This window comes from Tellurirhabdus rosea, from assembly GCF_026278345.1.
GTDB classification, from domain to species: domain Bacteria; phylum Bacteroidota; class Bacteroidia; order Cytophagales; family Spirosomataceae; genus Tellurirhabdus; species Tellurirhabdus rosea.
Genome location: NZ_CP111085.1, coordinates 950,139 through 1,007,669, shown reverse-complemented (window position 1 = coordinate 1,007,669; position 57,531 = coordinate 950,139). Strand labels below are relative to the sequence as shown.

50 protein-coding genes and 1 pseudogene (2 of these 51 running past the window's edge) are annotated in these 57,531 nt (G+C 56.3%); 31 read left to right on the top strand and 20 right to left on the bottom strand.

Annotation, left to right across the window (positions count from 1 at the left end; all coding sequences use genetic code 11):
- The 4 genes from ORG26_RS04125 to ORG26_RS04110 form a co-directional block, all read left to right on the top strand.
- A protein-coding gene (locus ORG26_RS04125; RefSeq protein WP_266367261.1) for a TonB-dependent receptor crosses the window boundary here: on the top strand, positions 1-1,196 show its 3' portion. The gene continues 2,155 nt to the left of window position 1, outside the view; the window shows 1,196 of its 3,351 coding nt (coding positions 2,156-3,351); the start codon falls outside the window, past its left edge; the stop codon is at positions 1,194-1,196.
- Positions 1,197-1,223: 27 nt separating this feature from the next.
- Positions 1,224-2,048 (top strand): DUF4397 domain-containing protein, encoded by an 825-nt coding sequence (locus ORG26_RS04120; RefSeq protein ID WP_266367260.1) that lies wholly within the window; start codon positions 1,224-1,226, stop codon positions 2,046-2,048.
- Between the two features lie 605 nt (positions 2,049-2,653).
- Entirely contained in the window at positions 2,654-6,013 is a 3,360-nt protein-coding gene (locus ORG26_RS04115; protein ID WP_456125191.1) for a TonB-dependent receptor, read from the top strand.
- A gap of 78 nt (positions 6,014-6,091) precedes the next feature.
- Entirely contained in the window at positions 6,092-6,967 is an 876-nt protein-coding gene (locus tag ORG26_RS04110) for a glycerophosphodiester phosphodiesterase family protein (RefSeq protein ID WP_266367258.1), read from the top strand.
- Here ORG26_RS04110 and ORG26_RS04105 read toward each other — a convergent pair.
- Positions 6,964-7,881, bottom strand: coding sequence for a patatin-like phospholipase family protein (locus ORG26_RS04105; protein ID WP_266367257.1), 918 nt, complete (start codon positions 7,879-7,881; stop codon positions 6,964-6,966). The two genes, ORG26_RS04110 and ORG26_RS04105, sit on opposite strands and share 4 nt — an antisense overlap.
- Before the next feature lie 235 nt (positions 7,882-8,116).
- Here ORG26_RS04105 and ORG26_RS04100 point away from each other — a divergent pair, with 235 nt between their 5' ends.
- Positions 8,117-9,091 carry a polyprenyl synthetase family protein gene (locus ORG26_RS04100; protein WP_266367256.1) on the top strand — a complete coding sequence of 325 codons (975 nt, stop codon included), beginning with the start codon at positions 8,117-8,119 and terminating at the stop codon, positions 9,089-9,091.
- 90 nt (positions 9,092-9,181) lie between these two features.
- Here ORG26_RS04100 and ORG26_RS04095 read toward each other — a convergent pair whose 3' ends face one another.
- The gene (locus tag ORG26_RS04095; protein WP_266367255.1) at positions 9,182-9,904 is read right to left on the bottom strand and encodes a fatty acid desaturase; all 723 of its coding nucleotides are present in this window, start codon (positions 9,902-9,904) and stop codon (positions 9,182-9,184) included.
- Positions 9,905-10,090: 186 nt separating this feature from the next.
- On the opposite strand from ORG26_RS04095, the gene pafA reads away from it, so the two are divergent.
- From pafA to ORG26_RS04075, 4 genes and pseudogenes are all read left to right on the top strand, one after another.
- On the top strand, positions 10,091-11,725 hold the full coding sequence (gene pafA / locus ORG26_RS04090; RefSeq protein WP_266367254.1) for an alkaline phosphatase PafA: 1,635 nt from the start codon (positions 10,091-10,093) through the stop codon (positions 11,723-11,725).
- Between the two features lie 139 nt (positions 11,726-11,864).
- Complete coding sequence (locus tag ORG26_RS04085) at positions 11,865-12,173, top strand: hypothetical protein (protein WP_266367253.1); 309 nt, start codon at positions 11,865-11,867, stop codon at positions 12,171-12,173.
- A 69-nt stretch (positions 12,174-12,242) separates the two neighbouring features.
- Positions 12,243-12,857, top strand: a complete 615-nt coding sequence (locus ORG26_RS04080; protein WP_266367252.1) for a hypothetical protein — start codon at positions 12,243-12,245, stop codon at positions 12,855-12,857.
- A gap of 30 nt (positions 12,858-12,887) precedes the next feature.
- Positions 12,888-13,106 (top strand): annotated as a pseudogene (locus tag ORG26_RS04075) (LytTR family DNA-binding domain-containing protein); the annotation flags it as partial.
- A 41-nt stretch (positions 13,107-13,147) separates the two neighbouring features.
- Here ORG26_RS04075 and ORG26_RS04070 read toward each other — a convergent pair.
- Both ORG26_RS04070 and ORG26_RS04065 read right to left on the bottom strand, forming a co-directional pair.
- Positions 13,148-14,299 (bottom strand): serine hydrolase domain-containing protein, encoded by a 1,152-nt coding sequence (locus ORG26_RS04070; RefSeq protein ID WP_266367250.1) that lies wholly within the window; start codon positions 14,297-14,299, stop codon positions 13,148-13,150.
- 27 nt (positions 14,300-14,326) lie between these two features.
- Positions 14,327-14,929, bottom strand: coding sequence for a hypothetical protein (locus tag ORG26_RS04065; protein ID WP_266367249.1), 603 nt, complete (start codon positions 14,927-14,929; stop codon positions 14,327-14,329).
- 211 nt (positions 14,930-15,140) lie between these two features.
- Here ORG26_RS04065 and ORG26_RS04060 point away from each other — a divergent pair, with 211 nt between their 5' ends.
- From ORG26_RS04060 to ORG26_RS04045, 4 genes are all read left to right on the top strand, one after another.
- Positions 15,141-16,001 (top strand): LytR/AlgR family response regulator transcription factor, encoded by an 861-nt coding sequence (locus ORG26_RS04060; protein WP_266367248.1) that lies wholly within the window; start codon positions 15,141-15,143, stop codon positions 15,999-16,001.
- A gap of 125 nt (positions 16,002-16,126) precedes the next feature.
- The gene (locus tag ORG26_RS04055; protein ID WP_266367247.1) at positions 16,127-16,714 is read left to right on the top strand and encodes a hypothetical protein; all 588 of its coding nucleotides are present in this window, start codon (positions 16,127-16,129) and stop codon (positions 16,712-16,714) included.
- A gap of 19 nt (positions 16,715-16,733) precedes the next feature.
- Positions 16,734-17,870, top strand: coding sequence for a serine hydrolase domain-containing protein (locus tag ORG26_RS04050; RefSeq protein ID WP_266367246.1), 1,137 nt, complete (start codon positions 16,734-16,736; stop codon positions 17,868-17,870).
- A 201-nt stretch (positions 17,871-18,071) separates the two neighbouring features.
- A complete protein-coding gene (locus ORG26_RS04045) occupies positions 18,072-18,860 on the top strand; it encodes a TerC family protein (protein WP_266367245.1) in 789 nt (262 codons plus the stop codon).
- A gap of 96 nt (positions 18,861-18,956) precedes the next feature.
- Here ORG26_RS04045 and ORG26_RS04040 read toward each other — a convergent pair whose 3' ends face one another.
- Positions 18,957-20,102 (bottom strand): acyl-CoA dehydrogenase family protein, encoded by a 1,146-nt coding sequence (locus ORG26_RS04040; protein WP_266367244.1) that lies wholly within the window; start codon positions 20,100-20,102, stop codon positions 18,957-18,959.
- 383 nt (positions 20,103-20,485) lie between these two features.
- Here ORG26_RS04040 and ORG26_RS04035 point away from each other — a divergent pair, with 383 nt between their 5' ends.
- The 4 genes from ORG26_RS04035 (at position 20,486) to ORG26_RS04020 (ending at position 27,450) form a co-directional block, all read left to right on the top strand.
- Complete coding sequence (locus tag ORG26_RS04035) at positions 20,486-21,817, top strand: UDP-glucose dehydrogenase family protein (RefSeq protein WP_266367243.1); 1,332 nt, start codon at positions 20,486-20,488, stop codon at positions 21,815-21,817.
- 129 nt (positions 21,818-21,946) lie between these two features.
- A complete protein-coding gene (locus tag ORG26_RS04030; protein WP_266367242.1) occupies positions 21,947-22,927 on the top strand; it encodes a UDP-glucuronic acid decarboxylase family protein in 981 nt (326 codons plus the stop codon).
- A 185-nt stretch (positions 22,928-23,112) separates the two neighbouring features.
- Positions 23,113-25,935, top strand: a complete 2,823-nt coding sequence (locus ORG26_RS04025) for a SusC/RagA family TonB-linked outer membrane protein (protein WP_266367241.1) — start codon at positions 23,113-23,115, stop codon at positions 25,933-25,935.
- Positions 25,936-25,947: 12 nt separating this feature from the next.
- On the top strand, positions 25,948-27,450 hold the full coding sequence (locus ORG26_RS04020; RefSeq protein WP_266367240.1) for a RagB/SusD family nutrient uptake outer membrane protein: 1,503 nt from the start codon (positions 25,948-25,950) through the stop codon (positions 27,448-27,450).
- A gap of 99 nt (positions 27,451-27,549) precedes the next feature.
- Here ORG26_RS04020 and frr read toward each other — a convergent pair whose 3' ends face one another.
- The 5 genes from frr to dusB all read right to left on the bottom strand — a co-directional run bounded on the left by frr (position 27,550) and on the right by dusB (position 31,544).
- Positions 27,550-28,110 carry a ribosome recycling factor gene (gene frr / locus ORG26_RS04015; protein ID WP_266367239.1) on the bottom strand — a complete coding sequence of 187 codons (561 nt, stop codon included), beginning with the start codon at positions 28,108-28,110 and terminating at the stop codon, positions 27,550-27,552.
- Positions 28,111-28,163: 53 nt separating this feature from the next.
- Complete coding sequence (pyrH, locus tag ORG26_RS04010; RefSeq protein WP_266367238.1) at positions 28,164-28,880, bottom strand: UMP kinase; 717 nt, start codon at positions 28,878-28,880, stop codon at positions 28,164-28,166.
- Positions 28,881-28,997: 117 nt separating this feature from the next.
- Positions 28,998-29,498 (bottom strand): biotin/lipoyl-containing protein, encoded by a 501-nt coding sequence (locus ORG26_RS04005; protein ID WP_266367237.1) that lies wholly within the window; start codon positions 29,496-29,498, stop codon positions 28,998-29,000.
- A gap of 12 nt (positions 29,499-29,510) precedes the next feature.
- The gene (locus ORG26_RS04000; RefSeq protein WP_266367236.1) at positions 29,511-30,419 is read right to left on the bottom strand and encodes a DMT family transporter; all 909 of its coding nucleotides are present in this window, start codon (positions 30,417-30,419) and stop codon (positions 29,511-29,513) included.
- 111 nt (positions 30,420-30,530) lie between these two features.
- Positions 30,531-31,544 (bottom strand): tRNA dihydrouridine synthase DusB, encoded by a 1,014-nt coding sequence (gene dusB, locus ORG26_RS03995; RefSeq protein ID WP_266367235.1) that lies wholly within the window; start codon positions 31,542-31,544, stop codon positions 30,531-30,533.
- 169 nt (positions 31,545-31,713) lie between these two features.
- Between dusB and ORG26_RS03990 the strand changes: the two genes are divergently transcribed.
- From ORG26_RS03990 to ORG26_RS03975, 4 genes are all read left to right on the top strand, one after another.
- Positions 31,714-32,616 carry a CPBP family intramembrane glutamic endopeptidase gene (locus ORG26_RS03990; RefSeq protein ID WP_266367234.1) on the top strand — a complete coding sequence of 301 codons (903 nt, stop codon included), beginning with the start codon at positions 31,714-31,716 and terminating at the stop codon, positions 32,614-32,616.
- Positions 32,609-32,818, top strand: a complete 210-nt coding sequence (locus tag ORG26_RS03985; protein ID WP_266367233.1) for a DUF2007 domain-containing protein — start codon at positions 32,609-32,611, stop codon at positions 32,816-32,818. Before ORG26_RS03990 ends, ORG26_RS03985 begins: the two co-directional genes overlap by 8 nt.
- Positions 32,799-33,638 (top strand): phosphatidate cytidylyltransferase, encoded by an 840-nt coding sequence (locus ORG26_RS03980; protein ID WP_266367232.1) that lies wholly within the window; start codon positions 32,799-32,801, stop codon positions 33,636-33,638. Before ORG26_RS03985 ends, ORG26_RS03980 begins: the two co-directional genes overlap by 20 nt.
- 112 nt (positions 33,639-33,750) lie before the next feature.
- Positions 33,751-34,482 carry a carboxypeptidase-like regulatory domain-containing protein gene (locus tag ORG26_RS03975; RefSeq protein WP_266367231.1) on the top strand — a complete coding sequence of 244 codons (732 nt, stop codon included), beginning with the start codon at positions 33,751-33,753 and terminating at the stop codon, positions 34,480-34,482.
- Positions 34,483-34,832: 350 nt separating this feature from the next.
- On the opposite strand, the gene ORG26_RS03970 is transcribed toward ORG26_RS03975, so the two are convergent.
- On the bottom strand, positions 34,833-35,609 hold the full coding sequence (locus ORG26_RS03970; RefSeq protein ID WP_266367230.1) for a UDP-2,3-diacylglucosamine diphosphatase: 777 nt from the start codon (positions 35,607-35,609) through the stop codon (positions 34,833-34,835).
- 156 nt (positions 35,610-35,765) lie between these two features.
- Here ORG26_RS03970 and ORG26_RS03965 point away from each other — a divergent pair, with 156 nt between their 5' ends.
- Entirely contained in the window at positions 35,766-36,440 is a 675-nt protein-coding gene (locus tag ORG26_RS03965) for a hypothetical protein (RefSeq protein WP_266367229.1), read from the top strand.
- 97 nt (positions 36,441-36,537) lie between these two features.
- On the top strand, positions 36,538-37,389 hold the full coding sequence (locus ORG26_RS03960; protein WP_266367228.1) for a hypothetical protein: 852 nt from the start codon (positions 36,538-36,540) through the stop codon (positions 37,387-37,389).
- Between the two features lie 71 nt (positions 37,390-37,460).
- On the opposite strand, the gene ftsH is transcribed toward ORG26_RS03960, so the two are convergent.
- Positions 37,461-39,497: an ATP-dependent zinc metalloprotease FtsH gene (gene ftsH / locus ORG26_RS03955; protein WP_266367227.1), complete on the bottom strand. Its 2,037-nt coding sequence runs from the start codon at positions 39,495-39,497 to the stop codon at positions 37,461-37,463.
- 149 nt (positions 39,498-39,646) lie between these two features.
- Positions 39,647-40,033, bottom strand: a complete 387-nt coding sequence (rsfS, locus tag ORG26_RS03950) for a ribosome silencing factor (RefSeq protein ID WP_266367226.1) — start codon at positions 40,031-40,033, stop codon at positions 39,647-39,649.
- Positions 40,034-40,094: 61 nt separating this feature from the next.
- Between rsfS and ORG26_RS03945 the strand changes: the two genes are divergently transcribed.
- A complete protein-coding gene (locus tag ORG26_RS03945; RefSeq protein WP_323134429.1) occupies positions 40,095-40,898 on the top strand; it encodes a biotin--[acetyl-CoA-carboxylase] ligase in 804 nt (267 codons plus the stop codon).
- Positions 40,899-41,099: 201 nt separating this feature from the next.
- Here ORG26_RS03945 and ORG26_RS03940 read toward each other — a convergent pair whose 3' ends face one another.
- Complete coding sequence (locus ORG26_RS03940; protein ID WP_266369309.1) at positions 41,100-41,351, bottom strand: GlsB/YeaQ/YmgE family stress response membrane protein; 252 nt, start codon at positions 41,349-41,351, stop codon at positions 41,100-41,102.
- A 73-nt stretch (positions 41,352-41,424) separates the two neighbouring features.
- Positions 41,425-42,192, bottom strand: a complete 768-nt coding sequence (gene pgeF / locus ORG26_RS03935; RefSeq protein ID WP_266367224.1) for a peptidoglycan editing factor PgeF — start codon at positions 42,190-42,192, stop codon at positions 41,425-41,427.
- A 347-nt stretch (positions 42,193-42,539) separates the two neighbouring features.
- Between pgeF and ORG26_RS03930 the strand changes: the two genes are divergently transcribed.
- The 3 genes from ORG26_RS03930 (at position 42,540) to ORG26_RS03920 (ending at position 44,033) form a co-directional block, all read left to right on the top strand.
- A complete protein-coding gene (locus ORG26_RS03930; protein ID WP_266367223.1) occupies positions 42,540-42,932 on the top strand; it encodes a T9SS type A sorting domain-containing protein in 393 nt (130 codons plus the stop codon).
- Positions 42,933-43,292: 360 nt separating this feature from the next.
- A complete protein-coding gene (locus ORG26_RS03925; RefSeq protein ID WP_266367222.1) occupies positions 43,293-43,724 on the top strand; it encodes a response regulator in 432 nt (143 codons plus the stop codon).
- Positions 43,725-43,850: 126 nt separating this feature from the next.
- A complete protein-coding gene (locus ORG26_RS03920) occupies positions 43,851-44,033 on the top strand; it encodes a hypothetical protein (protein ID WP_266367221.1) in 183 nt (60 codons plus the stop codon).
- A 110-nt stretch (positions 44,034-44,143) separates the two neighbouring features.
- Here ORG26_RS03920 and ORG26_RS03915 read toward each other — a convergent pair whose 3' ends face one another.
- Together ORG26_RS03915 and ORG26_RS03910 are read right to left on the bottom strand one after the other, a co-directional pair.
- Positions 44,144-44,998: a sugar phosphate isomerase/epimerase family protein gene (locus tag ORG26_RS03915; protein ID WP_266367220.1), complete on the bottom strand. Its 855-nt coding sequence runs from the start codon at positions 44,996-44,998 to the stop codon at positions 44,144-44,146.
- 40 nt (positions 44,999-45,038) lie between these two features.
- A complete protein-coding gene (locus tag ORG26_RS03910) occupies positions 45,039-45,998 on the bottom strand; it encodes a tryptophan 2,3-dioxygenase family protein (protein ID WP_266367219.1) in 960 nt (319 codons plus the stop codon).
- Positions 45,999-46,211: 213 nt separating this feature from the next.
- Between ORG26_RS03910 and ORG26_RS03905 the strand changes: the two genes are divergently transcribed.
- Together ORG26_RS03905 and ORG26_RS03900 are read left to right on the top strand one after the other, a co-directional pair.
- Positions 46,212-47,804 carry a 7TM diverse intracellular signaling domain-containing protein gene (locus ORG26_RS03905; protein WP_266367218.1) on the top strand — a complete coding sequence of 531 codons (1,593 nt, stop codon included), beginning with the start codon at positions 46,212-46,214 and terminating at the stop codon, positions 47,802-47,804.
- 271 nt (positions 47,805-48,075) lie between these two features.
- The gene (locus ORG26_RS03900; protein ID WP_266367217.1) at positions 48,076-50,550 is read left to right on the top strand and encodes a TonB-dependent receptor; all 2,475 of its coding nucleotides are present in this window, start codon (positions 48,076-48,078) and stop codon (positions 50,548-50,550) included.
- Between the two features lie 206 nt (positions 50,551-50,756).
- Here ORG26_RS03900 and ORG26_RS03895 read toward each other — a convergent pair whose 3' ends face one another.
- The 3 genes from ORG26_RS03895 to radA form a co-directional block, all read right to left on the bottom strand.
- On the bottom strand, positions 50,757-52,109 hold the full coding sequence (locus ORG26_RS03895) for a sugar porter family MFS transporter (protein WP_266367216.1): 1,353 nt from the start codon (positions 52,107-52,109) through the stop codon (positions 50,757-50,759).
- Between the two features lie 54 nt (positions 52,110-52,163).
- A complete protein-coding gene (locus ORG26_RS03890; RefSeq protein WP_266367215.1) occupies positions 52,164-54,641 on the bottom strand; it encodes a DUF5686 and carboxypeptidase-like regulatory domain-containing protein in 2,478 nt (825 codons plus the stop codon).
- Positions 54,642-55,050: 409 nt separating this feature from the next.
- Positions 55,051-56,424, bottom strand: coding sequence for a DNA repair protein RadA (gene radA / locus ORG26_RS03885; protein WP_266367214.1), 1,374 nt, complete (start codon positions 56,422-56,424; stop codon positions 55,051-55,053).
- 198 nt (positions 56,425-56,622) lie between these two features.
- Between radA and ORG26_RS03880 the strand changes: the two genes are divergently transcribed.
- Together ORG26_RS03880 and ORG26_RS03875 are read left to right on the top strand one after the other, a co-directional pair.
- Positions 56,623-57,327 (top strand): porin family protein, encoded by a 705-nt coding sequence (locus ORG26_RS03880; protein WP_266367213.1) that lies wholly within the window; start codon positions 56,623-56,625, stop codon positions 57,325-57,327.
- Positions 57,328-57,443: 116 nt separating this feature from the next.
- Positions 57,444-57,531, top strand: the beginning of a protein-coding gene (locus ORG26_RS03875) for a porin family protein (protein WP_266367212.1). Its footprint extends 590 nt past the window's final position; 88 of the gene's 678 nt are visible here — the first part of the coding sequence; its start codon is at positions 57,444-57,446; its stop codon lies beyond the right edge, outside the window.

The window sequence follows — 57,531 nt, the reverse complement described above, 5'->3', positions numbered from 1 at the left end:
CCCGGCTGACGGGTCGGCCGGGCGAACCGCTGGCGCAGACGTTCACCATCAACGCCACCACGCGCGATTTCCGGTTTCCGCAGGTCTGGCGCACCAGTCTGGGCGTTGACAAAAGCCTGCCGGGTGGCTGGGTGCTGACGCTGGACGGAATCTATACCAAAGACCTCAACGCCGTGTTCATCCGGGATGCCAACCTGGCCGCTCCGGTTGGCACGCTGACCGGCGACGGACGACCCATCTGGGGCAACGTGGCGGGTTCGGCCACGGTCGGCCAGCCATTCGACCGGCGGATCAACGACCGGATTGTGCAGGCGCTGGTGCTGGACAACATCAACCGGGGCTACTCGCTCAGCCTGACGGCTCAGGTTCAGAAGCGGCTCGGCCGTGGCTTCGACGGCTCGCTGGCGTACACGTTCACGGATTCGAAGGACGTCAACGCCCAGTCGGCCTCCACGGCGGGTAGCCTTTACACGGGCCAGGCCGTCGTGACCAGTCCGAACGATCCGAATCTTTCGTTCTCCAACAACCTGATTCCGCATCGGGTGGTCGGTTTCCTGCAGTACCGGCTGGAGTACCTGGGTTTTCTGGCGACCACCTTCTCGCTGACGTATCAGGGCCAGACGGCGGGGAATTTCTCGTATGTATACGGCGGAAACCCGAACAACGAGGGCATTAGCAACAACGATCTGATCTATGTGCCTCGTAATCAGAACGAAATTCTGCTCGTAACGACCAACGCCCAGGACCGCCGGACAACGCAGCAGATCTGGGACCAGCTGAACGCCTACATCGAGCAGGACCCGTACCTGAGCAAACGCCGGGGGCAGTATGCCGAACGGAACGGGGCTTATCTGCCCTGGCAGCATCAGGTGAACTTCCGGGTACTTCAGGACATCTTCCGGAACGTGGGCGGCAAGCGGAACTCCATCCAGATTTCGCTGGACATTCAGAACCTGCTCAACCTACTGAATTCGGACTGGGGGCTGGCGCAGATTGCCACGCGGACCAACCTGCTGAACTTTGTGGGGTACGAAACGCCGTTCCCGTCGGCCAACAACGCCCCGACCACCGGACGGCCCATTTATTCGTTTGCCGAGGTGTCCGCCGGTTCGGCCCTGACCAATTCGTTTACCAACAACCTGACGCTCAGCTCGCGCTGGCAGCTCCAGGTGGGTTTACGGTACACGTTCAATTAATCTCTGACCGAAAAGACAACCTACGCTATGCGCCAGTATAAGTTGCCCTTCCCGTTTATCGCCTTTTTCGTCACGCTGACCGCTCTGTTCATCGGCTGTCAGGATACGGACTACCCGGACCCGCAGCCGGCCTCCGGGCCTTCGACGCTGAGCAGCCGGTTCCGGTTTGTGAATGCCGCGCCGGGCGCTCCGGCTTTGAATTTTCTGGTGGAGAACGCATCACTCGCGCAGAATGTGGCCTACGGGCAAAGTTCGGCCTATGCCGCCGGTCCGATTGGTACCGTTCAGGTGCGCGGACAGGCGGCCAACGGCAGCATCGGCGGGACCCTCGGCAGCAACGACATTCTGTTCCGGGCGGGCGCGACCAACCAGACGAACTTCTCGGCCGCCGCCAATGCGAACTATACCGTTTTTGTGACCGACACCCTGACCCGGGCTGCCGGAACGGCTTCGGGCTCGACGGACCCCGGCGGCCCGCGCTTTCTGGTCGTCACCGATGTGCTGACCGCCGCTCCCGCCGACAGCGCGGGCATCCGCTTTTTCAACCTGGTGCCCAACGGCGGGAACCTGTCGCTGGTTCTGGTTCCTGCCACTACCGGGCCAACGGTGACTTACGCGGCCCGTGGGTTCCGGGCCACCACGGCCGGAAGCGGAACGTCAGCGGTCAATTTTTCCAGCTTTACCCGGGTGCCGGCCAGAACGTTCCGGGCCGAAGTCCGCTCCGGCACGACCGTACTGGCCTCGACGAACCTCACGGCAGCCAGCGGCCGGCTCTACACGATTTATGCGTACGGCCTGCGGGGAGGTAGCGGAGCGAATGCACCGATGGTCGGCGTGATTCAGAATAACTAGCGTTTTTTTGACAGGCTACGATCCGGCTGCTGGTAGCGGCCGGATTTTTTTGTTCGGTCCAACGGAAGCCGGAATGCGCAGCCTGGATTCATCAGACCGAAAAATAAATTTGCCGGAAGTCGGATACGCCAAATAGATTTTGGTACTTTTCCGCCTGCACAATTATTTTACGTTTTTGAAATTGTATAATTTCACCTTTGCTTAGTTCTATTTACCGCTTCTGGATTTATAAAAAGAAAAAGGAATAAAAAGAAGGATAGAGCCTTTTTGAATGCTCCATTAACTATATTTTAATGTTTTAGTCACAAAAAACGCGCAATCTGGTGACTATACGTCGTATTTTGTGCAATATTAACGCAATGTTAAGAAGCGCTTAAAAATGTATTTTTTGGAGATAAAGGTTTTTTGATAACAAATGTTTCGTGTTTCTTTGCAGCAGATTTGGAGTAAGCCGTTTACGGCAGTTGCAAGGCCGTTCGCTAATTAATACCCGGGCGGCGCAACACTCGGCAGTAAGCATTACACAATCACTCTCATAATCAAACTTAACCAACTTCATGTCTCTTCAACTTGTACGAAGGCAAAAGGCAGCTTGGCGACTTTTCATGGTCCTGGCTGCTATTTTTATGGGTTTAACCCAGGTCAATGCACAAGTAACATCCTCGGCCATCAACGGGATTATCCTGGATGACAAAGGCTCGGAACTGCCGGGAGCTACGGTCGTAGCCATTCACGTTCCGTCGGGTACGCGCTACGGTTCGGTGACCAACAACTCAGGTCGCTACACGCTTCCGAACGTACGGGTCGGTGGCCCCTACAAAATCACCGTTACGTTTGTCGGTTTCGACGAGCAGGTGAAAGAAGGCATTTTTGCCAACCTCGGTACTGCCGCCAACGTCGATTTTAAACTGACGGACGCCAGCACGCAGCTTTCTGAAGTAACCGTGACGGGCAACCGCAGCGATATCTTCAGCTCGGAGCGTACGGGTGCCGCCGCCACCTTCGGCCGCGACGCGATCAACTCCATTCCGACCATTGGCCGGACGGTGAACGACATCACCAAGTACAACGCCTACGGCAACGGCCGCTCGTTCGGTGGTCAGGACAGCCGTTTCAACAACTTCACTATCGACGGTTCGGTGTTCAACAACGGTTTCGGTCTGGGCTCTTCAGCACAGGCGGGTGGCCGGACGGGTACGACCGCCGTTTCTATCGACGCGCTGGACGAAATCCAACTGAACGTCGCTCCGTTCGACGTGCGCCAGTCCGGTTTTGCCGGTGCCGGTATCAACGCCGTCACGCGTTCCGGAACCAACGACGTATCGGGTTCTGCCTACTACCTGTTCCGCAACAGCAAGAATCCGTTCCGGATGGTCGGTAAAAAAGCAGACGGAAAAGAAATTCCGGCGGTAAACATCAACGAACAGACGTTCGGCTTCCGGGTAGGTGGCCCGATCATCAAAAACAAACTGTTCTTTTTTGCGAACGTTGAACGATTCTCGTCGAGCACGCCCGCTCTGGACTGGTTCGTGAACCGTGGTCAGACTTCCGGTAACGTATCCCGCGTGACGCAGGCCGACGTAACGGACATCACCAGCTTCATGAAGACCAACTTCAACCGCGACCTCGGTCCGTTTGACGGCTTCAACAACGACGTGACGAGCACGAAAGGCCTGATCCGCTTTGACTACAACATCAGCGACAAGCACAAACTGGCGCTGCGTTACTCACACCACGATTCGCAGACGGGCGTGATTATCAGCAACTCCAACAGCTCGAACACGGCCGGTAACGGTAACCGGACGAACCGCCAGGACGCTCTGTCGCCGGAGAACTCAGGTTACCTGATCGCGGATAACACCCGTTCGTTCGCGGCAGAACTGAACTCTACGTTCAGCAGCAAAATTGCCAACAACCTGGTTGCCACCTACAACAAGCAGATCGAAGACCGTGAGTACAAAACGGGTCTGTTCCCGACGATCGACATTCTGAACCAGGCGGGTGGTACGACGTATATGTCCATCGGTTTCGATCCGTTCACGCCGAGCAACCGCCTGAACTATTCGACGCTGAACATCACGAACAACCTGAGCTACTTCGCCGGTAAGCACACGCTGACGCTGGGTCTGGCTTATGAGAAGTTCGTGTCGAACAACCTGTTCTTCCCGTCGTCTAACGGGGTGTACGTCTACAACTCCCTTGCTGATTTCAAAAACGCAGCGTTGTTTGCCAAAAACAACCCGACGGCTACGACGTCACCGGTTTCGGTGGCCCGTTACAACCTGCGTTACTCGCTGCTGCCGGGCGGTGCTGAGCCTTGGCAGAAACTGGAGTCAAGCACGTACAGCGTTTACCTCCAGGATGAATTCCAGGTGACGCCGAACTTCAAGGTGACGGCCGGTGTCCGCGGCGACATCTTCGCTTACGACCAGTCGCTGGCGAAGGACTTCAACAACCCGGTGGTTGCTGGTCTGACATTCCGTGACGAGAATAACGCCCCTTACCGTGTCAGCACGGGCGCCTTCCCGAAAAACCGGCTGCTGCTGTCGCCGCGTCTGGGTCTGAACTGGGACGTATTCGGTGACAAGTCAACGCAGGTGCGCGGTGGTACGGGTATCTTCGTCTCACGGATTCCGCAGGTACTGGTGTCGAACCAGCTGGGTAACAACGGGGTGAACACGGCCCTGATCAGCCTGACGAACACGACGGCCATTCCGTTCGTGACCGACCCGAGCCAACTGCCGGTGGCGGTTCGTCCTGACCCGACGAAAGTTGACATCACGAAACTGTCTCCGTATGTTGTTAACGCGACGGACCCGAACCTGAAATACCCCTCGCTCTGGAAAACCAACATTGCCGTTGACCAGAAGCTACCGTTCGGCCTGATTGGTACAGCAGAATTTATCTACAACAAGACGATCAACGGCGTTCGGTACATCGATGCCAACCTGAAGGCGGCTGACCGTGACTTCTCCGGCGTTGACACCCGCGATCGCTTTCAGGCTTCCGGCCTGTCGGGCTCACAGGGTGCCGCAACCAGCCCGATCAACATTGCTCGCTTTACCAACACAGCCGTTACCAACGTGTTCGTGCTGAGAAATACTGACGTAGGGTATGCTTACACGTTGACGGCGAAGCTGGAGAAGCCGGCCACGAACGGATTTGGCGGTATGCTGGCCTACACGTACGGTTACGCTCGTGACCTGCAGTCAGTTGGCTCAACGGTACAGGCCGACATCCCGACGGTATACGGACAGAACTACCTGACCGAATCGTACGGCGATAACGACCAGCGTCACCGCATCATCGGTTATGCCAACTACCGCATCAACTACGGCGGCAAGTTCGGTGGTTCGACGATGTTCACGCTGGGTCTGACCTCCAACAGCGGCGGTAAAGTATCGTACCGTTACGGTAACGACCTGAACGGCGACGGCCAGAACAACGACCTGATTTTTGTGCCGAACAAAGCGTCTGACTTTACCTTTGCTCCCCTGACGGTGGGCACCGGTGCCAACGCCATCACGTTCACGCCGGAACAGCAGCAGGCCGCTTTCGAGCAGTACATCGAAAATAACGAGTACCTGCGGACGCGCCGCGGTCAGTACGCCGAGCGTAACGGAGGTTACTTCCCGTGGCTGACCCGCGCCGACTTCACGGTGACCCAGGAGTTCTACGTGAAGACGGGCCGCAAAGGCAACCGCAACACGATTCAGCTCCGTGCCGACATCCTGAACGTAGGTAACCTGCTGAGTAACAAGTGGGGTGTAGGTTACGCCGCCACGACGAACACGCCGCTGACGATTGCCAACAACACTGCGGCCACGGCTGCTACGCCGACCTACCGTCTGGCTACCCAGGTGGTTGACGGCAAGACGATCCTCCTGCGTGACTCGTTCACGAAGAGCATCACGGTTGATAACGTATGGCAGGCTCAGATCGGGCTGCGCTATATCTTCAACTAAGCTAACCTGAATAAACAGACCGGACCCCGCCATGCAAATGGTGGGGTTTTGGTGTTTTCCCTAAATGCTATCTCTTTTATGCTTCGTTCTCTTTTATTCCTCAATCTGCTCTTCCTGACAGTTCCCGTGCTGGCTCAATCCGGGCGTTTCAGCCGTCCGGAAGCTATTCAGTCGTTTTTCAGCCGCAAAGCGAATCCAAATAAGCCTTTATTGCTTGCTCACCGCGGCGGCCCGGACCCGGACGAGACCGAAAACAGCCTCCAAACCTTCACCCAAACGTACCGGCAACTTCCCGAAGCTATCCTGGAAATGGATGTCCGGATGACCGCCGACAGCGTTCTGACGCTGTTGCACGACGACGAACTGGAGCGCACGACCACCGGAACGGGCTCGCTGAAAGCAAAGACCTGGAAGGAACTGAGTCAGTTGCCGCTTCGGACGCTGGCCGGCAAGCCAACCCGTCAGAAAATGCCCCTGTTTGAGGCTGTTCTACGCTGGAATGCGAACCGGGCGGTGCTGGCGCTGGACGTAAAGCCCGGCGTTGATCTGACCCGCGTTCTGCGGATGGTCGAGCGGCACCGGGCGCTGAACAGTGTCTTTGTCATCTGCTACACCGTTGACGATGCCAGAAAACTCCGGCAGCAGTATCCGGCGCTCTGGCTGGCGCTGGGATTCACCACCACGGCTGATCTGGAAAAACTCCGGCAGGCGGGTTTTCCGCTGAAAAATCTGATTGCGTTGGCTCCCAGGCAGCTCCAGCCCGGCGAGTTTTACGAAGCGTTCCGCCGGGCGGGAATTCCGGTTTCGGTGGGAACGTACGGAGCGGGCAATCCCGACGAACAGCCCATGACAACCGCGGAGGCCCTTTACCGGCAGTACGCCCGGCAGGGTGCCGACATCCTGACCACCGACCGGCCCCTCGCCGTGGCGGCCTTGTTTGAAGAGAAGAACTAAACCTGCCGCTCGATACCCTTTTCCCGCAGCACGTGGGTGGCGGCTTTGTACCCCTGTACTACCAGCTGGCCGATGTCGTCGGAGGTGAATTTCATGATGTTCAGCCGGAGGGGCGTTTCGGGGCGGACAACGGTCAGGTCGAGTGTTCGGCCGTGGCTTTTTTCTCGCTCCACGAAGCGTTCGGCCCAGGCGATGTCGTTGTTGACGATCTGGTTGACCGTAATGTCTTTCACCCGTTCGACCAGCGTCAGCAGGCTCCGGTAGTTCATGTGTTCGTTGAAAACGCGCTTGGCATGGCAGGCGACGCAGACAATTTCGGTCGCGCCGTCTTCGATGGCGATGCGTAGCGGGGCTACTTCGCGCAGGCCGCCGTCCAGAAAAGCCCGTCGATGGTCGCCGCCGATGGCGACGGCAGGCATCAGAAACGGCAGGGAACTGCTGGCAAACACGTAGTCGAGGATGTGTTCGTCCTGTTGTCCGGCATACACCATGTCGCCGTTGATGATGTCCACAGCGCCGACGCGGAGCTGAACGGGACTTTTGCGGAGCACATCCAGACTGACCGTCCGCGTGACGAGGTTTTGAATGGGCGAGTTATCGAGCAGGCCGTCGAAGCGGCTCATCAGCGTGTTGTAGCCGAGCATGAACCGCGAGCGGACCACGGCTACATCATCGGGTTTGGTAATGTTTTTAATCCAGAATTCAAGCAACTGGCGCCCTGCTTTCGGCCAGTCGACCGATCCTGTTTCAACAAACTGTTTTCCGGCTTCGTGGGCCAGAAACGTCGCGTTCAGGCTGCCGACCGAAATGCCGTAGATGGCCTCCGGCTCAAATCCGGATTCCAGTATGGCCTGAATGGCTCCGGTCTGGAAAGCGCCTTTCAGGGAGCCGCCACCTAACACAAGTGCGCGCATAAAAGCAAAGGTTGGAAAAGGTGATTCGGAAAGGTTCAGGGTTTAGCGTTTATGGTTGCGTTGCGGTGCACAGGTCCCCTGAGAGGTTTTGTAACTCTAAACCATAAACTCTAAACCCTGAACCTTCTTTGAGTAAGATAAACATTTTCGGCAAACAAGCCGTAAGGCGGGAAGATTTTCCCCGTCCGATAGCCCGAAATTGCCGTTTTGGTGGTAAACTTGCCTCCGCAAAGACATGACCCTATCGATTCAGAACATACAAGCGCCCATTGCCGCCGAAATGAATGCGTTCGAGCAGAAATTTCGGCAGTTTATGAAGAGCGAGGTGATGCTGCTGGATCAGATTATGAACTACATCGTTCGCCGGAAAGGCAAGCAGCTCCGGCCGATGTTCGTTTTTCTGACGGCGGGCGTCTGCGGTGGCATCACCGAATCCACCCACCGGGGCGCAGCGCTCATCGAACTCCTGCATACAGCCACACTGGTTCACGACGACGTGGTGGACGACTCCAACTACCGCCGCGGTTTTTTCTCCGTAAACGCTTTGTGGAAGAACAAAATTGCGGTGCTGGTGGGCGATTATCTGCTGTCGCGCGGGTTACTGCTTTCCGTGGACAATTCGGAGTTCGACCTGCTGCGGATCGTTTCGACGGCCGTTCGGGAAATCAGCGAGGGCGAGTTGCTCCAGATTGAAAAAGCCCGCCGACTGGACATCACCGAAGACGTTTACTATGAAATCATCCGGCAGAAAACGGCCTCCCTCATCTCGGCCTGCTGCGCGGTAGGGGCCCGCTCGACCGACGCCCCGAAGGAGGTCATCGAAAATGCCCGCCAGTTTGGCGAAAAAGTAGGCATTGCCTTTCAGATCAAAGATGACCTTTTCGATTACGGCGAAGCGGAGGTCGGCAAGCCGCTGGGCATCGACATCAAGGAAAAGAAAATGACCCTGCCGCTGATTTATGCCCTCAATAAATCAGGCTACGGCGAGAAGCGCCGCATCATCAACCTCATCAAAAACGAGAGCGACAACCCCAAGCGCGTAGCCGAAGTCATCGACTACGTAAAACGTTCGGGCGGCATTCAGTATGCCACGGAAGTGATGAGCCGCTACGTGAAAGAAGCCCTGACGCTGCTCTACACCTTCCCCCAATCCGAATACCGCGATTCGCTGGAACAACTGGTTCAGTACACGATCGAGCGAAGCAAATAAATCAGTTAAAAATTAAGAGTTAAGAGTTAAAAGTAGGCTCCGCTCATTCAAAGTTCTGATATGGCGGAGCTTACTTTTAACTCTTAACTCTTAATTTTTAACTGATTCTTCTCTCGCTTCGGCCAGTTTCCACCACGGCAGGTAGGGGTAGGCGTGGTGTTCGTAGTGGTAGCCGAAAAAATAGCAGCTCAGAAAGGCCCAGAGGTGGTTCGGGCGCTGGCTGCGGGCGTTGTGCGGCGGATTGTGGTGTTCGCCCCGGTGGGGTAGGTACGTGCCAAAATAAAAGAGTTGAAAGGTGCTCAGAATGGCCGGAATTTCCCAAAAAACAATCAGGTTCCACATCGGAAACCAAAGCTTCAGAATGTTGTAGGTGACGGCCATCAGCAGAACCTGCCGGATGGAAATGTATTGCTTCAGGAAACTGAAATACCAGGCAAAAAAATTCGGGTTGCCTTCGTGGTAGTCGGGGTCGTCGTGCGTGGCGGCGTGTTTGTGGTGCTGGTGGTGCTTGCCCGAAAGCGTTTTGTAATCGTTGAAGGCAAAAAGCATGGCAGCCAGCCAGCCGATGGCGTGGTTCAGCTTTTTGTTGTTCGGCGCGACAACCCCGTGGATGGCATCGTGCGCCGTGATGAACACGCCCGTGTACAGATGCATTTGCAGCAGCACGAAGACGTACAGCAGCGGATCTTTCGGATCGACCGGGTAGTGGAGCAGATACGCCAGCAGACCGGCCCAGGCGGACAAAATGGCGGCGGCAATCCAGAGGCCCCGGTTGCCAATACGGACGGGTTTGATGCGGGCGGCAGGTATCATGGAAGCGTGTTACTTTTCCGTGAAACGTCGGGTTTGCGGGTTTTGTTCGTTAGCTTTGTTTCTTGATTGCGTAGGAGGGGTTGTTTCTCGCAGATTTCCGCTGATTTCTCACGCCGATAGTCGCAGAAAATCTGTGTAAATCTGCGGTTAAAATCTGCGAGAAACTCCTTCCCAAAATAAACCAGTATGAAGCGTTCCACATTACTCATCTCCCTGCTTTTTCTGACGGGCGCGGCGTTTGCCCAGCCCAAAAAAACGACCCTCGAACGGCCCAAGCTCGTGGTCGGTATCGTGGTTGACCAGATGCGGTACGATTATCTGTATCGCTTTTACGACAAATACAGCGAAGGCGGCTTCAAGCGACTCATGCGCGAGGGGTTCAATGCCCGCAACAACCATTATCACTACGCCGCCACCTATACCGGCCCCGGCCACGCCCATATTTACAACGGTTCGGCCCCGGCGCTGAGCGGCATTGTCGGCAATGACTGGTACGACCGGAAGGCCAACCGACTGGTCTACTGTACGGAAGACACTACGGTGCAAACGGTGGGTAATACCGGTTCGGCCGGGAAAATGTCGCCGCGCAACATGCGGGTTTCCAACCTCGGCGACCAGCTCAAAATCGCCACCCAGGGCCGTTCGAAAGTCATCGGCATTGCCCTGAAGGATCGCGGGGCCATCCTGCCCGCCGGGCATGCGGCCAACGCCGCCTACTGGTTCGATTCGAAGGACGGCAACTGGATTTCGAGTACCTTTTACATGAACGACCTGCCGGCCTGGGTCAAGGCGCTGAACGCCCGCCGTCTGCCCGACCAGTACAACGCCCAGCAGTGGACGCCGCTGCTGCCGCTGAACCAGTACGCCGAAAGTACCGCCGACGATGTAGCGTTTGAAGGAACGCTTCAGGGCGAACCCAAAGCTGTGTTTCCGCACACCTTCGCGGCCGCGATGGGGCTGAAGTACGAAGAACTGCGCACGAGTCCGTTCGGCGACCAGCTGACCAAAGAAATGGCTCTGGCGGCTCTGAAAGGCGAAAATCTGGGCAAAAACGCCCAGACGGACATGCTTTGCGTGAGCTTTTCCTCGACGGATTACATCGGGCACCGCTTCGGGTCGGAATCCGTCGAAGTGGAAGACGAATACCTGCGCCTCGACCGGGTGATGGCCGAACTTCTGAATGCCTTCGACGCGCAGGTTGGGAAGGGGAATTACCTGGTCTTTCTCTCCGCCGACCACGGGGCCGCTCACACACCGGGTTACCTGCAAAGCCTGCACATTCCGGCCGGAACCCGGGAGTACAACGAAGTGTCGGATGCTGTCAAACGGGCTATGGAGGTTTCTTTTGGCGCGGGCGACTGGCTGAAACGCTACCAGAACCAGCAGCTTTATCTGAACACCGACCTGCTGGTGCAGAAGAAAGTGTCGATGGAAATGGCCTTCGCCGCCATCCGGGCGGAACTGCTGAAAACGCCGGGCATAGTGAACGTGTACAACCTGCATAATGTCGCGGCGATGGCCATGCCCGAAAACGTTCGCTATCAGCTCAATAACGTCTTCGACCCGAACCGCTGCGGGGATTTCTACATCCTGTTCAATCCCAATTACATCGAAGGGTTCCGGAAAGGCGGCACCACCCACGGCACCACCTACAACTACGACACCCACGTGCCGTTCCTGCTTTACGGCTGGGGTGTAAAGCCGGGCGAAACCACACGCCGCACCTACATTCACGACATTGCGCCTACCGTAACCGCCCTGCTTCACCTGATCGAACCGAATGGCAACATCGGTAATCCGGTGCAGGAGGCTCTGCGGTAGCAGATAGGGCCATTCAATCATATTGGGGAGCTTGACATGCTTAATATGATGGAGTGAGCGAACACTTGAAGCACTGGGCTGTTGATAGAACAGATTGCCCGTCAGTCTGGCGGGCCGGTTCACTCAACACCAATGCATCATGAAAAAGGTAATCATTGCCGGATTTTGCGCAATTCTGGCGTTAACGACTCAGGTAAGCTACGCTCAGGCCGTTCAGAAAGCCAAGGAGCAGAATAAGGAGCAAAAGGCTGCTAAAAAGGTCGAGAAGGCCCATGAGAAAATGGCGGATGCCCGCGAAATGCGGGGAGGGGAGGCCAAGCGCAAGATGGAAAAAGCCGACAAGAAAGAAGAAAAGGCGCTGAAAAAGGAAATGAAAAGCGATGTGAAAGCGGTGAAGGCTACCGCCAAGCGGACCACCAAAATTGCGGATAAGCAGGTCAGCAATTAATAGAAAATTACCCGCGTTTGCCAAAAAGCCACCTGTCCAGACAGGCGGCTTTTTGCTTTATTTGTAGTTATGTCAACCTTCCAAGCTGTGCGTTACCCGGACCGATGGCTCCGCCTTGTGGGTATTCCGCTGCTGGCCATCCTGAGTCGGCATATTGGTGATCCGACACCGCTGTACGACCTTTTGCGGAAACAGGACTATTACTTTGACCTGCTCGCCGGACTCGTCGTGACTACCCTCGTCTGGGAGGTCAACCGGCGCCTGATCCGGTATTTCGACCGGCGGTACTCCTGGGTTCAGGACACGTTCCGGCGTTTTATCATCCAGAGTCTGGTCAACCTGGGCCTCAGCGCCATCATTCTGACCATGACCATCGTGCTCTATAACAATGTGTTGATGCAGCGCGGACCGACCTACAACATTCACTTTCTGTTTGTCATCGACCTGCCGCTGGGCCTCATTTTTGTCGTGGGCATCAACGCAGTCTACGCCATTTTCAATATCGTTCAGACGTACGAAGAACAGCTGCGGGACTTTCGCCGCCAGCTGGCCGAAGCCCGGAACCGCCCGCCGCAAACCGAGGCCGGGAAGACGGTGAAGAAGAATCTGGTGGTCAGCAAGGGCAGTGCGATGGTGCCGCTCCCGACGGACGAAATCGCCTACATCTACAAAGTCAACGATTAAAACTTCGTCAAAACGTTTGAAAATCAGGAATATATGGTCGAGCACACGCTGGACCAGCTGAGCCAGATGCTCTCAGAAGCCGAGTTTTACCGCATCAACCGGCAGATGATCGCCAACATTGAAGCCATCCGGCAGGTGCAGCAGAAAGAACAGGGCGGCTTTGTCCTCCGGCTCACGCCCCAGTTTGCGGACGAGGTGACGGTGAGCAAGAAAAAAGCCGCCGAGTTCAAGGCGTGGATTGACCGGTAGCACCACCGTCGCCCGTCGCCGTCGGGCCACCCATAACGTCGTTATTCTTTCAGCAGTCTTTCCAAAACCCGCTTGTCGGTGGGGACGCCCCGGTTGATGAAGGTGATAACGGTCGTTTGTTTCTCCGGAAAATAAAGCCAGTTGATGTCCAGCCCGACCACCCCCCCGTTATGCCCCAGGCTATTGCCGACGTCGAAGCGCCAGGTCATCAGGCCCAGGCCATATTCACAATCGCCGTTGGGGCAGGTGGGCAGGCGGGTCGACTGGCGCATTTCGGCGAACGACTGCTCCGTCAGAAGCGTACCGCCGAAGAGGGCCTCCGAGAACCGCAGTAAGTCCGACACGGTCGTGATCAGGCCGCCCGCCGCGCCGCCATCGTCATAGGCTTTCTCCCAGTCGTTCACGTCCATCAATTTGCCGTCGCCGTACAGGTCGTAGTACGAGCGGACAACCCGCGGATCGTCCCGCTTTTCGAGGTACGAGTTGGTCATGCCGACCGGCGCAAAGATCATTTCCTGAAAAAGGGTCTTCAGCGGCTTCCGGGCGGCTTTTTCGGCAATCATGCCGAGCAGCAGAAACCCCGTATTGCTGTAGAAATAGCGCGTTCCCGGCTCAAAATCAAGCGGTTTTCCGTAGACGAAGCGATTCAGGACCGTTTCAGGCTGCGTCATGTCGACGTCCTCGGGTCGGTTGGCGAGAGCGAGCTGGAACGGAATATTGTCGTCGCCCAGATTGCGGACGCCGCTCGTGTGGGTGAGCAACTGCCGCAGCGTGATGGTCTCGGCCTGTGGAATGCGGTTCTTCGTCTGGGGCAGCCAGTCCGCCAGTTTGTCGTCGAGCCGGAGTTTGCCCTGTTCCTTTAGTTTCAGAATAACCGTGGCCGTCAATGTTTTGGTGACGCTGCCCACCCGTATCCGCTCGGTGCCGCGCATGGGGGTCGCGTGTTCCAGGTTCGCCTGGCCCGAAGCGCCTATCCAGACCCCGTGTTCCGGCGTTTTGACGAGCAGAATCCCGCCGGGTGCCCCATGCGACCGGCGGAAGTTATCCAGTTCGCGCTGGTAAAAAGCGTGTCTGGGATGGTGGGAATAGTCGGGCAGTTCCGGAGCAGGGGTCTGCGGGGCGGCCAGCTCGGACTGGCATCCCGCCAGGGCCGTGCCGAGGGCAACGGCGAGAAAAGTGACAATCGTTTTCATGGGTTCAATTTGTTGTTTACAGAAAAATTAACGGGAAAAATTTAGCCGGGCGCCCAGGTGCAGGGCTTTGTGCGGCAAAAGGGGAACGTCCTGCTGAATGGGCATAAGGCCAAAAATTTCGTAGCGGGCAAACAGGGAGGTCCGGTTGAAACGGTAGCCCGCCCCCAGCCCCAGCGTCGGCATGAATTTATGGCGGACAGGCGAGGTCTTGGTGAACTCCCCCGGCCCCACAGGCGCGTAGACCGGCGGGATGGAGCGAAGGTGCAGATAGCCGCCGCCCACGGTCGCATCGGCAAAGACGTGTCCAATAAACCTGCGATACCCGAATTCGCTGCTGACGAAAAAGGCATTGTGCAGAGACTTTTGCCGGTACAGGCCCACATTGACCGTCTGGAAGACCTGCTTCCCCGGCCGGTTGGTGTAATAAAGCTCCGTCCCCAGGCGAACGCCCAGATTCGGATTCCGGAAAAATCCGCGGAAGTCGGGCAGGCTGACCGAGTGGGAGAAAACCGAAACGTGAACAGGCAAAGCCGGTCGCCGGGGCGACAAGGAGGAGGCGTCCTGAGCCTGAGTCAAACGGGGAAGGGTCCCGAGAGCGAGGCTCACCAGTACCAGAAGCGAGTTTTTCATTTTATTTGTATTTGTTGTTGGTTGGGGCAAAATTGGCCCGGAAAGCCGTCATTTGCTGGTCGGAGAGGGGCGAAGGAGCCGGAAGTCCGCCCGAAGTTCCCGGAAACGGGTGCGAAAGAAACGGATGCGGCGGGGAGAATGAACGGCGGCGACCGGGTTTTCGGCCCGTCCCTTGATGCTTAACTTGCCTTCTCACTTTTTCATCTCAGGAATGATTTACCCTGACAAATGGCCCCGGCTGATCGGCATTCCTGTCTGGGCGTTCTTCTTCCGGTTCATCGGCGAAGTGAGCCCGCTGGGCGATCTGCTGAAAAATCCCCGCTTCTACCAGGACGTTCTGGTGGTGATGGGCGTTACGGGACTCATCTGGGAAATGAACCGCTTCCTCATCCGGAAACTCGACGAACGGTATTCGTGGGAAGCCCAGACCCTGCCGCGGCTGTTTATTCAGGCCGGTGCCGCGCTGGGCGGAACGGCGCTGGTCATTATGGTTTTCAGTCTGGTATACAATGATTTTATCGTGGAACGCCCGCCGGAGGCAACCCTGAGCATTCTCATTGCCAACGACCTTCCCGTAGGACTGCTGTTTGTGCTGTTGCTGCACATGGGCTACACGATGTACTGGCTCATCGCGCATCACCGGCAGACGGTGGCGGTGTTGCGGCAGCGCATCGCCGAACTGGAAACGTTGGGAACTGCGCAGCCGGCAACCGAAGAGGCGCGCCCCCTGATGCCGCGGACGCTGCTGGTCAATCAGGGAAAAGGCTTCGTGCCCGTGGCGACAGAACGGGTAGCCTACATTTTTGTCACGAACGAAATGAGCATTGTCAAGACCACCGACAATCAGTCGTACACGGTGGATGCCACGCTCGAACAGCTCACCGAACGGCTTCCGGCGTCGGACTTTTTCCGGCTGAACCGGCAGTTTATCGCCAGCCGCACCGCGATTCAGAAAGTAGAACATGACGGGTCGGGGCGCCTGCTGCTGCGCCTGCAACCCGCGCCGTCGGAAGAGGTGGCCGTCAGCCGCCGCCGGGTGGCCGAATTCCGGCAATGGCTGGGCGTTTCCTGACAACCGCTCAGGTTTCGTAAGCCGCCGCTCACCGGGTTTCGCCCGCCGGTGGGCGGTCGCCGTTTTCCCGCGCTTTGTTGAAGGGTTTACTTTTGCCCCGTAAATCAATTCAACAACAGGTACTTATGAAAACGTTATTCTTCGCGCTGGGGCTGTCCGGAAGTCTGGGTGTCTCGCTGGCGCAGGACCCTCCCGCCGCCCGGCCACGGACCGGACTGCCGCTCACGGTCACGGTTTTCGCCGAATCCATCACCCTGCCGACCCTTCGGAAACTGCAGAAAGGCGGCATCGGCATCAAAGTAGGGACGGAATTTTACTACCGCAACCGCCCCGGAGCACAAACCTTCCAAACGCTGAACCTGGGCCTGTACCGGCATCCGGGCGTGCAGAGCGGACTATTCGTCGCCTCCGAATTTGGCTTTCGGAAGTTTGTCGGTCCGGTGTTTGCCGACGCAACGATTGGCGGTGGGGCCCTTCTGCTGCGGTCCGTCTCTCCCGCCTATGTTCGTCAGGAAGACACGTCCGAATTCCGGAAAGCATCGCCCTATCAGTTCAAATTCATGCCGAGCGTGGGCGTAGGAATGGGGGTGCGGTTCGCCGGCGGGTCCACCGTTTTTGCCCGCTACGAACTGTTTGGCGAAATGCCCTTCAGCCAGATTGTTCTGCCCCACCAGGCGCTGCACATCGGCACCCGGTTACTGATCGACAAATAAATTCCAAACAACAACTACCATGAACAAAAACTGGCTTATGGGTTTCGGGCTGGCCTTCGTGCTGGCCGCCTGCGAACAGGCAATCATTCCGCAGCCCGATTCGGGTCCGGCGGAGGACTTTTCGGGTCATCCCAAACACGGGGTTTACCAGAAAGCGGTCGAGGCGTATGTGAAATCGAACCGGATTCCGGGCGCCGTTGTGCTGCTGAAGAAAGAAGGCGAGCCGGTCTGGATCGGCGCGGCGGGGTACGCCAATCTGGAGCACCAGACACCGGCCCGGATCAACACGCCGTTCCGGGTGGGCAGCATTACCAAAACGTTCGTGGCGACGGCCGCCATGCAGCTCGTCGATGAAGGCAGACTGCAACTGGACCGGACCCTGCCGGAGCTGCTGCCCGAGGTAAAGGACCGGATTCCACAGGCGGAAAAAATAACGCTCCGCCACCTGCTGACCCACACCAGCGGCCTTGTTGACCCGAACAACGACGACATCCAGTACCAGCTCGATCTGGTCAACAACCCGGCCCGCCGTCGTGCCATGAGTGCCGACGAGGTGCTGAGCCGCTACGTCTACGACCGCCCGCTGGCTTTCGAACCGGGCGAACGGTACGGTTACAGCAATCCAGGCTATCTGCTGATCGGCAAAATTCTCGAACGGGTGACGGGTAAATCGCTCGCGGCCCTGGTGGACGAGCGCGTGGTCCGGCCGCTGGGGCTGACCCAGACTTACCTCGACCGGCGCGACGACCGCCAGGTGGCCCGCGGGTACGCTTATTTTTACGGCAACAACCGCTTGATGGACGTCACCGACCTCGACCGGGCCGACGCCGAGAGCAACGCTTATGGCGGCCTGATTTCCAGCGCCCCGGACCTGTTTCGGTTCAGCGAGGCCCTGTTCGGTGGAAAGCTGATGAGCGCTTCGGCTCTACGGGAAATGATGACGCCGTTTCCGGTCCGAAAGGGCGAATCCACGTACGGGCTGGCGCTTGACCAGTGGCCTTCCTCCGTTCTGGGAACCGGTTTTGGCAACAACGGAACGCTGGCGGGTGCCGAATCGAACGTTTTCTATTTCCCGGCCAAAAAGGCCACGTTCGTGCTGCTGACCAATTACGGAACCGGCACGCGGAAGGATTTTCTGGAAGAGGTGCTGAATTAGACGGATTTTCTATTCAACAGAAGCGAAAAATGGATGATTCACCCTTTCCCGGAGAGGCGGCGAAGGAGCACGAACGGGCGGATTATCCATTTTGCTTTTATTTCCGGTTGCCCTTAAGATGGAGCGGGCAGAAGGAGCCGAACATTTTCAGAACGAGTTCGTTTGAAACAGTATCAACCAATCCTGTAACAAACTGACATTATGGAATTTCCTGATTTCTCAGACCCGGGTCTGCTAATCAGCCTTCTGACGCTTACTTTCCTAGAAATTGTCCTCGGAGTCGATAATATCATTTTCATTTCCATTGTCGTAGACAAGCTGGACCCGGCTCAGCAGAAACGAGCCCGTAACGTGGGTCTGTTGCTGGCAATGCTCTTCCGGATTGCGCTCCTGTTTGGAATTACCTGGATTCTGGGCCTGACCAGACCCGTGTTCAACATTCCTTACATAGGCGAAAACCGCGGGCCGCTGCCCATCAGCTGGAAGGATTTGATTCTGATGCTTGGCGGGCTGTTTCTGGTGGGAAAAAGCACCCTGGAGATTCACCACAAGCTGGAAGGGGCTCAGCAGGCACCCGGTGCGGCGCCCAAGTATTCCAGTTTTGGAGCGATTATCCTGCAAATTGTGATGATCGACGCCGTTTTCTCCATCGACAGTATCCTGACCGCCGTGGGGCTGGTCGAAAACGTCTGGATCATGATCATTGCGGTGGTTATTTCCATCTCGATCATGATGCTGTTCTCGGGAACCATCGGCCGCTTCATCAGCAAGAACCCGACGCTGCAGATTCTGGCGCTTTCGTTCCTGATTGCCATCGGCATTATGCTTATCGCAGAAGGCTTCCACCAAGAAATCAGCAAGACCTATCTGTATTCCGCTATGGCCTTCTCTCTGCTGGTCGAACTCATCAACATGCGACTACGTAAAAACCAGCAGATGGTCGAACTCAACAGCGGCCGCCTGCCAGAGCAGAAATCGGCAAAAGTTTAAAAAGGGTTTAGGGTTTATAGTTTAGGGTTTATAGTTGCTTCGCTACACCGTGACGTTGTGTAAAGCGAAGCAACTATAAACCCTAAACTATAAACCCTAAACTCCCTTCAGCAACTGCCTTGAAATGACCAGTTTCTGGATTTCGCTGGTGCCTTCGCCGATGGTGCAGAGCTTGGCGTCGCGGTAGTATTTTTCGACGGGGAAATCCTTAGTGTAGCCGTAGCCGCCAAAAATCTGGACCGCCTCGTCGCCAGCTTTGACGGCCACTTCGGAAGCGTACAGTTTGGCCATTGCCGAAGCCGTCGTGACGGGCTGCCCGGCATCTTTCAGGTCGGCGGCATGGTAGGTCAGCAGGCGGGCGGCTTCAATCTGGGTGGCCAGATCGGCCAGTTTGAACTGAATCGCCTGGAACCGGGCGATGGCCTGGCCAAACTGCTGCCGTTCCTGCGCGTAGCGGAGCGCATGGTCAAAAGCACCCGTCGCAATGCCGAGGCTCAGGGCCGCAATCGAAATCCGGCCGCCGTCCAGAATTTTGAGGGACTGCACAAAGCCGTCGCCGACCTCGCCAAGTCGCTGGCTGTCCGAAATCCGGCAGTCCTGAAAAATCATCTCGGCCGTTTCGGAGGCCCGCATGCCCAGCTTATCTTCTTTCTTTCCGGCCGAAAAGCCCGGTGTGACCCGCTCCACGACAAAAGCCGTGGCGTTCCGGGACGTATTGGGCTCACCCGTTCGGGCGATGACGACCGCTACGTTGCCGCTTTTCCCGTGCGTGATGAAGTTCTTGGCTCCGTTCAGAACCCACTGATCGCCTTCCCGTACGGCGACGGTGCGCATATTGCCCGCATCCGAACCGGTATTGGGTTCGGTCAGCCCCCAGGCCCCGATCCATTCGCCCGTGGCGAGTTTAGGCAGGTACGCCTGTTTCTGTTCCTCGTTGCCAAAAAGCAGAATATGATTGGTGCAGAGGGAGTTATGGGCCGCCATCGACAGGCCGATCGACCCGTCTACTTTCGACAGTTCGACGATGGCCGCCACGTATTCCCGGTACCCAAGTCCAGCCCCACCGTATTGAGCCGGTACGAGAACGCCCATCAGGCCCAGTTCGCCCAGCTGACGCATAATTTCGACCGGAAAATACTGAGATTCGTCCCAGGACCGTACATTCGGCAGAATGTGGCGGAGGGCAAAGTCCCGTACAGTTTGGGCAATTAATTCTTGGTTTTCTACAACTTCTGAAAGCATCTTCTTGAGGGTGTGAAATGAAACGGATGAAGTGTCTGATTCATAATTTACAATATAACCCGCTTAGCAGGCAATCGTTTGTTAGGCAACGGTATTAAGAATACAGAACGCCTGACCGGATTAGATAAAGATATGTTTTTATTTATAAAGAGTATGAAAATTGGCGGAATATAACCCAGGGTTAGGCGGAATGGGCAGCGGTTCGCTCAATGCCGGAACAGTTTTTGATTCGTATTGACCGGAAACTGGAACCGGTGACTCACAAAAGGAGGTAGGCTTTAGACATTTAGGCAAATTCGTCTAATTTTGTGGCACGTGGATAGATATTCAAAAAATACAATCCAGTTTTCGCTAGAAAAAACTAATCACTTTAGGCTAACTCTATGAAATTAGCAGTTGTAGGAACCGGATATGTTGGACTGGTTACGGGAACTTGTTTCGCTGAAACGGGTAATCAGGTGACATGTATTGACATTGATGAACGCAAAGTCGAAAAACTGAATAACGGAATCATCCCTATTTACGAACCCGGTCTGGATGTTCTTTTTAACCGGAACACCGCCGAGGGTCGCCTCAAATTCACGACAAATCTGGCCGAAGGAATCGAAGGCGCGGAAGTAATCTTCCTGGCCCTGCCGACGCCTCCGGGTGAGGATGGCTCCGCCGACCTGAAATACATTCTCAAAGTGGCCGACGACCTCGGTCCGCTGATGAAGCAATACACGGTTATTGTGGATAAAAGCACGGTTCCCGTGGGTACGGCCGAGAAGGTCGCCGCCCACATCGCCGTTAACACTTCCATCGACTTCGACGTGGTGTCGAACCCCGAGTTTCTGCGCGAAGGCGTAGCCGTGGAGGATTTCATGAAACCCGACCGCGTGGTGATCGGGACGAAGTCCGAAAAGGCCAAGGCCGTCATGACTAAAATGTACGCCCCGCTGGTGCGCCAGGGGAACCCAATCATTTTCATGGATGAGCGCTCGGCTGAAATGACCAAGTACGCCGCCAACGCCTTCCTGGCGACCAAGATTACGTTCATGAACGAGATTGCCAACCTTTGTGAAAAGGTCGGCGCGAACGTGGACGACATCCGCCGGGGCATCGGGACCGACAGCCGGATCGGCAAACGCTTCCTGTTCGCCGGGATTGGGTACGGCGGAAGCTGCTTCCCGAAAGACGTGCAGGCGCTGGCCAAAACCGCCCAGGACTACGCGTACGATTTCCGGATTCTGAAGTCGGTAATGTCGGTCAACAACGACCAGAAGACGAAGCTGCTGCCGATGATCAAAGATTATTTCGGAGGTAGCCTGCAGGGCAAAACCATCGCCGTGTGGGGGCTGGCCTTCAAGCCGTACACCGACGACATCCGCGAAGCGCCGGCGCTGGAGAACATCCGCGAACTGCTGGCCGAAGGCGCCAAGGTTACGGCATACGACCCCGAGGCAATGGACAACGTGAAGAACGTGCTCGGCAACAAAATTACTTACGCCCACACGTCCTACGCCGCCCTCGACGACGCCGACGCGCTGGTGATCATGACCGAGTGGCCGCTGTTCCGCACGCCGGATTTCAACAAAATGAATATGCTGCTCAAAAATAAAGTCATCTTTGACGGACGGAACCTCTACGAACTGGACCAGATCCGCGAGATGGGGTACACGTATTACAGCATCGGCCGCGACGTGGTCCGCGCTGAAGTCGAGCAGAATGCTTAATCAGGTTTAATATTTAAGGTTTAACGTTTAACGGGTGAGCCTGGCCGGGGAGATACCGGCACGATAAAGCTTTCAGCCTTAAGCGTTAAACCTTACCCCTTAATCATTCCCACATATTAATTTTACTGCATGAAACGCGTTTTAATCACGGGTGGAGCCGGGTTCCTGGGTTCACACCTGTGCGACCGGTTTATCAAGGAAGGATTTCATGTTATCGCGATGGACAACCTGATCACGGGTGACGTTCGCAACATCGAGCACCTTTTTAAACTGCCCAACTTCGAGTTTTACCACCACGACGTCTCCAAATTCATCCACGTACCGGGCGAACTCGATTACATTCTGCACTTTGCCTCTCCGGCCAGCCCGATCGATTACCTGAAAATTCCGATTCAGACGCTGAAAGTAGGCTCGCTGGGCATTCACAACTGCCTGGGTCTGGCGCGGGTCAAAAACGCCCGGGTCCTGATCGCCTCGACCTCGGAAGTATACGGCGACCCAGCCGTGCACCCGCAGAACGAGGATTACTGGGGCAACGTAAACCCGGTAGGTCCGCGCGGCGTGTACGACGAAGCCAAGCGTTTTCAGGAAGCCATGACGATGGCGTACCACACGTTCCACGGTCTGGAAACCCGCATTGTCCGGATTTTCAACACCTACGGACCGCGGATGCGCCTCAACGACGGCCGGGTACTGCCCGCCTTTATCGGCCAGGCCCTGCGCGGCGAAGACCTGACGGTGTTCGGCGACGGCAGCCAGACGCGCTCGTTCTGCTACGTGGACGACCTCGTGGAAGGCATCTACCGCCTCCTGATGAGCGACTACGCTTACCCCGTCAACATCGGTAACCCCGCCGAAATCACCATCAAGGAGTTCGGGGAGGAAATCATTAAGCTGACGGGTACGTCGCAGAAGATGATCTACAAGCCGCTGCCGACCGACGATCCGAAGCAGCGTCGTCCGGACATCACCCGCGCTCAGGAAATTCTGGGCTGGGAGCCGAAAGTGTCGCGGGAAGAAGGGCTGCGCATCACCTACGACTATTTTAAAAGTCTGCCGGAAGAAGAACTTTACAAGGCGGCTTACCATCGGGAATTCGTTAAAAATTAACGCGTTACCGCTTGTTTAAGCGAAAGGAATAAGTAACTTTGCGGTGTTGGTGCCCTGAGCATCACACCTTTAGCTGTCTGTCTGGAAACCTGCGTTGTCCCCCGTGTCGTCGCAGGTTTTTTCGTTGGTATCATTCTTGTTAGTATGTTTAAGTGAGCATCTGTCCTGCCACAACTACTGAAAGAATGAACCGACTGATCCCGATCCACCTCCCTCCGGGGTGGGTCCATACCCTGTGTTTTGCCTTCCTTTTTTCTCCGCTCTGCTCGTTCGGTCAGCAGGGGGAACTCCTTCCTAACGTCCTGGATAGCAACGCCGTCGGCTACGGCATCCTTCGTCAGACGAACGCCGGAAGTTCGGTTTACCAACTGAAAGCCGCCCGCCTGCGCGGCGTCCTGCGTGGTAATTTCCTGACGGCCCTTCAGGGCAATGTCCCGGGTCTGTTGCTTACAGCCAATTCCGGTGCCCCGGGCGACGGGGTCAGCCTGACGATGGGCGGGGCCGGTCGTTTTGGGGACACCAATCCGTTGGTTGTGGTCGATGGGCTGGTGCTGGGCCAGACCAGTAACCTCAACTGGCTGGCCTGGCGGGATGTGGAATCGGTGGCGGTGCTGCGCGACGCCCCGGCGGCGGCTTACGGCATGCGGGCAGCCAACGGCGTGATTCTGATTTCGACCAGAAAAGGACAGCCGGGCGGGCTGCGCGTCTCGGCCGAAACCTATACCGGCGTGCAATCGGTCCGGAAACTTCCCGCTCAGCTTTCGACGGCCCAGTACATTGACTACATCAACGAAAGCCGGGTCCGGGGCGGGTTTATCCCCTCGGGGCGGCTGGCAAACCGGGCTTCGCTCGACACTCTGCTGCGCGTCCAGACCAACTGGCTGGATGAACTAATGCAAGTGGCTCCGGTCCATAACTCGTCGGTATCGGTTTCGGGGGCCTCCGACGCGGCCTCGTACTTTGTTTCAACCGATTATTACCGGCAAAAAGGCATTCTGGCCGGTACGGACCTGTCCCGGTTTTCGATGCGGGCCAATCTGGGCTATGCGGTCACCAACACCGTCCGGGTCGGGACGCATCTGGCCTGGAACCGGGTGGCCCGGCAACTGAACGAACGGGCGGGAACCGGAACGCCCATTGAACAGGCGCTGAAAAGTGCGCCCTACCTGCCGGTGCAGAACCCCCGGAATCCGGGCGGCTTCAACGGGCCGGACTTCGGAGATGCCGGTAACGATGCGGTCAACGCCGTAGGGCTGGCCAGTCTGGTGAACGACCAGCGGACTGCGGCGGGCCTGGTCGGTGATGTATTCGGGGAATGGAATCCGCTGGAAAACCTGACCTACCGCTTTACCTTCGGCTTCGACCGCCGGAAGTTTTCCGCCGACCGTACCGTTCCCGTCTACCGGATGGGCGCTTTTGACAGCAACCCCCGGGCGACGGCTGCCGCGAGTAACATGACCTGGCGCAACCGGATGCTCGAACACCAGTTGATCTTCCGGGAGACCTTCGGTGATCATGCGCTTATGGCCCTGCTGGCCGGCTCGACCCAGTTGTACAGGGCCGACAAGGCAGCGGCCGTAGCGGGAGGCGTACCCGACCGGATCGAGGCGACGACTTCGGCCGCCACTTCCGCCGGTGAGTACCGCATCCACAGCCTGCTGACGCGGGTCGAGTATACCTTTCTGGAAAAATACGGCCTGATTGCCTCGCTGCGGCGGGATGGCTCGTCCCGCTTTGCTTCCGGGCACCGGATGGGCTGGTTCCCGGCCGTTTCGGGCTTTTACCGGCTTTCGGCGGAGCCGTTTTTCGAGCAGATTCCTTACCTGAGCGAACTGCGGCTTCAGGCGGGCGTAGGGCAGACGGGCAACGACCATCTGGGCGACTTCCGGTATACGACCCGCATGCTGCCCGGATTCAATTATCCGTTTGGGGCGGGCAGTTCCTACCTGGGCGAAGGTTCGGTGCCGGGAGCCTTGTCCAATCCGCGGGTGCGCTGGGAAACGACCACCCTGCAAAATCTGGGTGCGGAACTGGCGGCGTTTGAGAACAAAATCCGGATCGGGCTGGATTACCGGACAAAACACACCCGAGATATTTTGGTGGAAGAGCCAATTCCGGCCGCCACCGGAACGGCCGCCCCCCTGACGAACGCCGGGGAGGTGAAGAACCGGAGCGTGGACCTGACGTTTGGCGTGCAGGAGTCGATGGATGACTTTTCTGTCAACCTGAACGCTTTTCTGTCCTGGCAGCGTAACGAGGTAGTTTCCATTGGCCAGCGGACTTCCCCCATCTGGTCCGCGTCCGTCCAGAACGAGTACGTGGGAATCACCACGCCCGGCCAGCCGATCGGCAGCTATTTTGGCTTGCAGAAAATCGGCATCTATCAGACAAAAGCGGAGATTGGCAATTCGGCTGCTTTCGACGGAACAGAGCCGGGGGATGTCCGGTTTGCGGATAGCAACGGCGACAAAAAGCTGACGCTGGAAGGTGACCGGACCCTGATCGGCCAGTCGCTGCCCACGTTTCATTATGGGTTTTCGCTGAATGCCTCCGGGCAGGGTTTTGACCTGTCGATACAGGGACAGGGCGTATCCGGCCACCAGCTGTACAACGCGATGGCTTACTGGCTGAACGGCTATCAGGGCCGCTACAATGCCGGGACGCAGGTGCTCGACCGCTGGACTCCCGAACGCCCATCCCTGACGCAGCCCCGCGCCACCGCCGGAAACACCCACAATTTCCGGGCCTCCGACTGGTTCGTGGAAAACGGCAGTTACCTCCGGCTGCGGCATGTGGAGGTCGGCTACACGCTGCCGGAAACGCTGACCTCGGGCTACGGACTGCGCAGCGTGCGTCTGTTCGTGAGCGCCCAGAACCTGATTACCGTCACCCGCTACAGCGGCCTCGACCCCGAATTTTCTGCCGGAAACACCCTGCTCAACGGCATCGACGCGGGCGTAACGCCCCAGCCGAGAACAATCGTCGGGGGTCTTCAGGTCAATTTCTAAGCCATCCTCACCATGAAAAAAGTACTGATTCCCTTTATGACGGCCTTTCTGTGTTATGCCTGCGGCGACAAAGCCCTGAACGTTCCGGAACCGGACTACCAAACGGCCGAAACCTTTTACCGGACCGAAGCCGATGCGCTTCAGGCCGTCAATGCCGCCTACGCCTCTCTGGCGGGCCCTGATCTATACGGCCGCATGATGCACGTGGCGCAGGAACTGATGTCGGACGAAACCGAAGCCACCACGACCTGCAACCCGCTCTGGCAGGCGATGCGCCGCTTTGAAACTTCTGCCGATAACCCGGTTTTCAGCGCCATTTGGACCGGAGCGTACCAGGGTGTCTACCGGACGAATCTGGCTATCGGCCGCATTCCGGAAATCTCCATGAACAGCGCCCTGAAGAACCGGCTGGTCGGAGAGGCGTACTTCCTGCGCGGCCTGTATTACTTCATTCTGGTGACCAATTTCGGCGAAGTACCTTTGCTGCAGCAAGTGGTGGATTATAACAGCCGGGACCAGAAACAGCCGGCCCGGGCGTCGGTTGCCAGGATTTACGAAATCATTCTGGCCGATTTTGCGGAGGCGGAAAAGCGGCTCCCGGTGTCGTATACCGGGGTGGAGGTCGGCCGGGCAACCCGCGGGGCGGCCAAAGGGTTTCGGGCCAAGGCGTTGCTCTACCGCGCAGGCCTGACCGGCAACCGGGCCGATTATACCGCGGCGGCTCAGGTGTTCAAAGAGATTATCGATGCCCAGACGTATGATCTGGTTCCTAACTACGCGGATAATTTCACCGAAACCGGCGAAAACAATCGGGAGTCGCTGTTCGAAGTGCAGTTTTCCACCACCGTCAACCCCGGCGTTTTCTGTGACGAATGCGGAACGGGCAGTCTGCGGGGCATGGAATTCGGCGTTCGGGGCCGGGCCAACCACATCGCTATTCCGTCGGAAATGTACCTCAAGCAGTTTGTACCCGGCGACCCCCGGCTGGCGGCTTCCGTTTTTGGGCCGGAAGGAACCCGTTTTGACAAGCAGGATTATTACAAATTTTTGCAGTACCGGGCTTGGGAGGACGTTCTGCCGCGCGATTACGCGTTTCGGAAATACCAGAAGGAGGAAGGCAATGAGTTCAACTACGACACCGGCTCGGGGATTAATTTCCGCCTGCTGCGCTTTGCGGATGTGTTGCTAATGTACGCCGAAGCGGTGAATGAAGTGCAGGGACCGACCGCCGAAGTTCTGGCCGCCATCAACCGCGTTCGCAAAAGAGCGGGCGTGCCTACCCTTTCCGTCGTGACGACCAAAGAGATAATGACCCGGCTGATTCGGACCGAACGGATGTCGGAACTGGGGCTGGAAGGGCACCGCTGGCGGGACATCGTACGCTGGAAAATCGCCCCGGACGTGCTGGCCGAGCAGGGCCGCCTGTTCGACGAAGAACGGGATTACCTTTTTCCCATCCCCCAAAGCGAACGCAAACTAAACCCCAACCTGACGCAGAATAAAGGCTGGGAATAAAATGAATTAAAAGTTAAAAGTTAAAAGTAAGCTCCGCTGATTCAGAACCCTAAACCAGCGGAGCTTACTTTTAACTTTTAACTTTTAACTTTTAATTGTTTAAACGGACATAATGTCCTGTTCTTTGGCGGCGAAGATATCGTCGATTTTGGCGACGAAGCTGTCGGTGAGCTTCTGAACGCGTTCTTCGCCCCGTTTTACGTCGTCTTCCGAAACGCCGTCTTTGGTCAGTTTACGGATGCCTTCGTTGGTGTCTTTGCGGATGTTGCGGACGTTGACTTTGGCCACTTCGATTTCCTGCTTCGCCTTTTTAACCAGCTCGCGGCGGCGTTCTTCGGTCAGGGGCGGAATGTTGAGGCGGATGACGTCGCCGTCGTTGGTCGGAGACAGGCCGAGGTTGCTGTTCCGGATGGCTTTTTCGATGTCGCCGATCATCTTGCGCTCGAACGGCTTGATGGCAATCGTGCGGGCGTCGGGCGTGGTGACCGAAGCGACGTTATTGAGCGGCGACATGACGCCGTAATATTCGATCTGAAGGCCGTCGAGCATCTGCGTCGATGCTTTTCCTGCCCGAATTTTGCCCAATTCAATGGACAGGTGTTTGAGCGCCCGGTCCATCGTATCACGGGCATCTTCCAGATATAACTCAATCTCTTCCATACGTATAAATTACTGGTTCCAGCGGTAGGGATCGTTTTGGAAAACGTTTCGGTTTAGCTGATCAGCGTTCCGACAGTATCGTCGCCCTGAACCAGCCGAAGCAGGTTGCCGGTGCGGTTCATGTCAAACACGATGATCGGCAGGTTATTTTCTTTGCAAAGCGTAAAGGCCGTCAGGTCCATCACGTTCAGGTTCTTTTCGTAAACGTCCTGAAACGAGATGGTGGTGTACCGGGTGGCGGTTTTATCTTTTTCGGGATCGGCCGTATACACGCCATCCACGCGGGTGCCTTTCAGCACCACATCGGCTTCGATTTCGATGGCCCGGAGGCTGGCGGTGGTATCGGTGGTGAAGTAAGGATTGCCCGTCCCCGCGCCAAAAATGACGACGCGGCCTTTTTCGAGGTGGCGGATGGCCCGGCGGCGTACGTACGGCTCGCAGACCTGTTCCATCTTAATGGCCGACATTACGCGGGTGTACATGCCCTGCTGTTCGAGCGAGCTCTGGATGGCCATCGCGTTGATGACCGTGGCGAGCATGCCCATGTAATCGCCCTGCACGCGGTCCATGCCCGAGCGTTCGCCGGTTATACCCCGGAAGATGTTTCCGCCGCCGATGACGATGGCCACTTCAACGCCCAGGTCAACCACTTCTTTGATGTCACGTCCGTATTGTTCGAGGATGGCCGGGTCGATGCCGTAACCGTTTTTGCCGCTGAGGGCTTCGCCGCTCAATTTAAGTAGAATGCGCTTGTATTTGAGTTGAGCCATGAGCTGAGATTTGGCCGCAAAGATAACAAGAGTTAAGAATTATGAGTGAAGAGTTATGCGTTAAGCTCCGCTTGTCGGGCTCTGGGGCGCTTAACGGCCCTGGTTCACGGATATTTCTTAATTAAATTCAATCAATACCTGATTTTTCTCAACGCTTTCGCCTTTGCCCGCCCGCACGGCTTTCACGGTGCCGTCGCCGGGAGCCTTGATCACGTTCTCCATCTTCATCGCTTCCAGAATCAGCACGGTATCGCCTTTCTGCACGGCATCCCCGACTCGAACGGCCACGCTCAGGATCAGGCCCGGCATGGGCGCCTTGATGTCGTTGACTTTGGCTTTGCCCGCCGATTCCATGCCCATCTGCTGAAGCAGCAGATCGAAGCGGTCTTTGAGCCGGACCGTGTGCAGGTGGCCGTTGATCTTCAGGGTCACCGCTTTCTCGGCCGCATCCAGCGAAAGCAGTTCGGCGGAATAGGATTTATTCTCGTGAAGCAGGTGAAACTGCCGGTTGTTGATCCGGGCCAGGTCCCAGTGGAGGGGTTCGCCGTTCAGAACCGGCTGGCCGGCGGTAAACTCAATGTCGAAGGTGTCAGATTCATTGACCGTTGCGCGGTACATCGGGTGTCGGGTTTATTTTCGATTGATCAAATATACACCAATCAGGCAAATGCCCATACCTGCCAGCTGCGGCCAGTACAACGCCTCGTGGTCGAGCAGCCCCCACGCCAGGGCGACCATCGGCATTAGGTAGGTGACGGAGGAAGCAAAAACGCCCGAGGCCAGCTGAATGACCCGGTTGAACAGAATCGTCATCAGCCCCGAACCCAGCACGCCCAGCAAAATAAGCGCCACCAGCGAAGTGGTGGAGGCCGATTGGGTCGCCCGCTGCGGAAAATCCGTCAGCAGCAGTCCGCCCAGGGCCAGTGGACCCACCAGACCGAACATCCAGGCCGTCGAGGTCAGCGCGGGCAGACCGCTCAACCGGCGGGAGACGACGTTGATATTCAGTCCGTAAAGCACCGTCGCGCCGACGAGCAGCAGGGCGTATTCGTTGAGCGAAAACGAGCCGGTGGCGCTCATGAACACCAGAAAAACCGAACCGGTGACGCCCAGCAGCACGCCGAACAACTGCCGCGACCGAATGGCGTTGCCGAAAAACCAGGCCCCGATCAGCAACGTAAACAAGGGGCTGAGGGAGTTGAGCGCCCCGGCCAGCGAACTGCTCAGGTGCGCGCCGCCCGTGGCGAACAAAAAGGCCGGAATCAGATACCCCGTCAGGCCGGAAAGGAGCAGTGAACCCGCCACCCGGCGCGGAAACTCCCGGAACTTGACGATCAGATAGGGCAGGAAAAACAGAAAGGCGAAGGCAATCCGCCCCGTCGCGACCTGAACGGGCGGGAAGCCTTCCAGACTCCGTTTGATGAGAATAAACGAACTGCCCCAGACCAGGGCAAGCACAAACAGCAGGACCCAGGCCAGGGGCGGCGTCGCGTTTTTTTGCTGGGGAAAAGCGGGCGAATCAGTAGTCGTTGTATTCATAAGAGAGGGCGTCATGCCACCGGAATCGACCTGGGCGGCATGACGGACTTTATTACGTATACCCTCCAAACGATTAATTCGTTCTTCCCGAAGGCGGATTTGCGCGAATTTCTACCGGACGTGCGCCAGATTCCCCGCTAACGCCTCAACGGCGTAGATATCAACAATTTCCGCCATGATTTCCAGCAGTTCGGCGTAGGTGTCCGCCGTTACCAGCCGCTGGCGGTAGGGTTTGAAGTTTTCCAGCCCCTTGAAATAGTTGGTGTAATGCCGCCGCATTTCAAAAATACCCAGTTTTTCGCCCTTCCAGCGAATGGAGAAATCAAGGTGCTGGCGGCAGACGGCGACGCGGTCGGCGAGCGTCGGGCCGGGCAGGTGTTCGCCGGTTTTCAGAAAATGTTTGATCTCGTTGAAGACCCACGGATGGCCGATGCTGGCCCGACCGATCATGATGCCATCTACGCCGTAACGGTTTTTGTATTCCAGCGCTTTCTCCGGACTGTCGATGTCGCCGTTGCCGAAGATGGGAATCGTGATGCGCGGATTTTCCTTGATGCGCCCGATGAGCGTCCAGTCGGCGGAGCCTTTGTACATCTGCACCCGGGTCCGGCCGTGTACGGTCAGCGCCTGGATGCCCACATCCTGCAGCCGTTCGGCCACGTCCAGAATGTTTTTCGTGGTATCGTCCCAGCCCAGGCGGGTTTTGACGGTCACGGGCAGGTGGGTTGACTCCACGACGGCTTTCGTCATGGCCACCATTTTCGGAATGTCCTGCAAAAGCGCGGCCCCGGCACCCCGGCAGGCAACGTTCTTGACCGGGCAGCCGTAATTGATGTCAATCAGGTCCGGATTGGCGCGCGAGGCAATCTCCCCGCAGGAGCGCATGGTTTCGATATCGGAGCCGAACAGCTGAATGCCGATGGGCCGTTCGTATTCAAAAATATCGAGTTTCTGCACGCTCTTGGCCGCATCCCGGATGAGTCCTTCCGACGAGATAAACTCGGTGTACATCAGGTCCGCGCCGTTGGCTTTACACACCGCCCGGAACGGCGGATCGCTTACGTCCTCCATCGGAGCCAGCAGCAGCGGGAAATCGGGTAATTCAATGGGGCCTATTTTTACCATAATAAAAATCTTCAGTCGGTCAGGCGTCCGTTGGGACCCGGACGACTTTTGTTAAACGAAACCCGGGCAAGAAGGGTTCTAATTCCATTTATGCCCGTAAATTTACGAACTTATGGAGGAATTACGTACCACTCATTCACGGGGTTCACGGCTGCATCCCTTTCGTAGTTTGCTGATTTTGCTGGGATTTGTGCTGATCGGCATGTCGGTTGGCGGTCTGCTGGCGATGGTCGTGCTGCTGGGCTGGACAACCGCGCAGGGCGAAGATGCCGTGCTGAACGCCGGGGAGATGCTCACCAACCCGGAATTGTTTGAAGGCAGCTGGTATGCGCTGATGATGGTGCAGGCCGTCAGCCATGCCTTTACGTTTCTGGTGCCCTGCCTGCTGTTCTGGCGTCTGTTCGAAGGCCGGCGGTGGGCGGATTTCAACGCCCGCCCGCTCTCCGCCGTGCAGTCGGTCGGGCTGGTGGCGCTGCTGACGATTGCCTTTATGCCGCTCAACGGGTTGGTGATCGACTGGAACCAGGGTCTGGAACTGCCGCCGGTGCTGGAGTCGCTGGAAACCTGGATGAAGCAGAAAGAAGAGCAACTGGGCAAGCTGACCGCCTTTCTGACTACGTTCAGCACGCCGCTGCAACTGGTGATTGCGGTCTTTGTCATCGCCGTACTGCCCGCCGTGGGGGAGGAGCTGCTGTTCCGGGGAATTGTCCAGCGGAAGCTCATCGAATGGACGGCGAATGTTCATGCCGGCATCTGGATTGCCGCCTTTATTTTCAGCGCGATTCACATGCAGTTTTACGGATTTATTCCGCGCGTGCTGCTGGGCGCGCTCTTCGGTTACCTGTACGTCTGGTCGCGGAATCTGTGGGTTCCGATCCTGGCGCATTTCGTCAATAACGGCTTTACGGTGCTGATGGTCTGGTTATACCGGCAGAAGATGGTTTCGGTAGACATCGAAAATACCGACTCCGTTCCGCTTACGGGAGCGTTTTTTTCGCTACTTTTAACGATTGGATTTTTGTATTACTTCCGGAAAAGTAATCAATCTGCTCGTTCACACCCGTATGTATAAGAATTGGGAGAAAGTGATGGTGACACCGGTTTTTCACCGGGCGGAGATGGCGAAAATTGTTCTTGCCGGGCACGAGATCGACGCGGTAGTCATCAACAAAAGGGATAGTAACGTTCATTTTGGCAATTGCGAAGTGTATGTACCCACGGAACACGCGCTGATTGCCAAAGTTATTCTGGATAATGAAATCTCAGTTAGATAGTATGTCAAACCTGCAGCAGCGGGTTGTTGCCGCCGTTGTAGGAGTCGCCATTATTTTAGGAGCCATCTGGTACGGAGAGTGGACGTTCGCGCTGCTCTTTTGTGCCATCAGCGCCCTCACCCAGTTAGAATTCTACCGCCTGCTCGGACTTGATGGAAACCAGCCGCTGACCTATTACGGCACGCTGGTGGGCTGCTTTATTGTCCTTCTGACGTTTCTGATTGAAAAGGAGGTCGTCGCGTACGACAACTATTTTCTGATCTGCCCGGCGGCTTCCATGATCTTTTTAATCAAGCTGTACAAGAAAGACGACCATAAGCCTTTTTCCAATATCGGCTTCACGTTTCTGGGAATCATTTACGTCGCGGTGCCGTTTGCGCTGCTGAACGTGCTGGCACTCTGGCGGGGCGTGTACCGGCCGGGACTGGTGCTGGGTTGTCTGATGCTGCTCTGGGCCAGCGATGTAGGCGCCTATTTTGCGGGCACTAAATTTGGCCGGCGGAAGTTATTTGAGCGGGTGTCTCCCAAAAAATCGTGGGAGGGCAGCGTCGGCGGGGCCATCGCGGCCGCGCTGATTGCCTACGGTCTGATTAGTTCGAATGCCGAGCCGGACCTCGAAAGCTGGGAGTGGTACTGCATCGGGGCCATTATCGTGGTGACCGGGACGTACGGCGATCTGGTGGAGTCGCTGTTTAAACGGAGCATCGCCATCAAGGACTCGGGTTCGAGCATTCCGGGTCACGGGGGGTTTCTGGACCGTTTCGACGGGCTTTTGCTGGCGGCGCCGTTTATTATTACGTTTTTGAAGATTTTTTCCTGAACAGTCCAGCCCCCGGTGCCAATTTGGGGTCTACGTTTCAGATTTTTTAACAAATCTCCTGAACCCTGTCGGGCAATAGCCTTCCCGACCGTACGTTGGAGGTGTACAAACTATGAAAGCACGCAATAGAAGCTATATTCTGGCGGCCGCTCTGGCCCTTTTCTTCGGTCTGCTGACCGGTTTTCAGTCGGTATCGGCGCAGGGACAGGAGAAGCTGGTCATGTTTACCGGGATTATCACGGCCGGAAAAACGTCAGAGCCGCTTCCGGGCGCTACTGTTTATCTGCCCGCCGCCAGCCGTGGCGTCGTTTCCAACACGATGGGCTATTTTGCCATTCCGGTGCTGCCGGGCGATACGGTCATGTTCAGTTACGTTGGTTTCAAGAAGCAGTTTACGATTATTCCCCGCCGCATGACCGAAACTTCCTATTCGGCCGTGATTGCGATGCAGGAAGATGTCACGACCCTGGCCGAGGTGAAGGTGTACCCCTACGCGACCGAAGAACTGTTCAAACAGGCGCTGGTCAACATGAAACTGCCTGACGAGAAAGAGCGCGAGAACCTGGCCCGCAACACCAGCGCCGAGTCCATGCAGCGGCTGGCGGCGATAACGCCCATGAGTTCGGCGGCTAACTTCCGGTATTATATGAACCAGCAGCTGTACGGCCGCGAAAGCATGGCCAACCGCAGCCAGATCACCACGCTGTCGTTCCTCAATCCGCTGGCCTGGGCGAGCTTCATCCGTTCCGTCAAAAACGGCGACCTGAAAAAGAAGGACTACCGCTCGGAGCTGAACGCTACCCCAAAAGAAAACCTGAGCCGGGAAGATATGATCAAGCGCTAACGGCTTTGGGCCGGAAATAAAAAAGGGCTGGTGTAGTACCAGCCCTTTTTTATTGGAAAGGCTTCTGCTATCGGTAATACGTAACGGTTTTATCTCACTCAGTTTTTAGAATAGGCCCCGGACACTTTTTGCGCCCGGGAAAAAGGTAGCTTACTGATCGTTCGTTTTGAATCGCGCCTTTCCCGAATTCGGCTTTCCTATCTATTTTTTACAGTATTCCTGCTATTCTGCCGCCGTGTCAGCAACCATCTGACTGTGAACCGAAGTTCCGGCCTGGGCCTAAAAAAGAAAACGGGAAATATCCCGTTTCGGCATGACGTTCAATAAATCGTGGTTGGTACGGCGACGGGCTACCTGTCGAATTTCAGCAGTTCGGTGGTGCTGCCGTCAAACCGGGCGTAGGTGTTGAACGACAGCCATTCGCCCAGATTGATGTAGCGACTGTTGGCGGTCACGGACAGATTCAGCGGAAGGTGGCGGTGGCCGAAAATGTAATAATCGTGGTGCTGGCGGGTTTCCACTTCCCGGCAGTACGCCAGCAGCCATTCGCGTTCTTCGCCCAGAAACTCTTCGCCTTTTTCCTCATTGGCCGCTCGGCTGTGCCGCGACCAGCGATCGGCAAAGGCCACGCCCACGTCGGGATGAAGCCAGCGGAACACGCTGCGGGCAAAGCCGTTTTCGAACAGCACTTTCAGTTTTTTATACACAAAATCGCCGGGGCCGAGGCCGTCGCCATGCCCGATGTGGAAGCGTTTTTCGCCGAGCTGGTAGGAGCGGGGCTGCCGGTAGACCGGAATGTTCATTTCTTCCGTAAAGTAGTCCTGCATCCACATATCGTGGTTTCCGGTGAAGATGATGACCTGGTGCCCGGCGTCGGTCAGTTCCGCGAGCTTTCCCTGGAGTCGCACGAATCCTTTCGGGACGGTTTTGCGGTATTCGAACCAGAAATCAAACAGGTCGCCGACGAGGAAAATGACGGCGGCATCCAGGCGGATCGTGTCCAGCCAGCGAACAATACGCTGCTCGCGCTCGCGGCTCTTCTGAGGCGTCGGTGTGCCTAAATGGAAATCAGAGGCGAAGTAAACGGCCCGGCCGGCCGGAAGCGGAATCTGTTCAACGGAACTCATGCAGACATGGTACGAAAGAACAAAGGTAGGAACTTTCGGGCTTTGGACGGCCGAAGACGAACAGGTTCGGAGATATTGACGTATTTTCACGCATCGTTTGCCCCCTGTTTGTGTCGTTGAATGTTGTGTCTGCCCGTGAATCCGTTTCTTTTTGCGTTGCTTCTGTGGCTAAGTCCGACTGCGTTATGGGCGCAGGTGCTGGACTTTGACCGGGTTTTGGTTTACGAACAGTCGGACTACAACGGTTCGATCGTCCGTTACCAGCTGCTGTTTAATTCAAAAACCGGATTGTTCGGCTTTGACCGCAAACTTTCCAGCATTAGCCTGCCCGGCGTCGGAGAGGGCTTTACGTTCGCCACCGGCAGCCCCGATGGGCTTTACCGGATTTATTCCACCAACTCCTACGACGGTAAAACGGTGCAGCAGTACCGGATCGGGCAGCGGGCCTACGCCCCCGACTTTGCCGCGGTATGCCGCCAGAACTTCAAAAAACGCTACCGGCCAACGGGCACCAAAGAAACTCGCTTTGGCATGGATGTGCAGCAGTACTCCGCCAGTCTGGGGCGGCGCGACCGGGAGTACGTCAGCGTCGCCCGGGTCGATTTCAATCTCTATCCGGCTTATCTTTTCAACGAAATGGGCCTGGAAGCCAAGCTTCCGGACGCCCATAGCCTCAATTTTGCGGGCCGTCTGGCGGCAAACGAGTTGCTGATCGAGTCCCGAAAAGTGTATTATTCCGAAACAGTGGGCGGTAAACCCGCCGTGAGTACCCTGCGGCTGGTTTATTTCGGGCCTTTTCGCTATTCATTCGACGCATCGGGCTATAAGTAACGATAATCCGGTCTTTTGATACCTTCCTGAGCCGATTACAAACAAACCGCTGGTTTTAATAGTCTTTTAGAGAAAGCAATCACCATTTCTCGATACTATGAAAGACCAACTTAAATGGATACCATTGGCGCTGCTGGGGCTGTCTTCCTGCGGCGGTTCGGTTTCCGGCACCAAAGGCGGCGACGTGGAAGGCTCCGGAGCCAATAACACGGCGGATGTCGGACGGTACGTCACCGGAACCTTTCTCACCAGCGTCGATGTCAAATACGATAAAATGAGCAACGTCCTGGACGAAACGTTCGTGGCCTCGCTTTTCAATGTGCCGGGCAGCGAAATCTCCGTTCGGGACCTGAACAGCGGCGCGGAATTCTACTGGGGCGGCAAGAAACACGTCGTAATTTCGACCAGCGCCCCCCGGCCGTTCGCCTCCATCTACCACGCGGAATACATGTTCGACAGCCTGTACCAGCCGGAAGTGCTGGCCCAGCGGCGGCGTAATTTCAAAGGGGACCTCACTTCATACGGGGCCAATTCCGGAGGTGGGCTGGTCGAAACGCCGCCTGTTCGGGAAAACACTTACGGCAACGGCTCCGGTGGCGATCTGGGACGGGACTCCACGGCGGCCAACGATACGTCGATGAGCATTGCCCGGGTGACGGCTACAGCCAACCAACTGACCGAAGCGCCGAAGTCCAATTTTGCCGGGGTGGCCGTGGCCGGAATCGGCGACAAGGCGATCTGGGACCCGCGCCAGCGGATGCTGCATATTCTGTATCTCCATCATGTTCTGCACGTAACCGTCAACAACAACCCGAATCCGAATGTAGACAAAAGGCAGGCGCAACTGCTGGGGCTTGTCCTGCTGGATAAGCTGACGCAGGAGGCGCAGGGCGGAATCACCACGCCGCCGCCGGTGGGTTATGATAACAGTACAGGCATGAAACGGTAACAAAAAAGGGCCCTGCGCAGGGCCCTTTTTTGTTGGATGACGGTGAAGACGCTAGATCTCTTCCGTGTAATTTATGACAGTGCAGGCAGATCCGGCGTCGGCAGCGGCTGGGTTTCTTCCGGCTTGCTTTCGTTGCCGATTTGCTCTTTCACCACTTCACTCTGGTTCTTGTAAGCCTGATACGTCGTTTCTTTCTGGAACGGACGTTTGCCGAGCAGACGCTCCAGGTCGGCCTGGAACAGAATTTCCTTCTTCAGTAGCTCCTGGGCAATGATTTCCAATCCTTCGCGATGCTCGGTCAGCAGGTCTTTCGTCCGCTGATAAGCCGAATCAACCAGCTTACGGACTTCCTCGTCAATCGCCTCGGCGGTTGCTTCCGAGTAGGGCTTGTTGAAATTGTACTCGCTCTGTTTGGAATCGTAGAACGAGATATTGCCAATCTTATCGTTCATTCCGTAGATGGTCACGATGCTGTAGGCCAGCTTGGTAATGCGCTCCAGATCGCTCAGGGCTCCGGTTGAGATTTTACCGAAAACGATGTCTTCGGCCGCCCGACCACCGAGGGTCATGACCATCTCGTCCATCAGCTGTTCCGTACGATACAGATACTGCTCACGGGGCAGGTACTGGGCATATCCCAGTGCGGCCACGCCACGCGGGACGATGGTTACTTTCACCAGCGGATCGGCATGCTCCAGGAACCAGCCCGCAACGGCGTGACCGGCTTCGTGGTAGGCAACAATCTGCTTTTCTTCCGGCGAAATGAGCTTATTCTTCTTCTCCAGACCACCGATGACGCGGTCCATGGCATCCTGGAAGTCCTGCATCGTTACGTATTCGCGATCGCGACGGGCGGCGATCAGAGCCGCTTCGTTACAGACGTTGGCGATTTCGGCACCGGCAAAGCCCGGTGTCTGGGCCGCCAGTTCGCGGGGCTGTACGTCCTGCGACAGTTTCAGCGGCTTCAGGTGAACTTTGAAGATGGCTTCCCGGCCGACAATATCCGGTTTATCGATGCTGATCTGACGGTCGAAACGGCCGGGACGCAGCAGGGCTGAGTCCAGTACGTCGGGACGGTTGGTTGCGGCCAGGATAATAATCCCTGAGTCCGTCGCAAAACCATCCATTTCTACCAGCAGCGAGTTCAGCGTGTTTTCACGTTCGTCGTTGGCACCGGGCATGGAACCCCGGCCCCGCGAACGGCCAACCGCGTCAATTTCGTCAATGAAGATAATACAGGGCGCTTTTTCCTTGGCCTGTTTAAACAGGTCACGAACCCGCGCGGCACCCACCCCTACGAACATTTCGACGAAGTCGGAACCCGAGAGTGAGAAGAACGGAACGCCAGCCTCACCGGCTACGGCTTTGGCCAGCAGGGTTTTACCTGTGCCCGGAGGGCCTACCAGCAGCGCACCTTTCGGGATTTTGGCACCGAGTTTGGTAAACTTGCTGGGGTTCTTGAGGTAATCCACAATTTCTTTGATCTCTTCCTTGGCTTCGTCCAGACCGGCCACGTCGTTGAACGTGATCTTGACGCGGTTTTCGGCGTCAAACAGGGCGGCTTTGGATTTTCCGATGTTGAAAATCTGGCCACCCGGACCGGCTCCGCCCGACATTCGGCCCAGCAGAAAGTACATGGCCAGAATCATGACGATGAAGAAGCCCCAGGTCTGGATAAAACCGCTCCAATCGCTGCGCTGTTCAATGCGGTATTCGATGCGCTGGTTATCGGGCAGACCTTCCTGCAACTGGTCGAGGTCTTTCTTGAACGTATCGGCCGAGGATATACGGAAGTTGTAGTGCGGGCCGTTGGACGATGTCAGATACGGCTTATCCTGAAAAACCGTGCGATATTTCGGACTTTGCAGCGCCTGCTGCGTCAGGGTCACCTCCACGACGTTATCGTTCACAATAACGACTTCTGACACTTCGCGGTCTTTCACCATCTTCTCAAACCGGTTTTGCGAGATGTCCTTTACGGTGCTGCTCCGATTGAAAAAAGTGATACCGAGAATAGCGGCAATCAAAAGGGCCACAATCCAGCCCTGAAAGTTCGGGCGGCGTGGGCCACGGGATGACAATGGATTTCTATTGTTTGATTCAGGCATTTCGAAATAGTCTTACGGCTACACAAAGTGGGAAACACCATTTTACAATGGAATGTTTCTTGGGGGTACTGGTTTTGACAGGTGGACAATACGGATGGGCAGGCGGCAAACGTGCCGGATAACCAGCACGTTTGGCTGCATGGTCGGTGTTAAGCAGCAACGGACTCCTCGATCACGCGGATCTCGGCGTCGCCCCAGAGTTGTTCAAGGTCGTAGAAAGCCCGGCGGTCTTTCTTGAAAATGTGAGCGACAACGTCTACATAGTCAAGCAGGATCCATTCGCGGTTCATGCGGCCTTCGTTATGCCAGGGGTTGATCTTACTTGCTTTATGAACTTCTTCCTCGATGGAAGTGGAAATGGCGTCGAGCTGAGTATCAGAGTTACCGGAGCAGATTACAAAAAAATCGGTAATGGCATTTTTGACACCCCGAAGGTCCATGACGACAATGTCAACGGCTTTCTTCTCCTGCATCCCTTTAACCACTAAATCGCACAGTTCTTCGGATGTAAGTTCTTTCGCTTTGTTAATTCTCATGCTGTTGGTTTAAATTGCACCACGCGGGGCCAGCGGGTCCGCAGGTAAAGCCGTGCGTACCATGTATCCGGCGTTCTTTTTAACTAAATGTAAAAATAAGTTGTACAATAATCAACCCAAAACCTTAATTCTTGGGCAAACTATACAATACCTGCCAACTTGTCAGTCAACCAACGATGTGGCGTCGGAACTGATTCTGAACGGACAGGCATCGGAAGGACTCCTCGTTATTACACACCATCAAACGGCCGGTCGGGGCCAGCGCGGCAATCCGTGGGAAGCCCGCCCCGGCGAAAATCTGACGTTCTCGCTCGTTCTTCAGCCTTCTTTTCTGCAGGCTTCCGAACAGTTCTGGCTCAACATCGCTATCTCCCTCGGCATCAGCGACTGGCTGGTGACGCACCTTCACGAACGGATGCGCATCAAATGGCCGAATGATCTGTACGTGGACAACCGAAAAATCGGCGGTATTTTAATTGAAAACACCTTGCAGGGCTATTCTATTGCGTGGTCGGTCGTCGGAATCGGAATAAATATCAACCAGACCCGTTTTTCGCATCCCAACGCAACCTCACTCCTTAATGAAACACCAAACGACGGTGAATTCGTTCTGGAAAATTCGTTGAATTCCATCGCCGAAGCACTCGAAAAGCGGTACCTGGCGCTGCGGTCGGGTCGGCGGGATGTGCTGAAGGCAGAATACCTTCAGCGGTTGTTTCGGTATCAGGAAGAAGCGGAGTATGTATCCGACGGAGAGCGTTTCCGCGGCAGCATCGTTGGAGTAGGCGAAACCGGCCTGCTGGCCATCGAAACCGCCGGACGACTGCGCTATTTCGGATTTAAGGAGGTGGAATTTGTGATTTGATTAGTAAGAGAAAAGATAAAAGAAAATAGAGAAAAGAGAAAAGTCAAAAGGCGGTCGATTGCTGACGTCCTTTGTCTCTTGTCTTTTCTCCTTTATCTCTTCTCTTTTCTCTAATCAAAAAAAGCAAGCCGCCGACTCACGAGTCGAACGGCTTGCCAACGGTCACAACCTAAAGATGTATACCGAAATCGGATGGTCGTGTTACACAGTCCGGCGGCGACTGAACAGGGCGGCGATACCCAAAATGATCACCGCACCAATAAAGGCCGTAATAATCCGGTTCACAATTTCTGAACCCGTGTTCAGGACGTTTCCAAAGAGCCAGCCGCCTACAAGCGCCCCTACAATACCCAGGATAATCTCCATCAACAGTGACAGCGAGAACCGCTTGAAAACGAGGTCGGCGAGCCATCCGGCTACCGCACCTACCAGAATTGTTACTAAGAGTTCCATATATTTTTCTTGCGTTGAGTTTGCCATAATAACCGGGGCCGTTTTGATTTTGTTTGCAAAAAATTACGGCGACTTAGGGAACGGGAATGCTCCGAAGGCCAATCAGAGCCAGCATCCGACCTGTCTGCCCCCCTTCGAGCCGGTACGAAAAATACTCAGCGTTGTGCAGCACGGTCGAAAAAGGAGATACTTCGATTCGGGCTTCCGGCAATCCGCCCGCAATCAGCTGCGCCCGGTTGGCCGCTTTCAGGTCAACGTAAAAACGGTTTTTGGCGGCGTCGAAGCGGCGATGCTCTTCCGTAAAGGCTTCGGCCACCTCCGGCCCTACTTCAAACGAACACTCATCGATACACGTACCGATATATGCCAGGCAATCGGCCGGTCGGGTTCCGAAGGCTTCCTGCATGGTCCGCAGGGTTTTGAGCGCAATGTCGGCGGCAGTGCCGCGCCACCCGGCATGAACGGCCCCCACGGCTTTCTGAACCGGATCGAACAGCAGGATCGGAGTGCAGTCGGCTACCGTGACGGTCAGGTAAAGGTCCCGCTCGTTCGTGACGAGGGCGTCGTAACCACTGTAGCGTCCCGGCCCGGTGGCGATCAGGACCTCGTCGCCGTGCACCTGGTGGGAAGAAGCCACGCGATCGGGCGCGATGCCGAAGCTCTGGAAGAACCGGGTTCGATTGATTTCCACATGAGCGGGGTTGTCGGCGGTATTCAGGCCTAGATTGAGCGAAGCAAAGGGAGCGGGACTGACGCCGCCGTGCCGCGTGCTTTCGGCGGCGAGGAGGTCCGGAAACTGGGCGGCCATTGCGGGCGTGCGAAAAGAAACGGATGATACCATAGGGCAAAATTATCCGTCCTTCCCCAATAAAAACCACTCATCCCGGAAGGTTAAGCCGGATTCGAAAGAAAATTCTGTCTGGGGCGCTCAAGCGGTTATTTGTTAAGAAATGTTAACGGCAAACCTGTCTTTTTGAGGGCGTTAGCCGGAATAAAATTCTGCGAAAACGATTCGTCCGCCTTTTTGTACGGTTCATCCCTCAAAAATTGCTTTTAAGGTAAAATTGGTGGCAAGTCCCCCAAAAACCGCTTTACCTTTGAATCGTCAATCAGCCGCAACGCACTCAGGCAGCCGCGGAAAACGGCGATGACACTATTCACACAACAACAGTAAACAACAACAAAGACATGAAAAATTTAATCGCCTCACTCGCCCTTGCCATGCTGGTAACGGGCACTTCGTTCGCCGCCGACCATACGGCCGACGACAAAAAAGAAAAAGCCGTCATGCAGACGGCCATCTACCCCTCCGCCGGTTCAACGAAACTGAACGTGGTGGTCGCCAACGGAACCAACCGGAGCGTGGCCGTCCGCCTGCTCGACCAGAAAGGGGAGATGCTGGCCAGCCAGTTCATGGGCAAAGCCAGCAAGCCGACGAAAGCCCGCTTCGACATCAGCGCCCTCGAAGACGGAGTGTATCTGGTCGAAATCACCAACGGAGAAACAAAGGAAATCAAGCAGCTGACGCTGAAAACCAGCCAGCCCGAAGTGGCTTCCTACCGGTCGATTGCGATGAACTAAGGTCGATTGGCGAAGCCCGGGAGGTTTCGCCGGTCGCCACACGATATAGGTTTATAGTTAGGAGTTAAGAAAGGTTAAGGTAAACTGATGACAGACCCGCCGTTTGAGCGGGTTTTGTTTTTTGGGAGGGCGACTCAATGAGCCCCTTTCAGAATATTTTCGACTCTCGTCCGGGCGTTGGCGGGGAGGCGTGTACAAACTGTACCGGATAGTTGACGCGTGACAGCAGTCCGGGCTTTTGTGAAGAGAAGTACCGTTTCAGTCCAGTGTCAAACGTCAAGCGTCAAATGTTCAGGACTGCGGAAGGAAGTCAAACAAACGAGGTAAAAGCCTGTTATAGTTGCAACTAGACAAGCCCCAATGCTCTCCAATAACACAGGCCCGATTGTTTATATTGACGATGATGAAGATGAAGTATACATTATAAAAAAAGCGCTTCAGGACTTATCCATTTTCAATCCGTTACGATTTTTCTCAGACCCTTTTAAAGCCCTTGAATATCTGAGTACGACAGAGGAACAATCGCTGGTCATTCTCTGCGATATGTTTATGCGGCCTTTAAACGGCATTGAGGTGCGCCAACACATTGAAGCGGATGACTACCTAAGGTTAAAATCCATTCCCTTCATCTTTCTAACCGATTCGGTCAATGCTGATGATATTAAAAGGGTGTACAAAGGCAACATTCAGGGGTATTACCAGAAACCTTATGAGTTTGAGGTTTATAAAGAAAATATAGACCTCATTATCCGGTACTGGCAAAAGAGTTTACACCCCAATAATATAGCCTGATCGCTTCCTGGTTAATTTTTTAAAACGGAAAGGGATCGCTTCATAGCCGGGGATTTTTTTGTCCGATAAAACAGGGTTCATATATCATTTTTGTGTCGTACCTTCGTTATCTCAACAAAAACGGTTATGAAACACTTTCAACGATTTCTTCTCGTACTGGCTATCGGCTCGCTCGGTTTTTCCTGCACCCGGGTGGTCGTGGTAGAGCGCCAGGCACCTTCACGCGGGTATTCCAAATCACAGGGCTATAAAAAAGCGCATCCGCACGGCATGCCGCCGGGACAAGCCAAAAAAGTTTACCGTTACTGAATGGTTTAGGGTTTATAGTTTATAGTTGCTCCGCAGGTCTGAATTTGCGAAGCAACTATAAACTATAAACCCTAAACTATAAACCCTAAATTTTTACCCTAAACTCCCCTTTACTGCACCTTCGTCTTTTCAAAGAATGTCCGGAAATTCCGGGCGCTTTCGGCAATCTCCGGGCCGTTGTTCTCCCAGTGGTACTCATACTCGGCCGAGATCGGGCCTTTGAACTTCTGGCGTTTCAGCTCGGCGATGACCTGCTCCACTTTACAGTCGCCTGTTCCCCAGACCACATCGTGATATTTGCCGTCGGGCGTGTCTTTCTTCACATCCTTGAAGTGCATGCCGAGCACCCGGCCGTTTAACTGCTTCAGGCACTGGATCGGGTCGAGGCCGGAGCGTACCCAGTGGCCGATGTCGGCGCAGGCACCCACGTACTTGCTGTTTCCGGCGTATTTCTGCACCGTGTCCGGGTGCCAGTAGCGCGACGGCTTCGGGTGGTTGTGCAGGGCGACGTTGATCTTATATTTCTCCGCCAGCGGAATGATGTAGGCAAACTGATTCGGGTCGGGCTCGGTGTTGATGTTCTGAATGCCGAGGTCTTTGGCGAACTCGAACAGCTGCGTCCATTCAGCCTCGTCCTTAGCCCGCACCACACCATAGGCCACCACGGTGATGCCCTTGTCTTTCAGCATCTTCCGGACCGCGTTGCGCGAAGCGGCATCCATCTTGAAGTCCATCTTGCCTTCCAGCCCGCCGCCAATGGTCTGTCCGGGAAATGCTTCGACGTATTTGAGGCCGCAACTGTCAATTTTTCGGAGTGCTTCCGCAAAGGAGAACAGACGGAAGGAGTACGACTGGGCACCCAGTTTCCAGCCCGCCTTGTCTTCGGGCATTTTCTGGGCCAGCACAGACAGGCTGGTAACGAGGAGCAGCGTCAGCGCCGCCCCCAAACGGGCAGATAGTTTCATCGTAAACGGTTTTTTGGCAAAAGACAGGAGGGCGGGCCATTTACCCGTTTCGGACTTCGGGAATGAGCCGGCCCCAGTCCTGGCGTTCGGCCTCGGTCCAGAGCGCGGGGAAAAAGATCCGCTGCTGGCTGACGGGCGGAAGGTATTTCTGCCAGTTGGTGCCGCCGGTAGCCTTGATATCGTCGGGGTCCTTGTGCAGATACCGGACCGCCGAGCGCAGGTGCATCAGCTTCCAGCGCACGTTGACCCGGTGGTCGTACTCCCGGAGCTGGGCGATCAGGTCGTCGGTGACTTCCCCGGCGGCCTGGAGCTTGAGAAAGATCTGCCAGAGATTGCGGTCGCGGTAGGTTTCGGCCAGACGGACAATCCGGTCCGAGTAGGCGGCTTCAAACTGTTTCAGCGTCAGGGTCTTCTGCTGCGTCGCCAGTTCGGTAGCGCCCTGTTTCCAGTACATGAATTCGTACAGCTCCCGCAACGAAGCCTCCGGGTCGATGCCCGCCGGAACACCCGTCAGCAGCCGCACAAAATCGGTCGAGACAATTTCGATTTCTCGAAACTGAACGGACTGAAACCCGCTGGAGGGCAGCAGCGCCATGCGGAAGGCCAGAAACTGCTCTTTTTCCATGCCTTCCACCATCACTTCGTAGGAATGCTCCAGGATGGAAAAGTAGCGGTTGATGCGCTGCATTCGCTCGGTAAAAAATCGGGCGTCAATGGCGCTTCTTCCGGCTATCTGGCTGATTTCGTGCAGTATGAGCTTGAAATACAGCTCGGTGCTCTGGTGGTAGGTGATGAAGATCAGCTCGTCGGGGTAGGCCGTCCGCGGGCTTTGCAGCGAAAGGAGCGTCTCCAGATGGATATAGTCCCAGTAGGTGAGGTAGTCGGCCTGCAGAAGACCCTCCAGGTAAGAGGCCATATCCTGACCCATGGCGGCAAATTTCTCGGACAGTTGCCGCAGTTTATCCGATAAGTCAGGAGTCGAAGGCGGGAGCGATGTCATGCGTTTACAATCAGTTGATGAAGGAATGGCAAAATTGAAATGTTACGGGTCGATTGGAACAGAGTGGCTCAACGGTTAATTTAAGCCCCAATTCGCGTTTATGCCTACTCTAACTTGCTTTAACTTGCTTTAACTTGCTTTAACTTGAAAATTAACTTTTTACTAACGTTCCTTTTACTACTTGTATCGGGCCGGTTAGCCTGTGCCGACCCGATGCTGAGAATTTCCAATACGGCTGAACTGGTCCAGATCGGGCAGTACATCCAGTATTATGAGGACAGGACCAACCAACTCACCTACCGGGAGATTGCCCGGCTTCCGGAAAGCAAATTTGTAAAAAGTGAGGATAATATTATCAACCTCGGTTATTCCTCCTCTCGGATATGGCTCAAAATTAGTTTGCAGAACCTGACCTCCGAGGCCCTGTACGCGTTCATCGAAGCCCAGGAAGTGGACTACATCGATGCCTATGTCGTTGGACAGGACACCACCTATTTTCTGGAAACCGGCGCCCTGCGGCCGTTTGCCAATCGCAACTTTGCCATCAACAGCGTCGTGCTGAACCTGGGAAAAAAGCCCCAATATCTGTTTCTGGGCTTCCGGGATATGAACGGTCTGGTGCTGCCCGTCAAAATCGGGGCCATCCAGCCCATTGTGCAGAAAGTGTACCGGGAAACGATGATCAATTTTACGGTCATCGGCATCATGGTGCTGATTGCCGTCTTCAGTTTCTTCCTGTACAGTTCGCTGGGCGACCCAACCTACGGCTGGTACGCGCTGCACGTTATTTTTTCGGCGCTGACCATGATGACGTTCGAAGGCTACCTGTTCGATTTTTTCTGGCAGGAGATGCCCTACATGAACAACGGCATCAACTCCAGCCTCATCCGGCTGCTGACGCTGCTGAGCAGCATCGTTTTCTCGGTGGCCTTTCTGAATCTAAGGGAAATCCTGCCGAAGACCATCTACTTTTACCGGGCGATGGCCTTTCTGGGAGCCCTGATTGTGGGGGCCAAAATCCTCGGCGTACAGCAGGCCGAAGCGGCTTTCAATATCACCGTTCTGGTGACGTTTCTGTCGTTTCTCGGGGTCGGCATCTGGCTGTACCGGAAAGGGTTTCGGGCGGCCCGCTTCTACCTGCTGGGCTGGGGAATCTACATCGTGGAAATCCTGCTTCTGGTGCTGACCCTGTTCAACGTTCTTTCCTTCGACCATTTCTTTACCTACTACGGCTACCAGATCGGAGCGGTGTTTCAGGCGACTCTGCTGACCTTTGCCCTGCTGGAACGGATCAATGAGTTACGCAGCGAAGCCCGGGAGGCGCAGGAACTGGCGTTGCGTCGTCTGCAGGAGAACGAGCAGCTCGTTGCCCGGCAAAACCAGATTCTGGAGAAGGAACTGGAGGAGCCCCGCCCGTCGACCAACAGCGAGCTCAAAGACATTCTGAAAGCCCTGCGGGAAGAGCGGGAGAAGAGCCGGAAAATCCCGATTGCCACGATGGAGGGCGTTCTCCTTTTTTCGGTCAACGACATCCTGCGAATCGAGGCGATGGGCAGCTACGCCAACGTCTATTTTGTCAACCAGCAGAAACTGATGGCCTCGCGTTCGCTGGCCGAGTTCGAGCAGCAGCTTCAGGAGCACGACAATTTTTTCAAAACGCACAAATCCCATATCGTCAACGTGAATTACATCACCAAATACATCCGCGGCGAAGGCGGCGTGGTGATGCTGTCGGACGGCAGCGAGGTGGATGTGGCGCGGCGCGTCAAACCGGAGTTTCTGCGAAAAATGGGCCTGGACAACTGATTTGGGGCCGCCGAAGATAAACCGGGACCCGCCGGAGGTAAACGGGCGATAGCGGCGGGGCAGACAACGCACTACTTTTGAACCGTATTCCAAAACGAAATGCCATGCACAAACGCTATACCCCCGTCCCAAACCGCACGGCTTGTTTGCACCCTAATTTACTGACCGGAGGAACCGTCAAATTTTAGGTAAGCTGAAGACTACCACCGCATACTAATAAATTCAAAATCAGGAACGGCGATTCCTGACCCATCCCATAACTTAGTTTCCTATGCAAAACAAGTACCTTCCGAATCGGACGCTGATGTTCATCGCTGGCTGGCTCCTGCTGCCGGTTGCGCTGCTGGCCCAGCCCACCCAGACCATCCGCGGCCGGGTGGTCGATAAGGAATCCAAATTTCCGCTGGTCGGTGCGACGGTGCTGGTCTCGGATATTCAGAAAGGCATGGTGACGGACACGGCCGGAACCTACCGGCTGACGGGCGTGCCCGTAGGTCGCCACAGCCTGAAAGTTACGCTGGTGGGTTACAAAGACGCGCTGCTGAACGACATCGAAGTGGATGCGGGCCGCGAAAAAATCGTCGATATCGAACTGGAAGAAGACATCCGGCAACTGACGGCCGTGACCATCAAGGCCCAGCGCACCGGCGAAGCCCGTAACGAAATGGCCGTGGTGTCGGCGCGGCAGTTTTCGGTCGAGGAAACGAACCGCTATGCAGGCAGCCGGGGCGAACCGTCGCGGATGGCCTCCAACTTTGCCGGTGTTCAGGGCGCCGACGATGCCCGCAACGACATCGTCATCCGCGGCAACTCGCCCCAGGGCGTTCTCTGGCGGGTGGAGGGCGTGAGCATTCCCAACCCGAACCACTTTGCCATCGCCGGCACCTCGGGCGGCCCGGTCAGCATCATCAACAACCGCTATCTGGCCAATTCCGACTTTTTCACCGGCGCTTTCCCCGCCGAATTCGGCAATACCATTTCCGGCGTGTTCGACCTCAAACTGCGCAACGGCAACAACGAACGGCACGAGCGGATGGTCCAGTTCGGGTTTCTCGGCACCGAAGCGATGGCCGAAGGGCCGCTGTCCAAAAAATCGAAGGCGTCGTACCTGGCAACGTACCGCTACGCCAACCTCGCCCTGTTCAACAAGCTCGGTATCGACATCGGCACCCAGGCCGTTCCGACCTATCAGGACGGGTTTTTCCGGCTTAATTTTCCGACAAAGAACGGCGCCAGTCTTTCGCTCTGGGGCTTCGGCGGCACCAGCACGGTCGATATTCTCATCAGCCAGCAGGAAGCCACCGACCGGAATATTTTCGGACAAAACGACCGCGACCAGTACTACACCTCCCGGATGGGCGTAGCCGGGCTGACCTACAACAAGCCGATCAGCAAGCAGACCTACTGGAAGTCCACGCTGGCGGTTTCGGCCAACGCCCAGGACGCCAACCACGACTATCTGTTCATGCGGAAAGACGGTAAGGGCAATCCGGTGGTGCAGAACAGCCGCTTTGTCGTAGATTCGCTGCGGCCCATTCTCGATTACCGTTTTTCGGAAACCAAATACACGCTCTCGTCTTTTGTCAACCACAAATTCAGCGCCCGCAGTACGCTGAAAGCGGGCCTGTTCGCGGATGTGTACAATTTCAAAGCCGTGGATAGCGTCCGGACATTCGTGGACCTGAATTCGACCCGCTTTACACCCTGGAGTACCCGCTGGAACACGGACGAAGTCTTTGCGATGATTCAGCCCTACGTCAGTTTCCGCAGCCGCCTGACCGAAAACATGACCCTGACGGCGGGCCTGAACGCGCTCTGGTTTACGCTGAACCGGAACAGTGTGGCCCCGGTGGAGCCGCGTCTGGGCCTGAACTGGGACCTCCCGGGCCGCCAGAAACTGAGCCTTTCGACCGGTCTGCACAGCCAGATTCAGCCCCTGTACACGTACTTTTACCAGACGCCGAACGGGGCAAGTTCTTACTTTCCACAGCCAATGGTGGAAGAAAACCGGGGCGTCGGCCTGACCCGGAGCTGGCATTACGTGGCGGGGTACCAGCGGCTGCTGGGCCGCAACGTGCGGGTGCTGCTCGAAACGTACTACCAGCGGCTGTTCAATGTGCCGGTCGAGAAGGTGAGCAGTTCGTTTTCGATGGTCAATTCCGGAGCGGCGTTCTCGCGGGTTTTTCCCGGTCCGCTGGTCAACACGGGAACGGGCCGGAACTACGGCGTTGAGCTGACGGTCGAGAAGTTTTTCAGCAACAATTACTACTTCCTGATTACGGGTTCGCTCTTCGACGCCAAATACCGGGGCTCGGACGGCGTGCTGCGGAATACGGATTTCAACGGCCGGTACGCCTTCAACGCCCTGTTTGCGCGGGAAATCAAGTTCCGGCGGTCGAGCCTGAGTCTGGGTGCCAAATACACGGCGGTCGGCGGGCGCTGGTACGGGCCGGTAGATGCGCGGGCGTCGCAGACCAACCAGGAAATCGTGTTCCAGAGCGCGGGCCGCAACACCCAGCAGTTTGCGCCGTACAACCGCTTCGACCTGAAAGTTGACTACAAAATCAACCGGGCCAACCCGAATCGCCGCGGCCTGACGCACACCATTTCCTTTGATTTCGTGAACGTCCTCGGCATTCAGAACATCCTGTCGCTCAGCTACGCTCCCCAGCCCGACGGGTCGTTTGTGAAGAAAGAGTACCAGCTGGGCTTCCTGCCGGTCTTCTTCTACCGGATTGATTTCTAGCACAGGGCCTTCCGGTGAGCAAAAAGAGGACCGGGGATGTCTCCGAAATGGAAAAAGTGGAGCAGAGGGCCGGGCAACCAATGGTGTTTTCGCTTTAAAAAGACACCTTAACGGGCTAAGCCCCTGCCGCCGACTGCCTTCATGAATGAACCAGCATCGCTTTCAACCGGACACCACACCCACGGCGGTGTCCGGTTGAAAGCCCGTTATTGCCACTTCTTTTCGATATCCTCCAGGCTCATTCCCTTTGTCTCAAACACGATGAAGCGGGCGAACAGCAGACCGACCAGACACACGCCGGTGTAAATCATGAAAATGCCGCCGTTGGTCCCCAGGGCACTCGCCGCCAGTAGCGGGAAGGTAAAGCTGACCCAGAAGTCGAAGAACCAGTGGTAGAAAGAGCCGAGACTGGTAGCAAACCCGCGAATCCGCAGCGGGTAAACTTCCGAAATGAGAAGCCAGCCCAGCGGCCCGAGGCTGATGGCAAAAAAGAAAATGTAGACATACACGCCGCCGACCGACAGGATTTTCAGCAAGTCAGCCCCCAGCGATTCCCGGAAGAAAAACGCGAAACTGATCGTCGCCAGCGAGATGGCCGTGCCGATCAAGCCCGTGTACAGCAACGGTTTACGGCCCCACTGGTCGAGGAAGCGGACGGCCACCAGCGTCGAAAGCGTGTTGACTACGCCCACCCCGACGGTCGCCATGATGGCCGTGGTGTTGGAATTAAAACCGGCCAGCCCAAAAATCCGGGTGGAGTAATAGATGACGGCGTTGATGCCCGAAAACTGCTGAATCAGAAAGATGCCTATGCCGATGAGCAGCGGAATCCGCAGGCGGCTCGAAAACAGCTCCCGCCAGTCCACCTTGCGGGTTTTTTCCTCGTCGTTCACTTTCTTGATTTGGCTGAATTCCAGTTCCACCTTGTCGGTTTCGTGCAGCCGGTTCAGCACCGCGCGGGCTTCTTCGTCGCGGCCTTTGCTGACGAGCCAGCGCGGACTTTCCGGAACAAAAAACATCCCGCCGAACAGAATGGCCGCGGGGATAAAACCCGTCCAGAACATCAGCCGCCAGCCGTTTTCGGATTCGGCGAAGGCAAAACCGACCAGGTAGGAGATGAGGATACCGATGGTGATGGCGAGCTGAAAAAAGGTCACCAGCCGTCCGCGAATTTCGCTCGGAGCGATTTCGGCAATGTAGAGTGGCACCGAAAACGAAACAATGCCGATGGCCAGACCGAGGAGCAGCCGCCCGGCAATGAGCACGTCCGGCGAAGGAGCCACCGCCGTGATGACCGAGCCGATCACAAAGACCAGCGAAGCGACCAGATTGATTCGTTTGCGCCCCAGCGCGTCCGCCAGCCGTCCGCTGAGCAGAGACCCGGCCATTCCGCCCACCAGCACGGCCGAGACGGCCCACGCTTCGGCCTCCGCCGACAGGTCCCACTGGTGTTTGATGAAGGGAAGCGCAACGTTGATGACGCCCGTGTCGAAGCCAAAAAGTAGTCCACCCGTCGCGGCGATGGCGGCGATGGTGTACAGAAGTAGAGTTTTGTTCATCGGTTAAGGTAAGTAGTGGGGCGAAAATAGAAAAATTCGGCCAAGTCCGCGCGTTCAGATCGAAAACTGGATGTTGAGCCGGAGGGCAAGGTTTTCGCGCAGAAGCGGCTTCTGGTACGGTCCCCAGCGGTAAAAAGCGCCCACTCCGACGCCCAGCCAGAACGCACTGCCGTAGCGCGCCCGGAGCAGGTTGCTCAGTTTCAGACCACTTTCGTAAAAACCCCGTTCGAGGGTGCCGAAGGTCAGCGGCTCGTGCGGCGCCCGGGTCTCCAGCGTGCCCCAGGCCACATTCTGTACCAGTCCGATTTCCGGCTGAAAGTGCTGGTTTTTGGGCCTGACCAGCAGGCGGCCAAAATTATGTTCCCAGAACAGGTAAGCAAATCGGTCGGAGGCAAACTCGTACAGCCCCATCGTCTGGAACGTGTTCGGCGCAAAATAATTGGTGCTCTGCCGGCGGTCGCCCGACCAGCTGCCGGGGCCGTTGAAGAGGTACGGATAGGGGACCACCCCGGCCAGCCAGCCGCCCTGCAGCCGGAAGCGGGTGGTGCCCAGCGCCTTACTGATAAACTGCTGGTCGAGCTGGGCCGTTAATCGAGTGTAGGAAAACTCGCCGCCCAGCCCCGGCGCCGGAATGCCCGCCGCCACCTGGAGTTCGAGAACGGGATAAGTGCCAATGAGCACGGTTTCGATGCGGTCGGCCCGGCGGACCTGTTCACGCGGTGCGAAGCGGAGGTTCAGGCCCAGTTCGCTGTTCACAAACTGACGGCTGGCCCCGGCTTCCCGCCGAAACGTGAACGGGTAATCGGTCACCCGCCGCCGTTCGCGCTGGCCGTACAGATTGACCTGCCAGCCCGGCAGCGGGCGAAAATAGCCGTCCAGCCGCCACACCTGAACGCTGTCCATGCGTGACCGGTACCAGTTGCGGGGCTGCGGCCGGACCAGCGAAGGCTGAAGGTAGCCGAGCGTCGTGAGCTGGCCGGGTTCGGCCACGTCCTGCCGCCAGCCCGCTACCAGCCGACCGTCGCGGCGGGGCCAGAGCTTCAGTTCCGCTTCGCCGCCGTACTTCAGCGCGCGGTCGCGGGTGCCGTAGGCCGCGTAGCCGTATAGCCGGAACCGTTGGCTCCAGCGTGAACTCGTTTGCAGACCCAGGCCGAAACGGGTGCCTTCGTAGCGGTTGAACCGGATCAGATCGCGCAGCACCACGTCCAGTTTTCCGGCATTGGCCAGTCCCGTACTCAGCACGTACAGAAACCCGTTATATCCTTCGATAAACCGCCGCATGGGCTTCAGCAACGCGAGCGTATCCCACAGGACATACGAGTCCCGTTCGCGGCGGGTGAGCGTGTCGGTGCGGTAACGGGCCCAGACCGAATCCGGCACGGTGCGGGCTTCGGCCGTCTGTTCGCGCTGGAGATAGTCGAATTGCCCGGACTTGAGCGGCTGGTTCAGAATGACCTCCGAAAGCTGGCTGCGGTTACGGACAAACAGCTCCCCGGTCGTGCCGCCCGTCCCCAGCGGAAGCCCGATGTCCGTCTCCAGCCAGTCCGGAAACCAGCGGCCGTCCGTGCGCCGGTAGCGCTGCTGCACCCGAAACCGGACTTTCTGGGCGGTGTCTGCGGGCGAAACGATGATGTTTTCGAGGGCATAGCCGTCCGTATTGACGTACAACAGCCCTCGCAAGCCTTCAAAATTCTTGCCCGGCAGCGGCTCAAACGACAGAACGTAGGTACTGTCGCGTTCGTGAAACAGCGTGTCTTCCAGCACAAAATCGTACCGCCGGAACGTGCCCTCGGAAATGGGGTTGACGTACGTGCGGTTGACGAAATTGAGCGCAAAAACGTCTTTGTAAAAACCGAACGGCTGAAAATCCGTAGGACTGAAGCCCGCCGAAAAGTCCTTGGGCAGGGAAGATTTGCTGGCGCGGATGATTTCCTTTCGTTGGTCGGGCTTCTGAAAACGGACTTCGGTCAGCGATTCCTTGACCCAGAAATGCATCTGCTCGGTAAACAGGCGGCGAAACTGGTTGAATTCGGCTTTTTCGGCGGGTTTAAGGTTCCGGTATTGCTTCGAGGTGGTGTCCATCGGAAGCTGATCGACCGTGAAAAGGGATTTGTTGTAGGCCAGATAGCGGTACGCTTCGTACTGTTCCGGGTCGTTGCGGCTGCGGTTGCGCAGCACCTGGCGGATAATCGGCCAGGCCGGATTTTCGCCGGGGCGGACGACCACTTCGGTCAACTGCCCGGCGGCTTCCTGCAGGTCAATCAGCAGCGGCCGGTCGCCCGGCGGAATGGTGATCTCCTGCCTGTTGTAACCGACGTAACTGACCAGAAGGATTTGCCCCGGTCGGGCGGCAAGGCGAAACCGGCCGTCGAGGTCGGTCACCGTGCCCTGTCGGGTATCTTTGAGGGCAATGCTGACAAAAGCGAGCGGCTGCCGGGTCTGGGCATCACGGACGGAACCGGTTACCGCCTGAGCCTGAGCCCAGCCGCATGACACCATCCAAACCATCCAGACCCACAGCGCTCGCCTCATGTTACTTTCTAATGACGTGGCAATATTTACGAATTAATTGAGTGAATGAGTGATTGAGCGGTTGAGTGGTCCGCCAAAACGGCTTCCATGTGTTTGACTAGCAAACCATTATTGTCCTGCCAGTGCTCATTAAAAGGGGCTCAATCACTGAATATCGGTAGGCAATGGGAAAATGAAATTTGCCCCTATTGGGCCTAACGTTTGTAGCCTGCAAGCGTCGGACAACCATTTTTGCGTGCCGAAGGTACGCCACTTTTTGTCGAAGCAGCGTACCTACACGCAGGCGGGCGGAAAGGCTACCAATGTCAGTGCCTAACGACACGGGAAACGGGTTGATTTTCCACCATTCGCTGTTTTGGTGACGATCATTCGCTTTTGTGAACGACTGGTCAACAAACTCTAACCGGCTTTACATCAGCACGCCCTGAAAAACCTCGTCCAGGCGCGAAACCGGCCGGATTTTGATGCCGAAAGCCCGCTGGTCAAGCCCTTTGAGGTTGTATTTGGAAATATAGATTTCTTTGAAACCCAGTTTTTCCGCTTCCGAAATGCGCGAATCGATCCGGTTGACCGCCCGGACCTCGCCGCCCAGCCCGACCTCCGCTGCAAACGCTACCGACGACGGAATGGCAATGTCCTCGTAACTCGAAACGATGGAGGCGCAGACGGCCAGGTCGATGGCCGGGTCTTCCACCTTCAGGCCCCCGGCAATGTTGAGAAACACGTCCTGCTGGCCGAGCCGGAAGCCGCCGCGTTTTTCGAGCACCGCCAGCAGCATCTGCAGGCGCTTGTTGTCGAAGCCGGTGCTGCTGCGCTGGGGCGTTCCGTAATTCGCGATGCTTACCAGCGCCTGAATTTCGATCATCAGCGGCCGGTTGCCTTCCAGCATCGAGCCGATGGCGATGCCGCTCAGGGCCTCCTCCCGCTGCGAAATAAGAATCTCGGACGGATTGGTGACCTGCCGGAGGCCGGTGCCGAGCATTTCGTAGATGCCCAGTTCGGAAGTACTGCCGAAGCGGTTTTTGGTCGTGCGCAGAATCCGGTAGGTCGTGTGCCGGTCGCCTTCGAAGGTCAGCACCGTATCGACCATGTGTTCCAGTACTTTCGGCCCGGCCAGCGAGCCTTCTTTGGTGATGTGTCCGACCATGAAAACGGGTACGCCGCTTTCCTTGGCGTATTTCATCAGTTCGGCCGTACACTCCCGAACCTGCGAAACGCTGCCCGCCCCGGACTCCACCATCGACGACTGCATGGTCTGGATGGAGTCGATGATGAGCACTTGGGGTTCGAAATGTTCGACGGTCCGGAAAATATGCTGGGTGGACGTTTCGGACATGATGTAGCAGTCGCTGGTCGGGACCGGCAGCCGTTCGGCCCGCATCTTGATCTGCTGTTCACTTTCCTCGCCGGAGACGTAGAGGACGCGCAGGTTGTTCAGGCTCAGGGCAATCTGGAGCAGAAGCGTGGATTTGCCGATGCCCGGTTCGCCGCCGATCAGGACCAGCGAGCCCGGCACGATGCCGCCGCCCAGCACCCGGTTCAGTTCGCCGTCATTGGTCTCGACGCGAGGCTGTTCTTCGTAGGTGATGGCGTGGATGGCTTTGGGCTTGGCCGCCGTTTTGGTGGTGGCGGTGGGCCGCCAGTTGCCCCGGTCCGGCTCTTCTTTGGTGACCAGTTCCTCGACAAAGGTGTTCCACTCGCCGCAAACCGGGCAGCGCCCGAGCCATTTGGCGGCCTGATGACCGCAGTTCTGACAGAAGTAAGAAGTTTTTGTTTTTGCCATTAAACTTATGGGAACGACCTGCATCCAAGCGGTGCCGTAGGGGGAAAACCCGTTTCGGGTGTCATCGTTCCGATGACGCATTTTCCGGACTGCAGGTGACTCGATTTTCTTTACAAGATACAAAAAAAAGCGGAGTCATTATAGCATCCGGGGGCGCAATTCCGTTACCAATGCATGTCAACAATAACCATTCTCACCATGAAAAAACTCGCAATGGTGCTGGCTTTCGCCGCACTTTGCCCGGCTCTGGCGCAAGCCCAGCTGCGGTCGTTCAGCTTTGGCGTTAAAGGGGGAGTAAACCTGTCGCAGTTCAAAACGGGGGATTTTGTCACGACCCGTCTCAACGCCAACGGTTCGCCGCAGGTGGGTTTCGACGGTCAGGTGCTGCGCGATAATATCCGCGAAAGCTTCGACAGCAAAACCGGCTGGGCCTACGGCATTTACACCCGTTTCGGCAAAAACCTGTATCTCCAGCCCGAACTGCTGGTGTCCAACAAACGCGGTTCCTTCGAAATTGTCCGCGACATAAACGGCCAGCCTTCCACCGAAGTGGTGAACGTCCGGACGACCAGCTTCGACGTGCCGCTGCTCGTGGGTCTGAAAGGCGGTCCGCTGCGGGTGGTCGCCGGTCCGATCGTTTCCTTCCGCATCAGCGACGACCAGCGCCTGCGCGACGCCCTGCGCGACTACACTACCGGGACGCTCAACGAAGCCTTTTCGCGGGCCAGCTACGGCTATCAGATTGGCGCCGGGTTGGATATCTTCCGGTTTGGGATTGATGTCCGCCGCGAAGGAAGTTTGTCTGATATTGCCGCCGTTGATCTGGGCGCCGACGGTAACAGCAATCAGTTCAACCAGCGGATCAAATCGTGGCAGGTAACGCTGGCGTACCGATTTTTCTAAAAAGAGTTATTCTTAAAAATATATAGACCTTGCAGGCTAACCGATGGGAATTCTGAATTTTTGTCTGTTAATTTGCAAGGTCTATAGACAAAGTACCCACTAATAACTACTCACTTATGAAAAAAATCCTATGGCTGCTGTGGCTGCTGCCCGCTCTGTCGATGGCGCAGCCGATCAAGTTTGGCGTAAAGTTCGGCGCCAATT

Coding starts and splice junctions, on each gene's coding strand:
- ORG26_RS04110 (WP_266367258.1), top strand. CDS start 6,092: ATGCTTCGTTCTCTTTTATTCCTCAATCTGCTCTTCCTGACAGTTCCC.
- ORG26_RS04120 (WP_266367260.1), top strand. CDS start 1,224: ATGCGCCAGTATAAGTTGCCCTTCCCGTTTATCGCCTTTTTCGTCACG.
- ORG26_RS04060 (WP_266367248.1), top strand. CDS start 15,141: ATGATTTACCCTGACAAATGGCCCCGGCTGATCGGCATTCCTGTCTGG.
- ORG26_RS04105 (WP_266367257.1), bottom strand. CDS start 7,881: ATGCGCGCACTTGTGTTAGGTGGCGGCTCCCTGAAAGGCGCTTTCCAG.
- pgeF (WP_266367224.1), bottom strand. CDS start 42,192: ATGGTATCATCCGTTTCTTTTCGCACGCCCGCAATGGCCGCCCAGTTT.
- ORG26_RS03940 (WP_266369309.1), bottom strand. CDS start 41,351: ATGGAACTCTTAGTAACAATTCTGGTAGGTGCGGTAGCCGGATGGCTC.
- ORG26_RS04025 (WP_266367241.1), top strand. CDS start 23,113: ATGAACCGACTGATCCCGATCCACCTCCCTCCGGGGTGGGTCCATACC.
- ORG26_RS03895 (WP_266367216.1), bottom strand. CDS start 52,109: ATGAACAAAACTCTACTTCTGTACACCATCGCCGCCATCGCCGCGACG.
- ORG26_RS04035 (WP_266367243.1), top strand. CDS start 20,486: ATGAAATTAGCAGTTGTAGGAACCGGATATGTTGGACTGGTTACGGGA.
- ORG26_RS04115 (WP_456125191.1), top strand. CDS start 2,654: ATGGTCCTGGCTGCTATTTTTATGGGTTTAACCCAGGTCAATGCACAA.
- pafA (WP_266367254.1), top strand. CDS start 10,091: ATGAAGCGTTCCACATTACTCATCTCCCTGCTTTTTCTGACGGGCGCG.
- ORG26_RS04005 (WP_266367237.1), bottom strand. CDS start 29,498: ATGTACCGCGCAACGGTCAATGAATCTGACACCTTCGACATTGAGTTT.
- ORG26_RS03975 (WP_266367231.1), top strand. CDS start 33,751: ATGAAAGCACGCAATAGAAGCTATATTCTGGCGGCCGCTCTGGCCCTT.
- ORG26_RS03920 (WP_266367221.1), top strand. CDS start 43,851: ATGAAACACTTTCAACGATTTCTTCTCGTACTGGCTATCGGCTCGCTC.
- ORG26_RS04045 (WP_266367245.1), top strand. CDS start 18,072: ATGGAATTTCCTGATTTCTCAGACCCGGGTCTGCTAATCAGCCTTCTG.
- ORG26_RS03970 (WP_266367230.1), bottom strand. CDS start 35,609: ATGAGTTCCGTTGAACAGATTCCGCTTCCGGCCGGCCGGGCCGTTTAC.
- ORG26_RS04070 (WP_266367250.1), bottom strand. CDS start 14,299: ATGAAAACGATTGTCACTTTTCTCGCCGTTGCCCTCGGCACGGCCCTG.
- ORG26_RS04080 (WP_266367252.1), top strand. CDS start 12,243: ATGTCAACCTTCCAAGCTGTGCGTTACCCGGACCGATGGCTCCGCCTT.
- ORG26_RS04100 (WP_266367256.1), top strand. CDS start 8,117: ATGACCCTATCGATTCAGAACATACAAGCGCCCATTGCCGCCGAAATG.
- rsfS (WP_266367226.1), bottom strand. CDS start 40,033: ATGAGAATTAACAAAGCGAAAGAACTTACATCCGAAGAACTGTGCGAT.
- ORG26_RS04040 (WP_266367244.1), bottom strand. CDS start 20,102: ATGCTTTCAGAAGTTGTAGAAAACCAAGAATTAATTGCCCAAACTGTA.
- ORG26_RS03930 (WP_266367223.1), top strand. CDS start 42,540: ATGAAAAATTTAATCGCCTCACTCGCCCTTGCCATGCTGGTAACGGGC.
- ORG26_RS03890 (WP_266367215.1), bottom strand. CDS start 54,641: ATGAGGCGAGCGCTGTGGGTCTGGATGGTTTGGATGGTGTCATGCGGC.
- ORG26_RS04050 (WP_266367246.1), top strand. CDS start 16,734: ATGAACAAAAACTGGCTTATGGGTTTCGGGCTGGCCTTCGTGCTGGCC.
- ORG26_RS04065 (WP_266367249.1), bottom strand. CDS start 14,929: ATGAAAAACTCGCTTCTGGTACTGGTGAGCCTCGCTCTCGGGACCCTT.
- ORG26_RS03980 (WP_266367232.1), top strand. CDS start 32,799: ATGAAATCTCAGTTAGATAGTATGTCAAACCTGCAGCAGCGGGTTGTT.
- radA (WP_266367214.1), bottom strand. CDS start 56,424: ATGGCAAAAACAAAAACTTCTTACTTCTGTCAGAACTGCGGTCATCAG.
- ORG26_RS03925 (WP_266367222.1), top strand. CDS start 43,293: ATGCTCTCCAATAACACAGGCCCGATTGTTTATATTGACGATGATGAA.
- ORG26_RS03960 (WP_266367228.1), top strand. CDS start 36,538: ATGAAAGACCAACTTAAATGGATACCATTGGCGCTGCTGGGGCTGTCT.
- ORG26_RS03900 (WP_266367217.1), top strand. CDS start 48,076: ATGCAAAACAAGTACCTTCCGAATCGGACGCTGATGTTCATCGCTGGC.
- frr (WP_266367239.1), bottom strand. CDS start 28,110: ATGGAAGAGATTGAGTTATATCTGGAAGATGCCCGTGATACGATGGAC.
- ORG26_RS03915 (WP_266367220.1), bottom strand. CDS start 44,998: ATGAAACTATCTGCCCGTTTGGGGGCGGCGCTGACGCTGCTCCTCGTT.
- pyrH (WP_266367238.1), bottom strand. CDS start 28,880: ATGGCTCAACTCAAATACAAGCGCATTCTACTTAAATTGAGCGGCGAA.
- ORG26_RS03905 (WP_266367218.1), top strand. CDS start 46,212: ATGCTGAGAATTTCCAATACGGCTGAACTGGTCCAGATCGGGCAGTAC.
- dusB (WP_266367235.1), bottom strand. CDS start 31,544: ATGGTAAAAATAGGCCCCATTGAATTACCCGATTTCCCGCTGCTGCTG.
- ORG26_RS04095 (WP_266367255.1), bottom strand. CDS start 9,904: ATGATACCTGCCGCCCGCATCAAACCCGTCCGTATTGGCAACCGGGGC.
- ftsH (WP_266367227.1), bottom strand. CDS start 39,497: ATGCCTGAATCAAACAATAGAAATCCATTGTCATCCCGTGGCCCACGC.
- ORG26_RS04085 (WP_266367253.1), top strand. CDS start 11,865: ATGAAAAAGGTAATCATTGCCGGATTTTGCGCAATTCTGGCGTTAACG.
- ORG26_RS04000 (WP_266367236.1), bottom strand. CDS start 30,419: ATGAATACAACGACTACTGATTCGCCCGCTTTTCCCCAGCAAAAAAAC.
- ORG26_RS03880 (WP_266367213.1), top strand. CDS start 56,623: ATGAAAAAACTCGCAATGGTGCTGGCTTTCGCCGCACTTTGCCCGGCT.
- ORG26_RS04055 (WP_266367247.1), top strand. CDS start 16,127: ATGAAAACGTTATTCTTCGCGCTGGGGCTGTCCGGAAGTCTGGGTGTC.
- ORG26_RS04030 (WP_266367242.1), top strand. CDS start 21,947: ATGAAACGCGTTTTAATCACGGGTGGAGCCGGGTTCCTGGGTTCACAC.
- ORG26_RS03910 (WP_266367219.1), bottom strand. CDS start 45,998: ATGACATCGCTCCCGCCTTCGACTCCTGACTTATCGGATAAACTGCGG.
- ORG26_RS03985 (WP_266367233.1), top strand. CDS start 32,609: ATGTATAAGAATTGGGAGAAAGTGATGGTGACACCGGTTTTTCACCGG.
- ORG26_RS03945 (WP_323134429.1), top strand. CDS start 40,095: ATGTATCCGGCGTTCTTTTTAACTAAATGTAAAAATAAGTTGTACAAT.
- ORG26_RS04020 (WP_266367240.1), top strand. CDS start 25,948: ATGAAAAAAGTACTGATTCCCTTTATGACGGCCTTTCTGTGTTATGCC.